General features: G+C 38.6%; 48 protein-coding genes and 1 tRNA gene (1 of these 49 running past the window's edge). 21 read left to right on the forward strand and 28 right to left on the reverse strand.

Annotation, left to right across the window (positions count from 1 at the left end; all coding sequences use genetic code 11):
* Nucleotides 1-198 precede the first annotated feature (198 nt).
* Entirely contained in the window at nucleotides 199-963 is a 765-nt protein-coding gene (locus H4J54_RS04765; protein WP_182189788.1) for an NRDE family protein, read from the forward strand.
* Between the two features lie 96 nt (nucleotides 964-1,059).
* Here H4J54_RS04765 and H4J54_RS04770 read toward each other — a convergent pair whose 3' ends face one another.
* Nucleotides 1,060-1,233, reverse strand: a complete 174-nt coding sequence (locus H4J54_RS04770) for a hypothetical protein (protein ID WP_182189789.1) — start codon at nucleotides 1,231-1,233, stop codon at nucleotides 1,060-1,062.
* 250 nt (nucleotides 1,234-1,483) lie between these two features.
* Here H4J54_RS04770 and H4J54_RS04775 point away from each other — a divergent pair, with 250 nt between their 5' ends.
* The 3 genes from H4J54_RS04775 to H4J54_RS04785 all read left to right on the forward strand — a co-directional run bounded on the left by H4J54_RS04775 (nucleotide 1,484) and on the right by H4J54_RS04785 (nucleotide 4,168).
* Nucleotides 1,484-2,710 carry a threonine/serine exporter ThrE family protein gene (locus tag H4J54_RS04775; protein ID WP_182189790.1) on the forward strand — a complete coding sequence of 409 codons (1,227 nt, stop codon included), beginning with the start codon at nucleotides 1,484-1,486 and terminating at the stop codon, nucleotides 2,708-2,710.
* 31 nt (nucleotides 2,711-2,741) lie between these two features.
* Entirely contained in the window at nucleotides 2,742-3,353 is a 612-nt protein-coding gene (locus H4J54_RS04780; RefSeq protein WP_182189791.1) for a TetR/AcrR family transcriptional regulator, read from the forward strand.
* Between the two features lie 200 nt (nucleotides 3,354-3,553).
* Nucleotides 3,554-4,168, forward strand: coding sequence for a PilZ domain-containing protein (locus tag H4J54_RS04785; RefSeq protein WP_182189792.1), 615 nt, complete (start codon nucleotides 3,554-3,556; stop codon nucleotides 4,166-4,168).
* Between the two features lie 273 nt (nucleotides 4,169-4,441).
* Here H4J54_RS04785 and H4J54_RS04790 read toward each other — a convergent pair whose 3' ends face one another.
* On the reverse strand, nucleotides 4,442-5,953 hold the full coding sequence (locus tag H4J54_RS04790) for a CYTH and CHAD domain-containing protein (RefSeq protein WP_182189793.1): 1,512 nt from the start codon (nucleotides 5,951-5,953) through the stop codon (nucleotides 4,442-4,444).
* Between the two features lie 207 nt (nucleotides 5,954-6,160).
* Here H4J54_RS04790 and H4J54_RS04795 point away from each other — a divergent pair, with 207 nt between their 5' ends.
* From H4J54_RS04795 to H4J54_RS04805, 3 genes are all read left to right on the forward strand, one after another.
* The gene (locus H4J54_RS04795) at nucleotides 6,161-6,760 is read left to right on the forward strand and encodes a TIGR04211 family SH3 domain-containing protein (protein WP_182189794.1); all 600 of its coding nucleotides are present in this window, start codon (nucleotides 6,161-6,163) and stop codon (nucleotides 6,758-6,760) included.
* A gap of 66 nt (nucleotides 6,761-6,826) precedes the next feature.
* Nucleotides 6,827-8,263, forward strand: coding sequence for a capsule assembly Wzi family protein (locus H4J54_RS04800; protein WP_182189795.1), 1,437 nt, complete (start codon nucleotides 6,827-6,829; stop codon nucleotides 8,261-8,263).
* A 28-nt stretch (nucleotides 8,264-8,291) separates the two neighbouring features.
* Nucleotides 8,292-9,314, forward strand: a complete 1,023-nt coding sequence (locus H4J54_RS04805) for a glycosyltransferase family 9 protein (RefSeq protein ID WP_182189796.1) — start codon at nucleotides 8,292-8,294, stop codon at nucleotides 9,312-9,314.
* Between the two features lie 24 nt (nucleotides 9,315-9,338).
* Here H4J54_RS04805 and H4J54_RS04810 read toward each other — a convergent pair whose 3' ends face one another.
* Complete coding sequence (locus H4J54_RS04810; protein WP_182189797.1) at nucleotides 9,339-10,436, reverse strand: CDP-glycerol glycerophosphotransferase family protein; 1,098 nt, start codon at nucleotides 10,434-10,436, stop codon at nucleotides 9,339-9,341.
* Between the two features lie 482 nt (nucleotides 10,437-10,918).
* On the opposite strand from H4J54_RS04810, the gene leuA reads away from it, so the two are divergent.
* From leuA to leuD, 4 genes are all read left to right on the forward strand, one after another.
* On the forward strand, nucleotides 10,919-12,514 hold the full coding sequence (gene leuA / locus H4J54_RS04815; protein WP_182189798.1) for a 2-isopropylmalate synthase: 1,596 nt from the start codon (nucleotides 10,919-10,921) through the stop codon (nucleotides 12,512-12,514).
* 71 nt (nucleotides 12,515-12,585) lie between these two features.
* The gene (gene leuB, locus H4J54_RS04820) at nucleotides 12,586-13,698 is read left to right on the forward strand and encodes a 3-isopropylmalate dehydrogenase (protein WP_182189799.1); all 1,113 of its coding nucleotides are present in this window, start codon (nucleotides 12,586-12,588) and stop codon (nucleotides 13,696-13,698) included.
* A gap of 1 nt (nucleotide 13,699) precedes the next feature.
* A complete protein-coding gene (gene leuC / locus H4J54_RS04825) occupies nucleotides 13,700-15,118 on the forward strand; it encodes a 3-isopropylmalate dehydratase large subunit (RefSeq protein WP_182189800.1) in 1,419 nt (472 codons plus the stop codon).
* Between the two features lies 1 nt (nucleotide 15,119).
* A complete protein-coding gene (gene leuD, locus H4J54_RS04830) occupies nucleotides 15,120-15,716 on the forward strand; it encodes a 3-isopropylmalate dehydratase small subunit (RefSeq protein ID WP_182189801.1) in 597 nt (198 codons plus the stop codon).
* Between the two features lie 80 nt (nucleotides 15,717-15,796).
* On the opposite strand, the gene H4J54_RS04835 is transcribed toward leuD, so the two are convergent.
* Nucleotides 15,797-17,485 (reverse strand): AAA family ATPase, encoded by a 1,689-nt coding sequence (locus H4J54_RS04835; protein ID WP_182189802.1) that lies wholly within the window; start codon nucleotides 17,483-17,485, stop codon nucleotides 15,797-15,799.
* A gap of 138 nt (nucleotides 17,486-17,623) precedes the next feature.
* Between H4J54_RS04835 and H4J54_RS04840 the strand changes: the two genes are divergently transcribed.
* Nucleotides 17,624-18,901 (forward strand): multifunctional CCA addition/repair protein, encoded by a 1,278-nt coding sequence (locus tag H4J54_RS04840; RefSeq protein ID WP_182189803.1) that lies wholly within the window; start codon nucleotides 17,624-17,626, stop codon nucleotides 18,899-18,901.
* Nucleotides 18,902-19,131: 230 nt separating this feature from the next.
* Here the strand turns inward: H4J54_RS04840 and H4J54_RS04845 are convergent, their stop codons facing one another.
* Nucleotides 19,132-21,717 (reverse strand): TonB-dependent siderophore receptor, encoded by a 2,586-nt coding sequence (locus H4J54_RS04845; RefSeq protein ID WP_182189804.1) that lies wholly within the window; start codon nucleotides 21,715-21,717, stop codon nucleotides 19,132-19,134.
* A gap of 580 nt (nucleotides 21,718-22,297) precedes the next feature.
* Nucleotides 22,298-23,620 carry a fumarylacetoacetase gene (gene fahA / locus H4J54_RS04850; protein ID WP_182189805.1) on the reverse strand — a complete coding sequence of 441 codons (1,323 nt, stop codon included), beginning with the start codon at nucleotides 23,618-23,620 and terminating at the stop codon, nucleotides 22,298-22,300.
* Nucleotides 23,621-23,963: 343 nt separating this feature from the next.
* Here fahA and H4J54_RS04855 point away from each other — a divergent pair, with 343 nt between their 5' ends.
* Nucleotides 23,964-24,938, forward strand: coding sequence for a rhodanese-related sulfurtransferase (locus H4J54_RS04855; protein ID WP_182189806.1), 975 nt, complete (start codon nucleotides 23,964-23,966; stop codon nucleotides 24,936-24,938).
* 473 nt (nucleotides 24,939-25,411) lie between these two features.
* Here H4J54_RS04855 and H4J54_RS04860 read toward each other — a convergent pair whose 3' ends face one another.
* The 3 genes from H4J54_RS04860 to H4J54_RS04870 all read right to left on the reverse strand — a co-directional run bounded on the left by H4J54_RS04860 (nucleotide 25,412) and on the right by H4J54_RS04870 (nucleotide 26,899).
* On the reverse strand, nucleotides 25,412-25,945 hold the full coding sequence (locus H4J54_RS04860) for a hypothetical protein (protein WP_182189807.1): 534 nt from the start codon (nucleotides 25,943-25,945) through the stop codon (nucleotides 25,412-25,414).
* A gap of 78 nt (nucleotides 25,946-26,023) precedes the next feature.
* Nucleotides 26,024-26,638: a hypothetical protein gene (locus H4J54_RS04865; protein WP_182189808.1), complete on the reverse strand. Its 615-nt coding sequence runs from the start codon at nucleotides 26,636-26,638 to the stop codon at nucleotides 26,024-26,026.
* Nucleotides 26,639-26,656: 18 nt separating this feature from the next.
* Nucleotides 26,657-26,899, reverse strand: a complete 243-nt coding sequence (locus H4J54_RS04870) for a hypothetical protein (protein WP_182189809.1) — start codon at nucleotides 26,897-26,899, stop codon at nucleotides 26,657-26,659.
* A 430-nt stretch (nucleotides 26,900-27,329) separates the two neighbouring features.
* On the opposite strand from H4J54_RS04870, the gene H4J54_RS19375 reads away from it, so the two are divergent.
* Entirely contained in the window at nucleotides 27,330-27,995 is a 666-nt protein-coding gene (locus H4J54_RS19375) for a PEP-CTERM sorting domain-containing protein (protein ID WP_259367171.1), read from the forward strand.
* 69 nt (nucleotides 27,996-28,064) lie between these two features.
* Here the strand turns inward: H4J54_RS19375 and H4J54_RS04880 are convergent, their stop codons facing one another.
* From H4J54_RS04880 to H4J54_RS04935, 12 genes are all read right to left on the reverse strand, one after another.
* Entirely contained in the window at nucleotides 28,065-28,637 is a 573-nt protein-coding gene (locus tag H4J54_RS04880) for an inovirus-type Gp2 protein (protein ID WP_182189810.1), read from the reverse strand.
* Nucleotides 28,638-28,929: 292 nt separating this feature from the next.
* Nucleotides 28,930-29,364, reverse strand: a complete 435-nt coding sequence (locus H4J54_RS04885) for a hypothetical protein (protein ID WP_259367170.1) — start codon at nucleotides 29,362-29,364, stop codon at nucleotides 28,930-28,932.
* Between the two features lie 8 nt (nucleotides 29,365-29,372).
* A complete protein-coding gene (locus tag H4J54_RS04890) occupies nucleotides 29,373-29,636 on the reverse strand; it encodes an AlpA family transcriptional regulator (RefSeq protein ID WP_182189811.1) in 264 nt (87 codons plus the stop codon).
* Nucleotides 29,637-29,728: 92 nt separating this feature from the next.
* Nucleotides 29,729-30,679, reverse strand: a complete 951-nt coding sequence (locus H4J54_RS04895) for a hypothetical protein (protein WP_182189812.1) — start codon at nucleotides 30,677-30,679, stop codon at nucleotides 29,729-29,731.
* On the reverse strand, nucleotides 30,672-31,916 hold the full coding sequence (locus tag H4J54_RS04900; RefSeq protein WP_182189813.1) for an integrase domain-containing protein: 1,245 nt from the start codon (nucleotides 31,914-31,916) through the stop codon (nucleotides 30,672-30,674). Before H4J54_RS04900 ends, H4J54_RS04895 begins: the two co-directional genes overlap by 8 nt.
* Before the next feature lie 166 nt (nucleotides 31,917-32,082).
* Nucleotides 32,083-32,158, reverse strand: a tRNA-Phe gene (locus tag H4J54_RS04905).
* Between the two features lie 448 nt (nucleotides 32,159-32,606).
* The gene (locus H4J54_RS04910) at nucleotides 32,607-33,902 is read right to left on the reverse strand and encodes an inorganic phosphate transporter (protein WP_182189814.1); all 1,296 of its coding nucleotides are present in this window, start codon (nucleotides 33,900-33,902) and stop codon (nucleotides 32,607-32,609) included.
* A gap of 9 nt (nucleotides 33,903-33,911) precedes the next feature.
* Nucleotides 33,912-34,592: a TIGR00153 family protein gene (locus tag H4J54_RS04915; protein ID WP_182189815.1), complete on the reverse strand. Its 681-nt coding sequence runs from the start codon at nucleotides 34,590-34,592 to the stop codon at nucleotides 33,912-33,914.
* 206 nt (nucleotides 34,593-34,798) lie between these two features.
* Entirely contained in the window at nucleotides 34,799-35,503 is a 705-nt protein-coding gene (gene phoU, locus H4J54_RS04920; RefSeq protein ID WP_182189816.1) for a phosphate signaling complex protein PhoU, read from the reverse strand.
* A gap of 31 nt (nucleotides 35,504-35,534) precedes the next feature.
* A complete protein-coding gene (pstB, locus tag H4J54_RS04925; RefSeq protein ID WP_182136523.1) occupies nucleotides 35,535-36,359 on the reverse strand; it encodes a phosphate ABC transporter ATP-binding protein PstB in 825 nt (274 codons plus the stop codon).
* Nucleotides 36,360-36,448: 89 nt separating this feature from the next.
* Nucleotides 36,449-38,086, reverse strand: a complete 1,638-nt coding sequence (pstA, locus tag H4J54_RS04930; protein WP_182189817.1) for a phosphate ABC transporter permease PstA — start codon at nucleotides 38,084-38,086, stop codon at nucleotides 36,449-36,451.
* 15 nt (nucleotides 38,087-38,101) lie between these two features.
* Entirely contained in the window at nucleotides 38,102-40,279 is a 2,178-nt protein-coding gene (locus H4J54_RS04935) for an ABC transporter permease subunit (protein ID WP_182190130.1), read from the reverse strand.
* 282 nt (nucleotides 40,280-40,561) lie between these two features.
* Between H4J54_RS04935 and H4J54_RS04940 the strand changes: the two genes are divergently transcribed.
* The 5 genes from H4J54_RS04940 to H4J54_RS04960 all read left to right on the forward strand — a co-directional run bounded on the left by H4J54_RS04940 (nucleotide 40,562) and on the right by H4J54_RS04960 (nucleotide 45,518).
* Nucleotides 40,562-40,996, forward strand: a complete 435-nt coding sequence (locus tag H4J54_RS04940) for a CBS domain-containing protein (RefSeq protein ID WP_182189818.1) — start codon at nucleotides 40,562-40,564, stop codon at nucleotides 40,994-40,996.
* 383 nt (nucleotides 40,997-41,379) lie between these two features.
* Complete coding sequence (locus H4J54_RS04945) at nucleotides 41,380-42,669, forward strand: diguanylate cyclase (protein ID WP_182189819.1); 1,290 nt, start codon at nucleotides 41,380-41,382, stop codon at nucleotides 42,667-42,669.
* A 164-nt stretch (nucleotides 42,670-42,833) separates the two neighbouring features.
* A complete protein-coding gene (gene ettA, locus H4J54_RS04950) occupies nucleotides 42,834-44,513 on the forward strand; it encodes an energy-dependent translational throttle protein EttA (RefSeq protein WP_182189820.1) in 1,680 nt (559 codons plus the stop codon).
* Nucleotides 44,514-44,619: 106 nt separating this feature from the next.
* Nucleotides 44,620-44,979 carry a PilZ domain-containing protein gene (locus tag H4J54_RS04955; RefSeq protein ID WP_182189821.1) on the forward strand — a complete coding sequence of 120 codons (360 nt, stop codon included), beginning with the start codon at nucleotides 44,620-44,622 and terminating at the stop codon, nucleotides 44,977-44,979.
* A 41-nt stretch (nucleotides 44,980-45,020) separates the two neighbouring features.
* Nucleotides 45,021-45,518 (forward strand): glycine cleavage system protein R, encoded by a 498-nt coding sequence (locus tag H4J54_RS04960; protein ID WP_182189822.1) that lies wholly within the window; start codon nucleotides 45,021-45,023, stop codon nucleotides 45,516-45,518.
* A 657-nt stretch (nucleotides 45,519-46,175) separates the two neighbouring features.
* On the opposite strand, the gene H4J54_RS04965 is transcribed toward H4J54_RS04960, so the two are convergent.
* From H4J54_RS04965 to H4J54_RS04980, 4 genes are all read right to left on the reverse strand, one after another.
* On the reverse strand, nucleotides 46,176-47,135 hold the full coding sequence (locus tag H4J54_RS04965; protein ID WP_182189823.1) for a PstS family phosphate ABC transporter substrate-binding protein: 960 nt from the start codon (nucleotides 47,133-47,135) through the stop codon (nucleotides 46,176-46,178).
* A gap of 734 nt (nucleotides 47,136-47,869) precedes the next feature.
* Nucleotides 47,870-49,165 carry a phosphate regulon sensor histidine kinase PhoR gene (gene phoR / locus H4J54_RS04970; protein ID WP_182189824.1) on the reverse strand — a complete coding sequence of 432 codons (1,296 nt, stop codon included), beginning with the start codon at nucleotides 49,163-49,165 and terminating at the stop codon, nucleotides 47,870-47,872.
* A gap of 10 nt (nucleotides 49,166-49,175) precedes the next feature.
* Nucleotides 49,176-49,877 carry a phosphate regulon transcriptional regulator PhoB gene (gene phoB, locus H4J54_RS04975; protein WP_182189825.1) on the reverse strand — a complete coding sequence of 234 codons (702 nt, stop codon included), beginning with the start codon at nucleotides 49,875-49,877 and terminating at the stop codon, nucleotides 49,176-49,178.
* A 222-nt stretch (nucleotides 49,878-50,099) separates the two neighbouring features.
* The gene (locus tag H4J54_RS04980; RefSeq protein ID WP_182189826.1) at nucleotides 50,100-51,026 is read right to left on the reverse strand and encodes a porin; all 927 of its coding nucleotides are present in this window, start codon (nucleotides 51,024-51,026) and stop codon (nucleotides 50,100-50,102) included.
* A 367-nt stretch (nucleotides 51,027-51,393) separates the two neighbouring features.
* On the opposite strand from H4J54_RS04980, the gene H4J54_RS04985 reads away from it, so the two are divergent.
* Nucleotides 51,394-53,145, forward strand: coding sequence for a sensor histidine kinase (locus H4J54_RS04985; RefSeq protein WP_182189827.1), 1,752 nt, complete (start codon nucleotides 51,394-51,396; stop codon nucleotides 53,143-53,145).
* Nucleotides 53,146-53,323: 178 nt separating this feature from the next.
* Nucleotides 53,324-54,244 carry a recombination-associated protein RdgC gene (gene rdgC, locus H4J54_RS04990; RefSeq protein WP_182189828.1) on the forward strand — a complete coding sequence of 307 codons (921 nt, stop codon included), beginning with the start codon at nucleotides 53,324-53,326 and terminating at the stop codon, nucleotides 54,242-54,244.
* A 641-nt stretch (nucleotides 54,245-54,885) separates the two neighbouring features.
* On the opposite strand, the gene H4J54_RS04995 is transcribed toward rdgC, so the two are convergent.
* The 3 genes from H4J54_RS04995 to ptsP form a co-directional block, all read right to left on the reverse strand.
* On the reverse strand, nucleotides 54,886-55,719 hold the full coding sequence (locus H4J54_RS04995; protein WP_182189829.1) for a thymidylate synthase: 834 nt from the start codon (nucleotides 55,717-55,719) through the stop codon (nucleotides 54,886-54,888).
* Between the two features lie 203 nt (nucleotides 55,720-55,922).
* The gene (locus tag H4J54_RS05000) at nucleotides 55,923-56,717 is read right to left on the reverse strand and encodes a sulfite exporter TauE/SafE family protein (protein WP_182189830.1); all 795 of its coding nucleotides are present in this window, start codon (nucleotides 56,715-56,717) and stop codon (nucleotides 55,923-55,925) included.
* 47 nt (nucleotides 56,718-56,764) lie between these two features.
* Nucleotides 56,765-57,671, reverse strand: the final stretch of a protein-coding gene (gene ptsP, locus H4J54_RS05005; RefSeq protein WP_182189831.1) for a phosphoenolpyruvate--protein phosphotransferase. The gene runs 1,370 nt beyond the window's last position; the window shows 907 of its 2,277 coding nt (coding positions 1,371-2,277); its start codon lies beyond the right edge, outside the window; its stop codon occupies nucleotides 56,765-56,767.

Raw genomic sequence — 57,671 nt, forward strand, 5'->3', positions numbered from 1 at the left:
CAATCTCACTAATTATCTGATCATTTTTACTGGTTAAAATAACCCACTACTGCGTTATTTATTTAATAATTAGAACAACTAGTTATTAAAATAAATGCCTTATATTTGGCCATTTTTCCTGCGTACAAAGTAGACCACCTAATTAATGAAATTGGTATTAGCACCATTTATACACCCTATTTTGGAAAAAACCTTTTTATGTGTATCTTATTTATCGCTATTGAACAACATCCTGACTACCCGGTTATTATCTGTGCTAATCGTGATGAACTTCATCAACGCCCAACACAAAACATGCACTGGTGGCCGGAGCAAAAGATATTAGCGGGTAAAGATTTACAGGCACAAGGGACTTGGCTTGGCCTAAGCCCTGAAGGCGACTTTTCAGCCTTAACTAACTTTCGTCGACCGACAAGTTTTGATGCGAAAAAACGCTCTCGTGGTGATTTAGTGGTGCAAGCATTGCAAGACCCAGACTTTAAAACTCAGCAACATTTATCGCAAGTGTCCGATAAATACAACGACTTTAATCTTGTCTTTGGTCCGTTAAATAATTTGCAGGCATTTGATAGTGTTAATAAAAACTTTGTCAGCCTTCAGCCTGGCTTTCATAGCGTCTGTAATGGTGCATTAGATGATATTTGGCCCAAAATGGCCTTAGGGCTAAATACCTTGGAAGGTTTAATTACCACTGATAAGGTCAATGTTGCCGCATTATTCTCTGTGATGATGAACCAAGAACTGGCGCAAGCGCAACACTTACCGGTTACCGGCATAAGTGCAGAATTGGAGTCGCTACTCAGTAGTATTTTTATCATATCGCCTGACTATGGCACACGTTCGACAGCCATAATTTTGCAAGCAAAAACCGGTGATATTGACGTTTACGAACGTAACTACAATAGCGCTGGCGAGGTACTAAATCAAAACAAGTTCGCTATCGAGCCAAGCAAAAAAAGTTAAATGGTACTTTTACTAGAGGATACTTTTAATCCTGTTGATAAATAGTATTGATAAAAATGTCAATACTGTGCAAAAAACTCTGCAAAAAACGCAGTCTTACAACATCTGACGAATAATCGCAGCAATAATGGCAATAAATACCACTATCCAGAGTATTTTAGCGTATTTTTGCTGCTGCTCTACTACCATTGGCTTGCCAAAACGTTGTCCTAAAATCACCATCAAGGCAACCGCCGAAAATACACAAAATAAAATAATCAATAAAGTCATGTCACTTGTTACCTTAATAGCGAGATTTTACTAGCGCAGTTGAATTTTCAAGAAAAAACAATCTCGCAAGCTCAGATATCATACCGAGATTTGTACTATCTGCAAACTTTCCTAAACCTATCTGCAAACTTTCCTAAACAATGTATATGTTCTTTTAAATAACAAATTTATTAAGATCTGACATATCTGCTTTCATTTTAAAATTAATCATTTACCATAGAAAATTATTTTTAATATTAACGAAATTCCCATGGCAAACACTGATAGTTTTACCGATAAGCGTCGATTTATAATTCGTTTAGGTAAAGCTTTACATAAATTCGGTACTCCCGCTTATCGATTGGAGGCACATTTAGCTGATGTATCAAAAAGCTTAAATGTTTATGGCTCTTTTGTGATTAGCCCAACATCGTTAACCTTTGTTTTATCTGAAGATGACGAAAACCAAGACTACAATCATATTTTGCGTGTTGCGCCGGGCGAACTTGATTTAGGTTCATTGGCTCGTGCCGACGAATTGGTTGACGAACTTACCTCGGGTCAACGAACACTATCAGAAGCCATTGAACGATTAGACGAAATTGCCAACAAACCTAATCCTTATGGTCGACTTTTAACCTTTCTAGCTTTTGGCGCTTCAAGTGGTGCTTTTGCCATGCTAATGCACACCAGTTGGAATGACGTTTTTTGGTCCACCTTGTTGGGTTTTGTGGTTTGCTTATTTGCCTTTGGGGCAGAATACTCGCGCCGTGTCACCGATATGTTAGAGCCCATTGCCGCGATGACAACCGCTATTTTAGCCACGGCTATTGCCTTAATAGATCCCAGCATTAATATCCCCTTCGTGGTTTTATCCAGTATTATCGCGTTTATTCCAGGCTTGTCGTTAAACTTAGCTTTATCTGAGCTTGCCGCACGAAATTTGATCTCGGGTACCGCAAGGCTAATGGATGCCTTGATGATCTTATTTAAGATTTACTTTGGTGGTGTTTTAGGTATCGCTCTGGGAAAAATGATGTGGGGTGAAGTCGCTTTTATTCAGCCACCTAACACGCCAGATTGGACCTCATGGGCCGCAGTGACCACCTTATCAATTAGCTTAGTTATTTTATTTAAGTGCCGCAAAAAAGATGCACCTTGGGGGATTATTTCAGGTTACATTGCTTTTGGTGCCAGTATCATTGGCGCTGAATATTTAGGGGTTGCCCTGGGTGCCTTTGTGGGTGCCTTTGCTTTAGGTATATACAGTAGTATTTTTTCACGCATTATGAATCTTCCCTCAAGTATTGTTAAATTAATGGGCTTGGTGGTATTGGTACCAGGAAGTAAAGTGTATATTGGTTTAAGTAACGCAGTATCGGGGCAAACTATGCTAAATGCCACTGACATCGGCTCACAAACCTTTCTAATTTTCATGTCATTAGTGGCCGGATTAATATTTGCTAATGTGGTATTTCCATCGAGAAAAGTCCTTTGATTATCAGTAATAACACTAAGCAGCTTAACTAATGGCAACCAAAACAAAATATCACCATGGCGATTTGCGTAAGTCGTTAGTGATTACCGCAACAGAAATGGTGACAGAGGCCGGCATTGAAGGTTTGTCGTTACGTAAACTCGCAGAGCGCATTGGTGTTTCGCGCACCGCGGCCTATCATCACTTTACCGATAAAAATGATTTGTTATGTGCGATTGCTGAGCAAGGTTTTGCACAATGGCATCAGCGTGTGAGTGAAATTTTTTCTGAAGAAAAACTGTCTAATGAAGAGAAATATCGTCATTTTGTTCATGCTTATATCGGCTTTGCCACCAGTAACCCCTCGTTATACGAACTGATGTTTGGCCGGGTTATTTGGAAAGAAAATAATAGCACTGAAGCGTTAAAGAAAATTGCCTATGCAACTTTTAACTACCAAGTTGAAATGACCAAGTTATGGCAAGAACAAGGCATTATTATCAAAGAGGAAAATAGCTTAAGGTTGGCGCAAGTAACTTGGGCTACTTTGCACGGTATCGCGCGTTTGGTTATTGACGGTATATACGCACAAGATAGCCAGATTGATGAAATGTGTGAATGTGCCGTTAACGTGTTTCTTGCTAGTACGCACAATAGCCATTAAATTAAGTCAGTGAGCAATGACAAGTGAGACTAAATAGTCAAGAGCAAGGCGCTTAATTGAGTATTAGTTGATTATTGGGATTAAAACTAACGCAAATATTTAGTCCACTTTAGAATAATCGTTTATTTATCTCAATAGATATAGCTAGCCATTGAGATAATGAATGAGACTACTTGAGCAAATTATAAGGTGATTTATTTATGACAACCGCTGACCATCAGACAAAAATCGCTCAATTTGATGAGTTTTTTTCCATAAACTATACTTTTACCATCAACGCTAGTGTTATCGACTTAGCGCAATTGCCAAATTATCAGCAGTTTATTGAAAACATGCCAGCACCTTTTAAAATAGCGGCAGAAGTCAATACCGTCGATAAAAATGCCCTACGCTCGCTACAAGCAGTGACTGGGGTTGCTAGTCATTTAATGGATTACCTTAATCATCAAGCAAAAAAAATGGACCTACTGGTAGGTTACATTCTTAGTCAACAAAATGATGCAAGCACAAGATTTCAAGCTATTAACTTTGGTGGTGGTGGCATTATTTTTAAAACCACGGCACCTAACCTCTTTAACACGGGTGACTTTCTTGAATTAAAGTTATTTTTTGCTGATGAAAACACCGCGCTTTATTGTGTTGGCGAAATTGTCAGTAGTGAAATAGTTGACCACGAAAGCCAATACAAGGTGATTTTTCATCATATTCGTGAAGAAGATCAAGAAGCCTTAGTGCGACATAGTTTGCATCAACAATCAAAACAGCTACAAGCACTAGCACAACAGCGTAACCAAGCTAAGAATACTTCAGCGTAAACGCCTAAACCCTTGACCTTACGGCTCATTGAACTTACAAGGCTAAGCTCAGTGCGTGCTTAAAATCTTGACCATAAGCCTGCCTAAAAGCTTTATTAATAAAAATAACAGTGTTTACTCTACTGATTTTAATATTAAAAAAATAGCCTAGTGGATTACTAAGCTATTGTTTGGCTGTTATTGAGTTTATCACTCAGTTATTGTTTATCTCTCAGTTATTGCTCCGCGATTAATAAGCATTAAACACCTAATGATAAATTCTGACTGTTAGTGCTACTCAAGCCAATACGGCTCCATTTCAATAGCAATAGCTTTAGTATTGTCTAATGCCAATAACAAGCCTTGTACTTTACTCTGCTGCCACTGTACCAGTTTTTTTGGCGGCTCAGAGAGTTTTTCTAATTGCAGCTGAATAATCCACAGTGACTGTAACTCGCTGATACCTTGTTGTAAGTCTAGCCATGGCCGGCGAAACTTATCTCGTAAATCATTATCAAATAGTCCGGCAAGCCAAGTACCGGTTAATGAGCTGCGATACAATAGTTTGCTTTGTGCAATATATTGCTGACAGTCTGAACTCGCCATGTTCTTCATCTGTGCACTAATTTCACTTAAGCTCAATTGAATTTTATCTTGAGCAAATTTAATCAGCGTATCATCACCGACTTCACTCGCCATAGCGGTTTGCTCACTACGCGCTAAATAACCTTGTAATATCGACAGTTGCAGTTGATTAAAACGACTACTATGTAACAGCTGGCTAATATCATCACTATCAGGAAAACGACGTTTTTCTATTTGAAGTTGTTCGATTAGTAGCTTGCTAAAATCAAGTTTTTTGCGGTAATTACCGGTTTTATTGGTCAGTTCTTGCAAATGTATCGCGTTATCAACCCAAGTAAGTAAATGCACAAAATGACTTAATTCATCTCTGATCAGTAACTCATCCGGCGATAAATAGTCTGCGAATAACCAAAAACCATGACGAATAAGCGCTAAGTTTGCTTTTACTGCCACTAATTCATGCAAGGTTGGCGTGGCTAAATAAGCCTCAATACTATTTTGCAGGCGGGTAAGCCCATAACTCAGTCCGTCGGTAAAGGCGTTAGCAATTGAATCACTACCTTTGTGGCAAATAAAACTTTGTTGTGGGGTAGCTGCTACTACTGGCTCGGTTCGCCAAAGCGCATAACCTCGTGCCGCTTTACTTTTCAAGCCTGGGCGCAGTGCTAGCGCTTTAAAAAGCAATGAGGCTAAAGTAAATAGTGCAGATTTATCTCCCTGAACCAACTCAAATTCAAGCTCGTGAATGCGCTCTTTATTCTCAGCACTGGCCACTTCGCCTTGATCATAAGCCAGCTCAACCCTATTGCCACTGGCATCTGTGATTAACCAGGTACAACGTTTAAAGTCAGTATTGAATAAGGCAACTAAATCATGTTGAATATTTTCAACCGATTGGCTCGGTTGCCAAATTTCATCTGGAAAAAGCCTTAATATCGGCAGTTCACCTTCAATATCAACGTTATATTCAGGGCGACTATGTAAACCACCGACCACCTGCCCAGCGGTTTTGATTGTTTGCTCAATATGACTATTGCTTCGGCGAACTCTCAAGCCCATATCATGTTGTCGCAAATTCAACTCTGGGGTATCGAAATAGCAATTAGCGAGTTGCTTTTCTTGATAGCTGAAGTGAATATTTTCACGATTAAGTGTTTGGGTGATTTTTTCTACTGTGTCATTGCCTAAAACTAAATATTTAAGCTCTATTTCGGTTGTCATACTTTTCCAATATTAGTTATAAATCAAGCCTATTAACTGCAGCAGTGATATTTTTTGTACAATTACAGCCAATAGTAGTGTCAATCTTACATGATTAATAATTTATATCAAAAATCTTAGGAATCTAAGCGACTCCACTTGCTATCATTCCTGCAAAGTCCTACTATCTTTGCCATTCTCTGTTTAAATGGCGCTATTGGTTATTTCATGATAAACATAAAACAAAAATTCGTTGCACTATTATTTTTTACTTCCTTATTCTCTTTTGCTGAAGAGTCTACTAATTCAACCACTACCGGTTATATCTCTGAAGATTTAATTGTTTATATGCACTCAGGCGCAGGTAAAAATTACCGTATACAAGGTACGGTAAACGCGGGTGAAAAAATACAATTAACCGGTCAGTCGGCTAATGATTACAGCGAGATCATTAGCGATAATGACCGTACTGGCTGGATTGAAAGCAAACTTGTCTCAACAAAACCAGGCATGCGTTATGTTATTGCTGATCTCAATGAAAAATTAGCGACTTTTCAATCAGGTAAAAGTGATGTTACTCAGCAACTCAACGAAGCAATAAGTGAAATTGACGCGTTAAAATCTGAGCGTAGTGACCTACAAAACAGTATTTCAGCACTCAATATGGATTTAACAGCAACTAAATCACAATTAAAAAATCAAGATACTAGCATTAAAAAACAATGGTTTTTTAATGGCGCAATCGTATTAAGTATTGGTTTATTATTTGGTTTGATCTTACCGCGTTTATTTTCAAAGCGTAAATCAGGCATGGAAAACTGGGGCTAACTAAGCCCATTTTATTATGGTTTGCTTGAAAAACCAATAAAATTAAAGAACACTGGAATAACATTTTTGAAAACTTTGCTTTATATATTTGTCATCAATATTTGTCTGATATCATTGACCACTCAGGCAAATGGCGTTTCCCCCTATTTACCTTTAAAAACCGATCCTCTACTTGAATTAGAGCTTGAAAAACTCGCTACCATAGCCAAATTACCAATTTTAACACGCCCATATCATGCGGCAACAATCTATAAATACTTAGCTAAGATTAAAAGTAGCCATCCTACTTTATATCAAAGGCTAAATGCTTATATAAAACGTTATAAAAAAACCAAAGCTGTTACTCATTTTTCAGCAGAGATTAGTCACTCATTTAAAGATGATTTTTTAATGGCCAATCAGCGAGGTCTTGATATTGACGATTATTTCAAAATATCAACAAGCAGCTTTTGGCAAGTCAATGAGCACCTTATTTTAAATGCGGGTGGCACATTTTATAACGGTGAAGTAATTCCAAACAATAGCTATATTTCCTTTGGCTGGGATGTCTTGCAAGTTGATATTGGCTATCGAGAACACTGGTTATCACCGACGCAAGAAGGTGCATTACTCTTATCGACTCAAGCTAAGCCAGCGCTTAATGTGACTATTAGTAACCCTGAACTATTAACAGATTGGCATATTAAATATGAGATGTCTGTCGGTGTATTAGAAAGACAAAACGGTATCCAATTTGATCGCGAAAAAGCACCCGTTTCAGGTAAACCAGCACTTATGTCTTTACACCTTAGTTTTCAACCACTTGATTGGTGGACCATAGGTTTTAATCGAACCTTGATGTTTGCCGGAGACGATGGTGACATATCGATAAAAGACGTCTGGAATGGCATAACTGATCCGGTAAACAGTGATAATTGCGGTGGCAGCGGCACCGAGTTACAAGATTGCTCTAAAGAATTTGGCAACCAACAAGCTTCTATTAGCAACAAGTTCGATATAGCGCCATTTAACTTGCCTTTAAGCTTAACCTGGGAGTATGCAGGTGAAGACACCAAAGACCATAAAAATTACCAACTGGGTAATATCGCACAAAATTTTGGTATATTTGTTCCATATTTAACCACTAATACCTCAATAAATTTTGAATATAGTAAATTTCATCGTCGATGGTATGTGCATCATATATATGGCGAGGGTTACTCAAACGACAAAGTTCAAATGGGCCATTGGTGGGGTAACTTGAAAGCAACGGACGATAAAGCTGCTGGTAGTGCAATGAGTATGAGATTCGATTGGCAGAATGTTGGCGGCTACCAGCTTTCAATGTTATATCGTTCAGCAGAGTTTGACTCATCAACTATTGAGCAATATCAACGCTCTCACGAAGTTGAACTATCAATAGCAAAAGCCATGAAAAGTGCTTTTTTAGAAGCTAAGTTAACCTTAGGTGAAGATGCTATAGGCGGTCAATTTTTACGTACTAGTTTCAAAATTCGTTGGTAATTTTGAATTAACTTCAGCAGAAAGTGATATGGAATATATTATTAAACCTTTCAATCATATTGTTGTTTTTATGCCTAGATTTTTAGGTGATTGTATCAACTGTACACCTGCACTTAAACTGCTTGAAACTAGCTATCCAAAGGCAAAAATCACCCTAGTTATCAGGTCAATTCCAGCCCAAGCTTTTAATAGAGATGAAAAATTTCAACTGATCATTGATGAAAGACCTAAAAATAAAGTTCAAGGGATTATTGCCCTTATTAAGTCTTTAAAAAATGAAACCTTTGACGCTGGCATATTAATGACTAATACGTTAATCGATGCTGTGCTCGCTAGAATAAGTGGCGTGAAAAACCTTATTGGATACAATAAGGAGATGCGTAAGCCATTACTAACAAAGGCTTTGCATCTCGACATACGTCGCCATTATATTAATCGCTATGCTTATATTACCAATGCACTGTGTGATAATAGTCATAAAAATCTACCTGAAGTGGAATTATTCTATGATAAAACGCAAAGTGTTTTAGCCGATATGCATAAAACTAAAATTGGTTTTTGTATAGTAAATAAAGCCAAATTAAGCCGGCATTACCCCGTAAGACACGCTGCTGAAGTGATCAGTTTATTGAATCAGCAGCTCCAAAAGCCAACATCGTTTTATATGTTAGGTGCACCAGAAGAAACAGTTGAAGCTGAACAGGTAGTAAGCTTGTGCCAAGAAAAGGGCACAGTAAACATCCATTCTTTGGCAGGAAAAACGACTATAGTTCAACTTATTGATACTATTGCTGATTTAGATCTTCTTATTACCGTGGATTCAGGGCCGTTACACGTCGCGGCAGCAACAAAAACCACAACCATTGCATTACAAAGTAAAGGCACAAGTCCATTTAGCAACGTGTGCCCCAAAGGTAAGCAAGTTACCGTGATAAATAATGCTGGCAACTATATTAATGATGATGACCAAATATTAGATATATCACCAAAGCTTATTGCTAAAACAGCCATGGAATTAATCGAAAATAAAAACGCCCTTTCAACGACCTAGTAATAAATTAAATTTACCTAAAAACTAAAAGCGCCAATAATTAAGTTTTTTTCGCATTTTAAACTGACGGATAAAATCACTTGGATGAGCAGCTAAATTTACGCTGTCTTCTATGGTTTTATCGATCGCGGTTAAAACTCGCTGAGCAGAAAGTCCATCATGATAAGGATGTACCTCATTAATAAAACCTTGAATATTATCCATTAACTCTTTTGGTCGAGTCAATGCGTACTCTATAGCTTGTTCAAGCTCATCTGGATTTTGAATGTCAAATAAATGGCCCTTAGGGTCAATGTTTTTAAAGGTAACCACAGGTTTATGCTGTAATAAAAACATTAGCATTACCGATGATGTGTCACAGACCATGATATCCGCTTGCTTCAACAAGGGTATAACATCGCTAGTCTCAACAAACGTTAGATATTCACTTTCTATTTCTTTGAAGCTATCGACAATATTTTTTGACATTTTAGGGTGAAACTGCACCAACCAACGCCAACGCCCCGACTCACTGAGCTGCTTTATTATCGGTAATAAGTGTGGCGCAGCACATAAGCGCTTTGAGAATGTTGAGCAAAATAATATTGTCGGCTTTTCGTGATTAGGTAATTTGGATGTGTCACGCGTTGTATTTCCCTCGAATAAAGAGGATTTTTTCTCTGCCCCAGTATCTGGCTTAAACAAACGATCTAGAGCACTCCAGCCCGTTTCAATGACATTAAATTTTTTCGGTGCCCCTTGTAGTGCTAAAAAACGTCTTGTTGATTCAGGTCCTTGCGTGCAATAAAGCTCAAAACAATGCCTATCTTTGTAATGGTCATTATTGCCCTTTTTATCTAATTTACCAGCATCAAAACCATGAAAAATAGCCACATTAATGCCCGGTAGAAACGTTGGCGCATTATTAGCTGGGTATAATACCGCATCAGGGTTATAAGCAAATATTGCACTGACATCGGCTAATTGGCCTTCATCATCATTAAAAAGCGTTTTATCAACGGCGGTCCCCTCGACAAACCAAGCAACCTGATCTCCTCGAATTAAGGCTTGTGTTTGTATCGGCCTTAAAATGGCGAAACTATAATTTTGACTTATATAAAACAAATATTTTTTAGAACTCATATTACTAGCATCTTTAATATAGACTTAATCATTATTGCTTTTTGCATCCGCTTTAAGTTGTTCTGACGAAGACACTAATTAAACAATTTTAGTGAGGTTTTTCTAATAATATCATGGAAAAATAGTAAGTTGATGAAGATTATTGCCAAGCTTTAGAGAGCACGCGAAATTTTCTATAACTAAAGCCCCAAAAGCTTAATAAAATGTTTTAAAGTTAACGTTGACAGCTTGATAGAAAGTGCGCTATTAATAAGACACTAATTAGTTATTAAACTATAAAATTAAGCAAAAGCATCGATGAAAAACTTTACTAACATGATTCGAATTAACCTCCTCCTCGCATTATCCATGCGCGGATAGGTTTTATTGCTTTAAATAATAAGTAGATAACATAATAAAACACTAAACCCGCGCTAATAAGCGCGGGTTTTTTTATGCTCGTAATTTAGCGTAAATTTTCACAAAAAAAATCAGGAACATACATGGGCATTTCTAACGATAACGTTATTATTTTTGACACCACATTACGTGATGGTGAGCAAGCATTAAACGCCAGCTTATCAGTACATGAGAAATTACAAATAGCACATGCAATTGAGCGCTTAGGTGTCGACATTATGGAGGTGGGTTTTCCCATTTCTTCACCGGGTGATTTTAAATCAGTGCAAGAGATAGCGCGCAGTGTAAAAAACTCTCGAGTATGTGCCCTAGCTCGTGCAGTAGAAGCAGATATTAAAGCTTGTGCCGAGGCTTTGAAACCAGCCGATCAATTTCGTATTCATACCTTCATTTCTACTTCTGATGTCCATGTGCAACAGAAATTGAAAAAAAGCTTTTCGGATGTCCAAGCAATGGCGATACACGCCATCAAATATGCCCGTCGATTTACCGATGATGTCGAGTTCTCTTGTGAAGATGCAGGCAGAACTCCGATTGACAACTTATGCCGTATGGTGGAACAAGCGATTATAGCCGGCGCTACCACAGTCAACATTCCTGATACCGTAGGTTACACTTTACCTAACGAATTTGGCGGTATTATAGAAACCTTATTTAATCGTGTACCTAATATTGATCAAGCGGTTATCTCTGTGCATTGTCATAATGATTTAGGCTTAGCCGTAGCTAACTCAATGTCAGCCGTGCAAGCGGGTGCAAGACAAATTGAATGTACCATTAACGGCATTGGTGAACGTGCAGGTAATTGCTCACTTGAAGAAGTCGCGATGATCATGAAAACCCGCCAAGAATTGTTAGGCGTGCATACCCGTATTAATCATCAAGAAATAGCCCGCACCTCTAAGTTAGTCAGCCAGCTTTGTAATATGCCAGTACAACTAAATAAGGCGATTGTTGGCGGCAATGCTTTTAGCCATTCATCAGGTATCCACCAAGACGGCATGTTAAAAGCCAGCAACACCTATGAAATTATGACCCCTGAAAGTGTCGGTATCAGCAAAACCAAGTTGAACTTAACCTCGCGTAGCGGCCGACATGTGATTAAGCATCGTATGGAAAGCTTAGGTTATCAAGAGTCTGATTATGAAATAGAAACACTTTATGCTGACTTTTTAGCCTTAGCCGACAAAAAAGGCCAAGTCTTTGATGATGACTTAGAAGCTTTACTTTTTAATATTCAGCAACAAGACCAGCAAGACTTTTATCGCTTACAAACCGTAAATGTGCAAAGTGGTGGTAGCGAATTTGCTACCTCGAGTATCAAGCTTGCCATCGGTGATGAAAACAAAATTGTTTCCGCAACGGGCAATGGCCCTGTTGATGCGCTGTACCTTGCCATTAAAAAAGCTATTGATATGGACTTTGAAGTTAGCGACTACAAAATTTCGAATAAAGGTGAAGGTGAAGACGGTTTAGGTAAGGCTGACATTGTGGTGTCGTGGCAAGGGAGAAATTTCCATGGCTACGGCTTAGATACCGATATTATCAAAGCATCAGGTTATGCCTTGGTCAATGCTCTTAATGGTATTCATCGTGCTATTACCGTTGCCGAGCTGAAAACTGAGCTAAAATCTGAGTTCAAAAAAGAAGCCGCTATTGATGGCCAACGCCAAGTTTAGTTGAACAGTAGATTCATTTATTTATTTATTATATTTATTATATTTATTATATTTATAGGTTTAAAAACACTATGTCGAAGATTGCAATATTAGCCGGTGACGGTATTGGCCCAGAAGTGATGGCCCAAGCAGAAAAAGTTTTAGCAACAGTTGCCCAACAGTATAATTTTAAAATAAGTACTCAGCATTATGATGTCGGTGGCTGCGCTATCGACAACCATGGCCAAGCACTACCAGAGAGTACGGTTAAGGGCTGTGAACAAGCTGATGCCATTTTATTTGGCTCGGTTGGCGGCCCTAAGTGGAGTGATTTACCCCCCACTGAACAACCAGAAAGAGCATCTTTGCTGGGTTTACGAGGTCATTTTGGGCTATTTTGTAACATGCGCCCTGCACAGCTGCAAAGCGCTATGTCACACCTTTCCCCTTTACGCGCTGATATTTCACAAGCGGGTTTTAATATTTTAGTGATACGAGAATTAACTGGTGGTATCTATTTTGGCGAACCTAAAGGTCGAAAAAATCAAGGCCAAGAAGATGAAGCCGCCTTTGATACTATGATTTATTCTCGAAAAGAAATCAGTCGCATCGCACACCTTGCTTTTCAAGCGGCCCAGAAGCGTCGTAACAAGGTTATATCTATCGATAAGGCCAATGTACTAGCATCGTCTCAATTGTGGCGAGAAGTCGTGATTGAAGTAGCAAAAGACTATCCTAGTGTCGAAGTTGAACACATGTATGTTGATAACGCTGCTATGCAATTGGTACGTAACCCTGCACAGTTTGACGTCATGTTATGTTCTAACTTATTTGGCGATATTTTATCTGACATCTGCGCCATGATCACCGGCTCTATGGGACTATTACCTTCAGCCAGCTTAAACGAACAAGGCTTTGGTATGTATGAGCCCGCTGGTGGCACAGCGCCAGATATCGCGGGCAAAGGCATTGCTAATCCTATTGCGCAAATTCTTTCAGCGGCATTAATGTTGCGTCATAGCTTAAATCAGGCAGAAGCCGCTACCGCGATTGAAACTGCCGTGGCAAAGGCACTCAATGCCGGTAACTTTACCGGCGATTTATTAAGTGCCGAGCAACGCCATAACGCTAAATCGACTAACGAAATGGGCGATATTATCTGTCAATATATCGTCAACAACCCAAAAACTTCAGGAGCAAAATAGCATGGCAACCACTTTATACGAAAAATTATGGCAAAGTCATATCATTGAAGAAAAAGCGGATGAAACACCCTTGATCTTTGTGGACCGCCATTTGATCCACGAAGTTACCTCGCCACAAGCTTTTGCTAATTTAAAATTTCATAATCGTGTACTGCGCCACCCTGAGCGCACAATTGCGACTATGGATCATAATATTTCAACGCGCTCTATTGAAATTAACGCTGCCGGTGAAGGCGCTGCAAATCAACTGAGAACACTAGAAAAAAACTGTAAAGAATTTGGCATAGAATTGTTCGGCATGGGCCATAAAAACCAAGGTGTTGTGCATGTTATTGGGCCAGAACTAGGCTTAACTTTACCTGGCACAGTTATTGTTTGTGGCGATTCACATACCTCAACACACGGTGCTTTTGGTGCCTTAGCATTTGGCATTGGTACCTCTGAGGTTGAGCACGTATTCGCCACCCAAACCTTACGCCAAACCAAAGCTAAAACCATGAGAATTGAAGTTAAAGGTCAAGTGGCCCCAGGCATAAGTGCTAAAGACATTATTTTAGCCATTATTGGTAAAACAGGTAGTGCGGGTGCAACCGGTTATGTAGTTGAATATTGTGGTGAAGCCATTGAGCGCTTAACCATGGAAGAGCGCATGACAGTGTGTAATATGAGTGTAGAATTTGGCGCCAAAGCAGGGCTTATCGCACCCGATGCCAAAACGTTTGACTACTTAAAAGGCAAAGATTACGCGCCAAAAGGTGAGGTATGGCAGCAAGCCGTTGAAGATTGGCAGCAACTAAAATCAGACAGCGAAGCAAAGTTTGATAGTTACTTAACGCTGGAAGCCAAAGAGATTAAAACCCAAGTCACTTGGGGAACAACGCCAGGACAAGTGACACAAGTTGATAGTGTTGTACCTTCCCCTGATGATTTTACTGACCCCGTTGAGCGTGAATCATGCATTGCGGCATTAAAATATATGGGCTTAACGGCCGGCACTAAAATTACCGATATTGCGATTAATAAAGTATTTATTGGCTCATGCACTAACTCTAGAATTGAAGATTTACGCGCTGCCGCTGCAGTGGCCAAAGGTAAAAAAGTTTCAGCTACGGTTGACGCTATCGTTGTACCAGGCTCTTATCGAGTTAAAGAACAAGCCGAAGCTGAAGGCTTAGCACAAACTTTTATTGATGCCGGCTTTGAATGGCGCTTACCGGGTTGCTCAATGTGTTTAGGCATGAATGATGATGTGTTAACACAAGGTGATCGCTGTGCTTCTACCAGCAACCGAAACTTTGAAGGCCGACAAGGCCGCGGCAGTCGTACCCACTTAGTCAGCCCTGAATTAGCGGCAGCTTCTGCCATTGCAGGTCACTTTGTCGACTTAACCTCGATTAACTCACAAGTTCAAGGAGCATAACATGGAAAAATTTAACCAACATCATGGCTTAGTTGTGCCATTGGACACAGCGAATGTTGATACCGATCAAATAATTCCAAAACAATTTTTACAAAAAACGACTCGCACAGGTTTTGGCCAACACCTATTTCATGACCGTCGCTATCTAGACAATCTAGGTAACGAAAACAATCCTGAATTTGTCCTTAATAAGCCACAATATCAAGGGGCAAGTATTTTACTCGCTGGTGAAAACTTTGGTTGTGGTTCAAGTCGCGAGCATGCACCTTGGGCGCTGCAAGAGTATGGTTTTCAAGTTATTATCGCGTCTAGTTTTGCCGATATTTTCTATGCTAACTGTATCAATATTGGTATTTTACCTGTGATATTACCGGAAGAAGCTATAGCGACGCTGTTTCAACAGTCAAAAGAGGGTCTACAACAGCTTACCGTTGACTTAGTCGCCAGTACGGTTAAAACAGCCAGTGCACAATATGATTTTACTATTGCGCCTTTCCATAAATACTGTTTAGAAAACGGAGTTGACAGTGTGGGTTGGACGTTAAATAAAATTGCTAAGATAGAAAATTACGAAGCCCAAATGCCAGCTTGGCAGTAGGTAAAAAGATCAACCATCAGCTGTGAAGGCTGATGGTTAACCTGAGTTATTATTGATAAGACTGCGGCTAATTTTTTACTCTAATGCCAAGTAGATAACGCAGACATAGTGAATTTCTCCCCTCGAAAACTCAGTACTACCCGTTGTGGCAGTATTTCATTAAGCAGTAATTCGCGACTAATATAATCGCCTTCATAACGATCACGGCCATTCACCCTTACCCAACCTTGCCCATCACTAGCATAAAGATGCATTTCAAACGCCAGCGAAGGCACCCCGTCTTGCACCCAAGTTGGCATTTGTGCCAGCGGTATGAGTTCGCTACTGCCTGCTACTACATCTTCTCTAGCAGGGTCACTTTGTTTGGTGTGCTCGATAGCCGATTGAAAACTTGCCAACAACTCGTCAGACACCCCAGCTTCAGCTTTAACGACAAAGTTTTCACCCGTCACTTTATTAGACTTTAGCGCTGACCTTTGTACGCTTGTTGGCACAGCAATTTGCGCGTCGGCTAACCTACTTTCACTCGCTATGTATTGTTGCGTATCGCCTTTATCATCAGTTAACCCTGCCTGATGACTAATCGTTTTACTCGTCGCTACCCCAAGTTCATTTTCAAGCTTAGTGTTACTTGCTTCAGCCTGAGTCGTTTGATCGACCGCCAAGGCAAGCAGATTAGTATCATTATGAGTACCGCTGTTAATATCATGACTCGTACCACCCTCTGCTTGAGCTAATGCTGTAGTAACAACAGCTGGCGCTTCTCGATCAACTAACGGTTTCTGCTCAGCCATAGGTTCTGGCTGATTTATAGCCGCACGAGTTACCTTAGTCTCTAAAAAAAGCCCCTGAGGTTGATACGCTCCCCACCAAACGCCTAGCGCTAAAACTAAGCCTAATGCAGTCACTAGGGCGCCAGCTTTTGCCGACGAACGTTGCCACCAAGGCTTTACTTGAAATTCATCACCTAAGGCATCATGAGCTGCTTGAAGTACAATTTTACGGTTAACCACGGCATTGTTACTATTATAAGCATTTATCAAAGATCGCTCGGCTAACAAGTTCATTAAACGCGGAATACCGTGACAAATTTTATGGATGGCGCTAATGGCACTTTTATCAAAAATATTACGAAAACATTTTGCTACAGACAGGCGGTGTTTAAGATATTGCTCAACTTCTTGCCTATTCAGGGGTAATAAATGATAGCGCGCCGTAATTCTTTGCGCTAATTGCCGTAAATCTCGACGCTGCAATAACTGCTGTAATTCAGGTTGACCAATCAAAATCACTTGTAAAAGTTTTTTGGTGTTAGTTTCTAAATTGGTTAATAGCCTGAGCTGCTCTAATACTTCAGGTTGCAAATGTTGCGCTTCATCAATAATCAACAAGGTATTAAGATCATCACTATGATTTTTGAGTAACTTTTGTTGTATTTTATCGGTGAGGGTTTTTAAGGTTGCGCCTGTTTTTCGATAACGAATTTTTAATTCATCACAAAGGGTCGCTAACAACTCTTGACTAGATAAAGTGGGATTAAGAATAAAAGCGGCTTGGGTATTTTCTGGCAAGTTTGCCATTAAATGCCGACTCAGCGTGGTTTTCCCCGTGCCGACTTCACCGGTAAGTAAGACAAACCCACCGGTATCACCTAAGCCATAAGTTAAGTGATTAAGGGCTTCGCGGTGACGATCACTCATAAACAAATAATCAGGGTTTGGGGCAATTGAAAATGGCTTTTCTTCTAAACCAAAATAACTTGTATACATAGGAAATCTTAACTGATGAATTGACCCTGCAAAATTAACCTGAACGCAATCATATGTCAAAAGTCAGTCGCTATTATGTTAAAGTTAAGCAATATAATTTCCTATACATTACTCATTTTCAGAGGTTTATAGCGCTCAATGGCAAATATAACACAGCAACTAAACACTTTTTTAGTCGGCGGCGCCGTACGCGATGCTCTCCTCAAACGCCCTGTTGTTGACAATGACTATGTTGTGGTCGGCTCTAGCGTTCAAGAAATGCTCAACCTTGGCTTTTTACAAGTCGGCAAAGACTTTCCAGTATTTATCCACCCACAAAGCAGACAAGAATACGCCTTAGCTCGCACCGAAAAAAAAGCGGGCCAAGGCTATACCGGCTTTAATTGCGATGCATCAGCAAGCGTTACGCTTGAGGAAGACTTACTGCGCAGAGATCTCAGTATTAATGCTATGGCGATGGATGAAAGTGGTAAAATAATTGATCCTTACAACGGCCAAATAGACTTAGATAATCGCCTATTACGCCATGTTTCCCCAGCTTTTATTGAAGACCCTCTACGGGTTTTACGTGTTGCTCGTTTTGCCGCTAGGTATCACGATTATGGTTTTACCATAGCACCAGAAACATTAGCCTTAATGACCAAACTCAGTGAAAGTGGTGAATTATCCAGTCTTTCTGCTGAACGAATATGGCAAGAAATGGAGCGCAGCTTAGCCGACACTCACCCTGAAGTGTTTTTTCAAGTGTTATATCAATGCCAAGCCCTGAAATCGCTTTGGCCTGATTTACATAATTTATGGGACACGCCAGACCTAGCAAAATCGCAGGCAAAAATTTGCTCCGGATCACAGACTATGATGGTACTCAAACAAGCGGTTTTACTCTCTGAAAAAACGACCGTTAGGTTTGCTAGTGTTTGCCATAACCTAGGTCAGTCGTTAACCCCACCAGATAACATAGCTGCTGATGCTGATCATGAAATAGCTGGGGTGGCTTTAATCGAGGCGGTTTGTAAGCGTTTAAGAGTGCCAACAGCACACAAAAATTTGGCGCTAAAGGTTTGTCAGTTTCACCTATATGCACATAAAGTATTTCAATTAAAAGCTAGTACTATTTTAAAGCTATATAATCAATTAGATGTTTGGCGCAAACCAGAAGAGTTTGATGATTTTTTACTTTGTTGCCAAGCAGATTTTACTGTGCGCTATGGCTTGGAAATAGCTGAATACCAACAAAAAGAATTTCTCTACACTGGCTTTAAAATGCTCAACCGAGTAACAGCCAAGCCTTTTGTTGAACAGGGTTTGAAAGGGCTTGAGATTAAATCAGCCATAGCAGAGCAAAGACTTGCCGAATTAGATAAATACCAACAAAGTTATATAAAACAAAACAAAATAAAACAACATCTTATCTAATAAAAGTAACTAACCGCTAAACGGGGTGAGTTAGCCACCGCACTCAATGCCTGTTTGTTTGAACCACTAAGTGATCCTAAGTGACGAACAAGGAGGTAAGTCAACAGCGTCATGCGGAAAAATTTGTCGAGCAGCAGTAATCTTTAAAAATACAGAAGGTATGAAAGAGGCCTGAACATAAAAAAGCCATATCAAATGATATGGCTTTTTAGACTTAATTAACTTTTACATTAAAAGTTATAAGTTGCTTTTACGTAGTAGAAACCACCGTTGTAATCAAAAGGTCCACTTTCGTAGTATTCAGCACCTAACTGACCGTATGATTCAGCAGGTAACTTTTGTGCTTCTTGATCAAAGATATTATTAGCACCGGCTGACAAGGTAATACTATCATTTAAGAAGTAGCTTACTTCTGCATCAACAGTAACCGCTGAATCAGCAATTTCGTTCCAACAACCCACAGCACAAGCATCATCAGCATGCGTTGCAAAATACTCACCAAAGTAGTTTACACGCACAAAAGCTGATACATCTTCCCAAGATTGAGAAACAGTAAAGGTAGCGCGATGATCAGGCATACCTTCTTCTAAACGATGAACTTTACCTTCATTAGTCGTCTCTGGATTAAACTGATCAACCGTTGTTTCATTCCAGTTATAAGCTAATGATAACAAGGTATCGCCGCCCATTAATGCCATTGTATAGTTTGCAACAACATCAACACCTTGTGTGGTAGTGTCAAAATCATTAGAAAAATACGAAACCGCTGAAATTAGCTCAGGGTTAACAACACCTAATGCTTCAAGCGCTGTGTAGTCATCTGCTAATACATTTATTTGACTTGACTGTGCTAAACGGTCAGTTACTTCAATGTTGTAGTAATCAAGGGTAAAGAAGAAGTCGTCATATTGATAAACACCACCAAAAGCAAAACTTTTTGACTCTTCTGGCGTTAACTCTTTACCACCATAAAATTTTGACAATGGGTTAGTTGGCGGCGCAAGGAAAGTTTGAATTAACTCACCAGCAACTAATGAAGTTTGTGTATTAACCACATTGGCTTGACCCACTGTTGGTGCTCTAAAACCCGTACTATGAGAGCCACGTAGTGAAATCTCATCGTTAAGTCTTAATTGTGCAGTTAATTTGTAATTAGTTGTGCTACCAAAAGTATTAAAGCTTTCGTGACGAACAGCTGCGCCAACTAAAAAGTCTTCTGTTACTTGGGCTTCAACATCAATATAGGCGGCAACGTTGCGACGGTCGTTACGACCTTGAGTTTCAGGACCAAAGCCTTTAAAACCGTGTGAGCCAATGTTAAAACCTTGGTCTGCATAAGCACCCGCTTCCCATGAAGCTTTTCCGCCTGAAACTATTTCAAAACTTTCTTCTCGCCACTCAAGACCCATAGCAACGTTAACTGGCTCTTCAAGACCCATGTCAAAACCTTTCACTAAATCAAAGTTAAAAGTTTTTTCCATTTGGATATAACTACCGGTATCAAAATCTAACGGTGTATCTAAACCAAGTGATGGATTTAAGGTATTCTTTAAGTTAAATTTAGATTCACTGCGACCTACTGAGCCACTAACATCAAAAAACCACTCTTTTAAGAATCCTTCGTTAATTTCGCCTTTAGTACCAACAGTTAATGAGGTATCTGTGATGTTGCCACCAAATTGTGGTGTATAACCACCTGGCATAATTTGGTTCATTGAGAAACAATTTGGATCAGCTACCATTGCTTGATAGTCAAGGCTATCTAAAACGTTACCGTCAGAGCCATCACTATTTTTTGGAATATTAACGACAGCACAAGTACGCGCTGCACCTTCTGATTCGCCAACATCACCTACAAGTAAGGTTTCACCGCCATCAACCGAGAAAACATTGCCACGGTTATGTGGGTTACGGTAATAAAAACCACCGGTTACATCACGCTCAGAATAGTTACCAAACGTGTAAAATTCTTTATCATTACCAAGATCTAAGCCAACATTACCGAAAAACGTAATATCGTCTTTAACTTCTGGGTTACCCCAAATTTGCGCTGGATTCTGGATAGAAGCATTACCTTGACTTGCAATGTTTGCTGCATCAGGACGTTGTACACTTCGGCTAGTTGCATCCGCATTTTTTAATTGAAAGCTTAAGTTAACAAAACCATCTTTAGTAAATGGTAAACCGACATTACCGTCTATAATCGTTTGATCACCATCACCTTCGTAATATGAACCTTGTTTCACAGACATTGAACCGCCATCTGCGTCATCTTTAAGTACAAAGTTCATTACACCAGCAATTGCATCAGAGCCGTATTGTGCAGCAGCACCATCGCGAAGCACTTCAACTTGCTTTATAGCGACACTTGGGATAACTGAAATATCAGGACCTTGTGCGCCATCATTAATGCCACCACCTTGGAAAGCAATAACAGAGGCACGGTGACGACGTTTACCATTTAAAAGCACTAAGGTTGAATCAGAAGGTAAACCACGTAAATTTACTGGACGAATTAATGATGCAGCATCACTAATAGGTTGTGCACGGGCATTTAATGAAGGAATTGCGCCTACTAACATATCAAGCATATCACTTGAGGCGTTTTTACCTAACTCATCACCACCAATGATATCAATTGGCACTGGAGACTCAGCTACTGAACGCGGAGCTGAACGTGAACCAACGACGGCAATACGTTCAATGCTTTCTTTTTTTGCGGCTTCTTCGGCAAAACCTGCGGCAAAACTAGGTGCTGTTCCTAACGCTAAGCCAATGGCAAGAGCTAAAGTACCAGTACGAAATGTTGTAGACATGTTATTTTCTTCCTAATATATTTGAATATGTTTTTAATAATTATTTATTTTATAAATATCTATTTTATAATTTTATTTTTACCCGTTTTGCTTATCACAAAAAATCATATTGTTGTCGACAATTAAAATGGCTTACCGCTTTATAAAACAGCTTGAAATATTTTACAAGTAGTCTTTTTCACTGACCTTTAACATTGAATCTATAAAAATAATTAATATGCAAAATATAGTCAAGCTTTATGCAAAGCACATTAGCATAAGCAGTCACGCTATAGTCCACAGCCCTTATGTGTTAAATTGAAATGTGCAAACGAAGCACGTGCGAAGCTTTTCGTAATAAATTAAATGTTACCTGCATATTTAATCAATAAAAAAAAACATAAAAAAAATGAACTTTTTCTAAAGTCGGTATTTAGTGAGGTAAAAAGCCTCATTAAAGTTAAGTTATCAATATTAATTTTTTGTTTACTTTGGTCGCTAGGAGGGAAGTCAGTAATCTGCTCAATGGCTAGTAATATAGTGAATCAAACATAAAAAAAGCTCCAATTTAGGAGCTTTAATAGTTCAATAGTAGGATAGTTTAATCAGCGGCTAAAACAGTAGCGCTTACTGCACCAAAACCTATGCGCGCAGCCCCAACTTTTTCACACCAACCTTTCATAATGACACAATCGCCATCTTCTAAGAAAGTACGAGTTTCACCATTAGGCAAGTGAATAGGCTCTGAGCCAGCATTCGATAATTCAAGCATTGAACCTGCTTCTTCTGGTTTAGGGCCCGACTGTGTGCCGCTACCAAACATATCACCTGAGCGCAGGTTACAACCATTAACCGTATGGTGCGCTACCATCTGCGCCACGGTCCAATATGAATCTTTAAAACTTGATTGCGACAATTGCACCGGTGCTTGCTTGGCATTACGCATGGTCTCAGTTTCAATTAATACCTGTAAACTTAAATCTAAAGAACCAAAATCTCGATTGTGCTCTGACTCTAAGTAAGGCATAGGCTGAGGATCAGCTGCATCACGTGTCCATGCTAACCGGTAAGGTGCTAACGCTTCTGACGTTACAATCCACGGAGAAACTGTTGATGCAAAGCTTTTTGACAAAAATGGCCCTAAAGGCTGATATTCCCAACCTTGAATATCTCGTGCTGACCAATCATTAAATAAACACATACCAAAAACATGATCTTCGGCATTTTCGATACTAATAGGCTCACCCAAAGCATTACCCTTACCAATAAATATACCTACTTCCATTTCATAATCTAAACGTTTACATGGACCAAAAGAAGGCTCTGTTGCTGTTGGTGCCTTAGTTTGTCCTTTAGGACGCTTAAAGTTACTACCAGAGATCTCAATTGACGAAGAACGACCATGGTAACCAATAGGAACCCATTTATAATTGGGTAATAACGGATTATCAGGACGGAACTTGCTACCAACGGATGTGGCATGATGAATCGAAGTGTAAAAATCAGTGTAATCACCAATTTGACATGGCAAAGCAAATTCAACATCGGTTTGTGCGATTAAGCATGATGCTAATTTCGTTTGTAATGCTGAGCCCTGGGTTAATGCTTGTGATAACGCTTGGCGTAAAGCGCTCCAAAAACGGTTACCCATCGCCATAAAAGCATTTAACTGAATGTGACAACATTGCTCCAAGGCTAATTGTGTGTCGCCAGCAAAAATATCCAAAGCGAATAGCGCTTTTAAATCAATAACCTGATCACCAATGGCTACACCTGCTCGACAGTCTTCTTTACTGTCTTTTCGTTTAAAACTAGCAAAAGGTAGATTTTGTATTGGAAAGTCACAATTTTCTACATTGGCAGACTCTACCCAGCTAGTTAAAGCCGGGTTGTGCGTTTCATTAAGTAAATTGGTGTTAGACATGGGCTAAACAACTCCAGAAAAAAATAGGTAAAATACGTGTTTACAATACACGTTATTAAATAGCAATGCGCCGTATTATAACAAGCGTTGTCATAAAGGCTATGCCAAGAAAATATACTTGATAAACAGCTGTCAACAATATGTGGCAGGGCCAAGTTTACAGCCACACTTGACTTGTCTTTAACAAAAATGATCTAAACACTATTCGCCAGAATCGACATTTGCTAGAATGCTGCCGATTTATCAATATATGCTAAATTAGCACGCCTGCCTTAGTGGTAGGTTAACATTCAATCTATAGCTCCTGACTTACTATCAGGCTCGCTCAATGGGTCAATAAAATATGAATAAGATTACCGTTTGCGCCTTATATAAATTTGTTCGCTTAGAGAACTTCGACACTATTAAGCCACCTTTGCTACAAGTGATGGAAGACAATGCAGTTAAAGGCACCTTACTTTTAGCGCTTGAAGGTATCAACGGCACTATCGCTGGATCACAAATTGGCATAGACGCCGTACTCGCCTTTATTAACAGTGACAGTCGTTTATCTGGTGTCTCATCTAAATGCTCGTTTCATCAAGACAATCCTTTTGCTCGCACGAAAGTTAAATTAAAAAAAGAAATTGTCACCATGGGTATCGAAGGTATAGATCCAACACTTACCGTTGGCACTTATGTTAAACCCAAAGATTGGAATGCCCTTATTTCTGATCCCGAAATGCTCTTGATAGATACCCGCAATGATTACGAAGTAGAAATTGGCAGCTTTAAAAATGCTATCAACCCAAACACCGAAAGCTTTCGTGAATTTCCTGATTATGTCGCGAAAAATTTAGATAAAAATAAACACAAAAAAGTCGCTATGTTCTGCACCGGCGGTATACGCTGTGAAAAGTCCACCGCCTATCTAAAAGAGCAAGGCTTTGAAGAAGTTTACCATCTAGAAGGTGGCGTATTAAAATACCTTGAAGAAGTCCCTGAGCAAGACACCATGTGGCAAGGCGAATGCTTTGTATTTGACAGCCGAGTGGCCGTTAACCATGATTTAGAGCGTGGTCAATATGACCAATGCTTTGCCTGTCGTTATCCAATCACAGCAGCAGAAAAAACCAGCGAGCATTATATTCAAGGCGTCAGTTGCCCACGTTGTTATGATAAATACACTGACGAGCAAAAAAGTGGTTTTCAGGAGCGTGAAAAGCAAATCAACCTTGCTAAAGCGCGAGGTGAAGAACATATTGGCGGCGACATAAAACAAGTAATAGCCGAGCGTCGAGCCACTAAAAGTGCCAGTAAACAGGCTCAGAAAAAATAGGTTTTTTGCCAACAGAGCAAACGAACTCAATAAAGTGCCTGCTGATTAGTGGGCATTTTTTATGTCCGATAAAAAATAGTTGCCGGCACAATAACATCAACATCAGCATCAAAAAAAATCATCAAGAGAGAGCAAAGGTAAATTTCAGCCAAAAAAAAACCTCAACATATAAATGTTAAGGCTTTAGATTTTTTACTAGAATATTTTTTTACTAGAATGCTTTTTACTAAAATATTAATATGGTGCCTTGACCCTGCGTCGCATAAGACAACCAAGTAACTGATAAATAATAATTTAAAACAAAATCAACAAGAACAGTGTTACTAATGGTGTTACTAAAACAAAAAGTCACTTTAAGATTTCTATTTATGACCCAAGAAAAACCTTAACAAATTTCAACAGACAATACCTCGCAGTAACTTCATGATCCTAATCTCTAAAAATTAAATACTATAGAGTAATAAAGCTAAGGTTTATCCGTTCTCCTTTTTGGTAATAGCATTCAAAAAAGCAGAAGATATTTTCTTATCTAGAGTAAATTTCGCATTACAACGGTCGCCTGATATTTTAAATTCGATACTTTGATCAGCAAACCTCTTTAATTGCTCAATAGTCAGATCTAGAGAAAAGTACTCAAATACAACAATCACTCCACCTCCAGAGCTGACTTCTCTATCTATTTTATGAAAGTTATATTTTCTACCATTCTCATCATATGCGCTATCAAGGAAGCACCAATCAGCGCTTCCCATTCGTCCATAAAGCTGGATGAAAGACTGTTTATCATTTTTATACAAAGAACGATATTTAATCGTTATAGCTGGAGACTGTTTACTCAACAAATACATTTCAGTAGTCAACCAACCATGTTTTTCGAATTTATCATAATTATAAGTAATTCCCTCAGTAACACTTTCTTCACTACCCACCGAAAAGTTATAACCGATAGTTGAGGCACAGCCACTTAATAACCCAGCTATAATTGAAGCTAAAATAACTCTTTTCATAGATTTAATTCCCTTTAGTAAACTGTAATTAAAATAAATTATCATACCTCGCGGACGTTAAATATCTATTCTTTAATTTTAATAATCAGGCATGAAATTATTGCCAAATGATGTTTTCATCTTATTGATTGCCATTGGCCAATATTGTTTTTCTAACTCAGTTATCTTATTGCGCCTATGCTCAAAGGTTTTCCAGCGCATCCATTTAGGTTTAGGCCAGTAAACGACTTGTTCAAACATATTATTCACTTCAGGCCAATCATAACCCCATAGCTCTTTTCTAAGCTTTCTAATGCGCCTCATAAGCCTTTCTGGTGGGCGTTCACTTTGGCAGGCGTATTGTAGGCCGATACATTGTCGACAAGCGTAGGCGTATTTGATCGCGTAAAGGCTCTGGCGTTGTTTTTGGCAGTATGGGCAAGTAATGTATAGTTTATTGCTGGCGCTTCGATTATCGAGTTTTAGCCCTATTGTGTGAGGCTTATCGTTTATGGTGAATGTTAGATAACGAATACCATTTTTATTTTCTTTTAAGCTTAATTTTGTATGCTCATCACTAAGTTGATCACAATGGATTGAATAGCTACCAACTGGCTTAGTAAGTAACGACTTAAATACACTGGCATTTATACGGTGATACTCGGAAGTATAAGCCCTTGTTTGTGTTCTACCGTAATGATGACCTTTTGGCATTGCTTTTCACTCCATAAACTAAAGAGAAAACATATTATCTTCGCCTACTTCTCTACGTGCTGTACTCACGCCAACTTGCTTAATAGGCGCACATACAAACGGCATAAATTTAGTTAAAAAATTTAACCTTTGAATAGGGTCTTTAATTTCAGCAAGTGTCGCTGGTAACTTGGCTAACTCATCTTGAATAGCTTGGTTGATTAAATGCCTGATATCGCCAGCCATGTATTTACTGGTAGGTGTTTTGTTAGCTGTTGTCATATTAAAACCTATGTTGTAATGATAAGTTTACATTGTATCACTTTTATCTAGTACGAAAAACAGGCTTAACTTACTACTTTTCTAGGTTCTTATGGGGCGAGTTGTTCTACGTTAGGTCTGCCTTGCTAATTCAATGTCATTAATAAGGTTGTTTGATGTAGGGGATTAGGCAGGAATGTTTTTGTTAAATAAATGTAATAAATAGAGCTGGTTGCGGACGAAAGAGTGTCAGACTATTTTACACTTTTATAATTAAAGTATTATAAGAGTGTCAGACTATTTTACACTTTTATAATTAAAGTATTATTCTTTTTTACTATCACACTGAAATAATAGACTTTATTAAGAGCGGTATATTTATTGCTTTATTAGCAACAACTATAATAATAATACTTTTTATCTCAAGGAATGTATTACAAAGGAAAATACGATGAATGTAAAAATGTTAAGAGCGGCTTTGGCTGGTTTGGTTTTATTTGTGAGTGGTTTTGCTAATGCTGGATTGATTGTTTACACAGATAGAGCTGATTGGTTATCTGCTGTTGGAGTTCCTACTTTTGAAGAGAACTTTAATTCAATCCAAACTGACGTTAATTTAGATAATTCGAACACAACGTTAAATACATTGAATTATTCGGATTCTGGCTACAGATTCGTAACATTTGATGCTATTACTGGGGAAAATGGTTCAGGTACTGGAATCGATAACACATCTTTCTTAAATTTAAATGGTTACAATAATAATTCTTCATTGACTATAACTCTTCCTGAGTATGCTATGGCATTTGGTTGGGATACATTTAATTACGACTTTGGCGATGAAATAAGTTTGATTACAATTGATGGAGTTACATTTGATGCTATGTCTTCTGGAAATAACCCTTATATAGGTTTCTTCGGTGTTATCGCCACAGGAAATACAATTTTTAATTCTGTTACGGTATCTGCTTCTATTACACTAGATAATAGCATTGGTACATTTAATGCTTTTGATAACTTGGCTTATAAAGCAGCAGAAGTTCCAGAACCTTCTACCCTTGCCATCTTCGCATTAGGACTTATGGGTTTAGCATCACGTAGATTTAAAAAACAGTAAGCTAATCTGTTTAATACTCTTACATTCAAGTAATGAGTAAAAAATTAAGCACCATTCATTGGTGCTTTTTTATTGCCTATCGTTTAGCTTTATCCGACTAGTGCCATAGTTTTTAGTCTGATCAGGCTTGTAACCTTTACCCCTTGCTTTAGCTAAGTAAGATATTCGCCAGATAGCGCTCTGTATCGACTCATAGTCATCTCGCTTTACATTGTAATAGCAGTTGTCAGGAAAGTATTCTGAACCGTCTAATTGCCGCCATATCTCTTTAACCTTGTTCGTTACTTCATAAGGATAGTTAACCTTGTGACCATCAATCATTAACGTATAGTGATAGTGCTGTTGTTTAGCTGTTTCTAGCTCTCTACACCACACAAAACCGACACGCTTTAAGTTGTACTTACGTTTTGACCATTTATGTAATCTGCGATTAAATGCCGTAATAATGCCGTTATTTTCGGTGTATTCATAAACTCGAAGATCAAAGCGTATTATGTGTATTTTGCTATGGTGACTTAACATCGCATCAATCTGGTTAATCATTGCTTTTATGGAGTGCGCAATTAATCCACTTCCTTGTGAGTTTACCCACCAAGTATTGCCGTTTACTGTTATTGCTTTGTCTTTGGTTATATATGCCATTAGATAGTTTACTAACTAAGATAATGCTAAAGGATATTATTAATTACCTAGCTCGTAGTTAGTCATTACTTACCTGTTATTATATGGTCTATATATGGTCTGTTTCTTAAGTGGTATTAATTTAGAGGGTAAAAAACCTATAAATAGTGACCAATAAAGAACAAGTGAATATCCACGATATATAGCAAGTATGTAATCACTAACTTAATTTCTCAGTTATACTCTTGTTATTAGCTAGTGGCTTAGCCGCAAAACTTCATCCACTAGCCAGTTCAAAGGAAAGCCTACTTTGTTAATCCTCAGTGGGCTTTTTACTTGCTATACGCTGGTGATATTCCTTATCAGCTTCGGCTTTTTCTTGTCTTGCTTGTTCCATGCGTTTAACTGCGCTTTTAGTACCGTAATACGATCTGTCTTTATATTGCTTTCGGGCAATGGTTCGAGCGTCTTTATCTTGCTCCCAGTCACAAGAAAAGTGCCTGTAATCTAGCCAGTAAAATGTTTGTTTTTTCCCTTTGTACTCGCCTTGTTCAGTATGAATTAGCCAATGTTGGTAATACTCACCTGTTAACTGCTGTAGATACGCTCTAAAGCCTCCACCAAGCTCAGTACAAAGGTGATCTCTTGCGTGCTTATGTTCATCATCAAGAATTGATAATAATTCATAAGCTGGACTAGTGATCTCTGGTAAAGCGCCATCAGGGGCGGTAAATAATAAATTTTCCATATTACCCCTTATGCCGCTTTGGTGCGTTGGTTGATTAACTCTTGAACAAGCTGCTTAATTTGCTCAGGTGATTTTTCTTGAATCATTGCGTTTAAAACCGCATTGACTTCACTTGATACGAATCCAATACTTCGTAGTCCTAGTGATATGGGTTTTATGAAATGCTGGGCTTCTATACGATTGTATAAAGTGCTTTTTGACCAACCTGTAAGTTCTAGAACTTCAGGGCGGCGCAAAATTCGTGGCTGCTGTTTAACTTGATATGTATTCATAAAAACTCTCTGTGTTGTTTGAGTTGTTATAGAATATTAATAAACCTATTGGGAATGGTGGCCAGCCAAAAAACTGCTTGGCTGGCCATGATTTATTTTTTTAGTTTTTGAATTATTTTGTGCGCTTGAGATAAGTCGCGTTGTAGGTTTGATATTTCATTTAACTCTATTCCTAAAGTTGCCGCTTCTTGTTCTATTTCTTTAGAAAGCTGGCTGAAATTTAGCTTTTTATTTTTATTAATTTGACTTGTTTTTTTAGCTAACAATTCTGTCATTATACCAAGAGACACTGTCAAAATTTGTGTAGGAGTTCTAGGCTCTGTGATTGGTTTAGGCTCTGTTAATTCATCTTCGAACTTATCAAGATCTTTTCTTAATATAACTAAGTCTATTAATTTTGGAATTAGCCGTATTGGATATGGTGGGCGCTCCCATTTAGCCATTTCGAATTCGACTCTATTAAAATCATCGAGATCATTTAATCCATTAACTTCATTAAAACGATTATAGTCTTCGTATACTAACTTATATAGAGTCCCTTCATCATCTTCAACAATAATTCCTGTAAATATGTATTCGTCAAAATCAAGCTCTGCTTTAAATAAGAAGCTCTCCAAAACACCCTTTATTCCGCCTGAGTCAATACGAACTTTGTATGCTCCTTCTAACCGTTTTGGACTACTAAATGTTCTGTATGATGAGTATAAATTGCTTTCCCACATACGAAGTTCATCATCTATAAAAACTCTAAAATATTCGCCTTTTGGTACTCTAGCCATTTGGTTGGTAATATCAGGAATAGGGGCATTAGCTGATAGAAATTCTTCGCCTTTTAAAGGATCCACTACATAAACATTATCCATTACAACCTCTACAGCTTTTATGTATTGATTGCTTTTAAAATACCAAGATATGCTTATTCTATTGTCAATTACCAGTTGAATAAGGTCATGAACACTGACTTCTTCCTCAAGAACGGTACTTAATCTTTTACAAGCATCATCAAGAGAAAGCCATTCCTTAAATTTAAATAATTTACTCATGTATCCCTACAACCTTTAAAATTTTTGAATTATTAATATTTCCTAATGATGCCTGTTCAATATGATCAGACCACCAAGCCATCATTACTCGTCTACGCTCTAAATAATCTGTACGGTTATAAGTTCTACGCACTTCGTTTTTATCTACGTGTGACAAGGCGGCTTCGATAACATCAGGATCAAAACCCTGCTCGTTTAGCGTTGAACTGGCGATAGTTCTAAAGCCATGAGCAACGAGTTTATTTTTGTACCCCATGCGCTTTAATGCGTTATTTACCGCTTCTTTATTGATATGGTCTTTTGAATTTACATGGTTTGGGAATACATATTCTTTATGGTGACTAAACGGTTTTATCTTTTCCATAATAGATAAAGCATAATCAGAAAGCGGTATCGTATGTGGCTTGCTCTTTTTCATCCGTTCGGCTGGTATATTCCATAACTTTTTTTCAAGGTCTATTTCTTGCCACATTGCGCCAGCCGCCTCGCCTGGTCTACACATGGTATGTAACTGCCACTCAATTAACAGTCTAGTTTGAATTTTTAGATTAGCCGCAGTAATCGTTTTCATTAAACTTGGCAATTCTTGGGGCTTTAATGCTGGCAGGTTAACAACGGCAGGAGCAGAAAAGGCATCTTTAATACCCAGCAAGGGGTTGGCGTTTGTTAGCCCCGTATTAACCGCAAAGGTCATTATTTTATTAAGCTTTTGACATAGCTTTTTAACCACTTCTGATTTACCACTTTTAGCTAACAGTTGAATAATTTCAATCACATAAAAAGCTTCAATTTCAGCAATAGGTTTTTTACCAATGTGGGGAAGAATATAATTTTCTAATGCGCTCCATGTATTAAAAGCGGTTTTTTCTTTTACTTTTTTCTTATAAAGCTCGAACCAAGCCAAAGCAATTTTTTCAAAGGTATTGTTAAGCTCTTTGCGTTTTGTGGTGTGCTCTTTTTCTTTTTGGGTTTTAGGGTCAATATCTTTAGCGATTAGCTCTCTTGACGCTTGTCGTTTTAACCGAGCATCAGATAACGATAAATCAGGATATGAGCCAAAACTTAAGTTAGCTCTTTTTTTAGTAAAGGGGCGAAAGTAATTAAAAAGCCATAGCTTTGAGCCATTGGGCTTTACGCGCAGCATTAAGCCATTGCCATCAGCAAGGTTATATTCTTTGTCTTTAGGTTTAGCTTGTTTTACTTCGGTATTGGTAAGCGGATTAGTTATTCTAGCCATTTTAGTAACACTACCTTTAGTAACATTGCGCTGGTGTTACTACTGATGTTACTAAAAAGTGTGGTTTTAATAAACTGTTAATAACCGTCATCAACCCTGAGTTGGGCTAATGACGTTGTATTATATAGGAAAAATAGTTTTTACTGAAGGGTGTTAAAGTTAAATATGGTGCCTTGACCCGGAATCGAACCAGGGACACGAGGATTTTCAATCCTCTGCTCTACCGACTGAGCTATCAAGGCACTGTCTTTAAATGAATAAACCAGATAAACATAGTATTCACTTCGAAAGAGGCGACATAGTATCGGGAATTAAACTCGCTCGCAAGCCATTTTATTGACTTGTATTGATAATTACTTTCATTAGCATAAAAAAACAGCAGTCATGCCATTATCTCAACTCGTAGCAATCCTATTATCTCACCCACTTCATCACTTTTGCACATTGACGAAGATGTTATTACAAGCAGCTAAGTCAATGCAGTAATTCCAGAGCAATTACCGAGCAGTGCTAATGACACAAAAAATGCCACAAAAAAGAGCATAGCTGAAGGACCTGAACATCAACCTGCTTTCACATCGATGTACATGTAAGTACTAATGCCATGGAGCTAGGGATGGCTAGGAACAGGCTGAACATAAAAAAGCCAGCATAATTGCTGGCTTGATTTACGTTTGCATACTTAGCCTATTAGCTAAATATACCTTTCATTATCCAGAAGAAGATAATTGAAAGGCCTGCACCTATGGGTAAAGTAATGACCCAAGAGATAACAATATTACGCACGACACCTAAATTAATCGCAGCAATACCACGCGCCATTCCTACCCCTAGCACCGCACCCACTAATGTTTGTGTGGTTGAAATAGGCAAGCCTGCACCTGAAGCAATAACGACTGTACATGCAGCGGCTAACTCAGCGGCAAAACCTCGACTCGGTGTTAAGTGAGTAATGCCGGTACCAATAGTGGCCATAACACGATGACCAAACAAGGCAAGGCCGGCAACAATACCTAAACCACCCAGTGGTAAAATCCACCAAACTAGTGAAGCTTTCTTGGCAATTTCACCACCGTTATCGACAATACTAACCACAGCAGCTAATGGCCCAATGGCATTGGCAACGTCATTTGAACCATGAGCAAACGCCATACAACAAGCGGTGACTATCATCAAGACAGCAAATACTTTTTCAACATTAGCGTAATGTGTAGTTTTATCTGCTTTTTCATCAAACTTAAGACGGGTGATAAAAAACTTACCAATAATAGCAACAATAGCAGCGACAATAATCGCTAAGTAATAGCCACCAGCGCCGGCAATTTCAAAGTTATAAAAACCTAAGTTTATATTCTCTAAACCTATATGTTTTAAACCTTTTTTAATGGTCACTAACGATAAAACAAAACCCGCTAAAAACATGTAAAACGGCACATAACGTTTTGCTTGTTCTAATGGTTTGTCGGTATCAAAAATGAGTTTTTGTGCACTATTAAAAATAATAAAAGCAATAACACCTGAGATCAAGGGTGTAACAACCCAACTACCCACAATGCCGCCTACTTTACCCCAAGCGACTGTATCAGGGCTTATGCCGATGGCAGCAAAGCCAATAATAGCACCAACAATTGAGTGAGTAGTAGACACCGGCCAACCTAAAACAGACGCCACTAACAACCAAGTTGCCGCAGCTAATAAGGCAGAGATCATACCAAAGACTAATAATTCAGGGATATCGACAAATAACGCGGGGTCAATAATGCCCTTACGGATCGTTGATGTAACTTCACCACCCGCTAAATATGCACCAGCAAATTCGAAAATCATGGCAATAATAATCGCTTGCTTAATGGTTAATGCTTTTGAACCAACTGATGTTCCCATGGCATTAGCAACATCGTTTGCACCTATGCCCCATGCCATAAAAAAGCCGACAGCAGCGGCGATCATGACTAACGTAGAGCCATGTGAGAGTAAAATTTCCATAAGTCAGCCTTATTTTCTAGCTAAAAGAATTTCTAAACGTGCGCCAACACGTTCGGCAAGATCAGCTAAGTCGCCAACCCAATCAATGATTTGATATAAAAACATCACATCTATGCAATTTAAATCTTTTTCAATATTTAATAAATCTTTACGTAATTTAATTTGCATACCATCTGTGTCATCTTCAATTTCATCAAGTTGACTGATCATTTTAGTGACCAACTCAACTTCACGACCACGAAATCCCGTTTCTAATAAGTCATCCAGTTCATTTATTGCATCTGCGGCTTTTTCAGCTGCGTCGATACTACGCGCTACATAAGCAATAAACTGCGCTTGTAATTCGGTAGGAATGGTTAATTTTCGGCCAAAGATACGTCCGGCAATATCCTTTGCACGATTGGCAATTTTATCTTGTTGAGATAATAACTCTAGTAAATCAGCACGATCGACGGGCATAAATAAACCGCCTGGAAGTTCTAAGCGAATTTGACGTTTTAAATCGTCAGCATCACATTCCAATTTAGAAATTTTCTTACGAATTTTTCCTGCACTGCTCCAATCTTCTTCGGTCACTGCCGCGAAAAAAGGCACAAGTTGACTACAACACTTGTGTACTATTCGGATATGTTTTTCTAAGGGTTTAATTGGCGACTTTGCAAATATGCCAATAATTGAGTTTCTGGCCATAATTAATTTCCAGGAGCTTAAGCTCTTTGTTTTTTATTCGAAGCGGATATTAAAGCATTTGAAAGTGAATTCAAAGGTTTTATCACAAGACAGCGGCTGTTTATCGCATGATTATTGTTTATCAGTGCAATTAAAATCATAGACATTATTAGCCATAAAATAGCTAATAATGTCTATGACTAAATACATTAATTTAAGATGAGGATTTAAGATAAGGAGTCGAAATCTTCAGGTGTGGTATGACGAACGGATTTACCTTTGACAAAATAAATAATGTATTCACAAATATTTTGACAACGATCACCAATACGCTCTAACGCTCGGGCTGACCAAATAACGCTCATCACTTGTGGAATTGAACGTGGGTCTTCCATCATATAAGTCATAAGTTGGCGCATTAAGGCTTCATATTCGCGATCAATTTTATCATCGTTTTTATGTACTTTAATCGCGGCTTCAACGTCCATGCGGGTAAACGCATCCAAAGTGGCTTGTAAAAAAGTTAACACATGACGTCCCAAATTATCCAAATTGGATAATAAGTCTTTATGCTTACCTGATAAACTTTCTAAGGTGACATTAGCAATTTTACCTGCTTCATCGCCAATACGCTCTAAATCAGTAATGGTTTTTACAATCGCCATCACTAGACGTAAATCGCCAGCGGCTGGCTGACGCTTGGCAATGATGCGCGTACACTCATCATCAATAGTCACTTCGGCGTTATTAATCAAATAGTCGTTGCTGAGCACTTTTTTCGCTAGCGCTTCATCCGCATCACAAACCGATGTTAGTGCATCAGCTAGCTGTTTTTCAACCAAGCCACCCATATGCATAACATGATTCATAATACGTTCTAAGTCTTCGTTAAACTGGCCAGAAATATGACGACCAATATTTAAATTATCCACGGTATAACCCTCTGTTTATCGTCAATTTTATTTAACCGTAACGGCCAGTAATATAATCTTCTGTTTTCTTCTTTGCTGGCGTCGTAAACAACGTATTGGTGTCACTATACTCAATAAGGTCACCCATATACATAAAGGCAGTTTGATCTGACACACGCGCCGCTTGTTGCATATTATGAGTAACAATAACCACAGTAAACTGTTTCTTTAAATCATTGATCAATTCTTCAATGGTTAAGGTTGAAATAGGATCCAAAGCTGATGTTGGTTCATCTAATAATAACACTTCAGGTTCAATAGCAATAGCGCGCGCAATCACTAGACGTTGTTGCTGACCACCCGAAAGCCCCAAAGCACTCTCATGTAACCTATCTTTAACCTCATTCCACAACGCCGCACTACGCAAGGCTTTTTCTACCGCTTCGTCTAGCACACGGCGGTTGTTGACCCCGGTGATACGCAAACCATAAACAACATTTTCATAGATAGATTTAGGGAAAGGGTTTGGCCGTTGAAATACCATACCTACTTTACGACGCAAAGCCGCCACATCGGTATGGCGATCGTAAATATTCTCACCATTAAGGTTTATTTCACCTGTTATCTTACAAATATCGACTAAATCATTCATCCGGTTGATGCAACGCAACAAGGTTGACTTGCCACAACCACTGGGTCCGATAAAAGCAGTGACTTGCCCCTTAGGAATCGACATTGAAATATTTTGCAATGCCTGCTTGTTACCATAATATAAGTCTAGGTTCTTAATTTCTAACGCTACTTGCTCTGGCGACAGGTTATTAAGATCTAGCTTAACCCTGTGTTCTGATAATTTTTTTGGGGTAACAGAAATCATAGTATTCTCTTTAAATCTTGTTCAATAGATAGGAATTACTTCCCGTGCATCTTTTAATTTTTTAAATTGCTTGCTTTTATCGTCTGAGCTTATTGATCTAACATACGATATTTTTCCCGCAAACGATTACGAATCGAGACCGCGGTTATATTCAAAGCAACAATAATACTCACTAATAATAATGCGGTGGCATAAACCAAAGGTCTGGCCGCTTCAACATTGGGGCTTTGAAAGCCAACGTCATAAATGTGAAAACCTAAGTGCATAAATTTACGGTCTAAATGTAAAAACGGGAAGTTACCATCCAGGGGTAAGTTTGGCGCCATTTTCACCACGCCAACTAACATCAATGGCGCAACTTCACCTGCCGCACGTGCTATGGCTAAAATAATGCCGGTCATAATCGCCGGACTCGCAATAGGTAAAATAATACGCCATAAGGTTTCAGCTTTAGTCGCGCCTAAAGCTAAGCTACCGTGTCGCATAGCAGAAGGAATACGCGATAAGCCTTCCTCAGTTGAAACGATAACTACAGGTAAGGTTAAAATAGCCAAGGTAAGCGCTGACCACATAACGCCTGGCGTACCAAACGTCGGGCTAGGCAGTGTTTCAGCATAAAACAAATCATCTAAACTCCCCCCCACCATATAGACAAAGAAACCTAAACCAAATACCCCATAAACAATAGAGGGCACACCTGCCAGGTTAATGACGGCAATGCGTAGTAGTTTTGTGAGCGCATTGTTACCGGCGTATTCATGCAAATAAATGGCGGCAACAACGCCCAATGGCGAAACAATCACTGTCATTAACAGCACCATTAATACCGTACCGAATATCGCAGGAAATACACCACCTTCTGTGTTCGCTTCACGCGGATCTTCGCTAACAAAGGCCCCAATTTGACTAAAAAACATTTTCAGCTTTTCAAACACGTTGAGTTTATTATTAAAGGTAACCTGTAATACATCTTCAAAGTTAATGGTAACTTTTTGTCCATCCATAGCGCGCACAACAATTTGGTCACGGGATATTTTCTCACGTAAAGCCATCAACTGCTCTTCTAGCACACTATAATCAGCCTTTAAGCCCACCACTTTATCTTTAAACTCTTGCTGCAATTGCGGAGTAAGCGTGTCATCAAGTATATGCTTGCGCTCTTTTAAACGCGTACGTTCAATTTGATAGTTAATGGCGCCAATATCAGACTTTTGTAGGTCTTCCATTTCAGCTTGAAAGTCACTAACTCGCTCAACGAGCTGTAACATTTCATTTTGCTCTACCACCTGACCATCTAGAATAACTTCCTCGATAAAACCATAGAAATTACCATTGGTGCGACGCTCAATAACCACTAAATCTGCAGGTAAAGAGGTGTTATTAATTTGCGGTACTAAAATCCATCGAAAGTCTAAACTGACTAATTCACGGTTACCGGTTTTAATTAATAGTCGCTCAATAGTTTCAGCTGACTCGTCAATATTGAGATTTAGATGTACCAACTGCGATGCAGGTATACTTTCTCTTTCGTAAATTTCACCAATAACCGTTAAATTTTCACCTTGCTTATTAGTCATTTCAAACTGATAAATATCTGCTGGCCAAAAATAACTTAAACCGCGCCAGGCGATTAACCCCAGTAAACCTAAAACCGATATCAGGCTGATGCTAACACCACCTGCTGACAACCACACCCAAGGAGAGCCAGACTTAAACCAATTATTCATGCTATGTCGCCTTCCTTACAATGAGCTATATTTTTCACGCAAACGCTGACGTACAAATTCAGCTAGCGTATTGACTACAAACGTAAATACAAATAAAACAAATGCGGCCAAGAACAGAATACGATAATGAGAACTACCCACTTCCGATTCTGGCATTTCAACCGCTATATTTGCTGCAAGTGTTCTCATGCCTTGGAAAATACTCCAATCAAGAATCGGGGTATTACCGGTTGCCATTAACACAATCATGGTTTCTCCCACCGCACGGCCAAGCCCCATCATAACGGCAGAGAATATGCCTGGGCTGGCGGTCAGTAACACCACTTTAATTAAGGTTTGCCATTGTGTGGCGCCTAATGCCAAAGAACCACTGGTTAAATGCCTAGGTACACTAAAAATAGCATCTTCAGCCATAGAGAATATCGTAGGAATAACCGCAAATCCCATGGCAATACCAACAACTAAAGCATTTCGTTGGTCAAAACTAATGCCTAAATCATTAGTAATATATTGTCGAACATCACCACCAAACAAGTGTAATTCAAGCACAGGAGATAACGCGAATGCCGCATAAGCCGCCAGTAAAATAGCCGGTATTAAAATAATAGGTGCCCATGTTTCAGGAACAAGTGTTTTATATTTTCGAGGTAATTTGTGCCATGAGAAAGCGGTAATAAACACTGAGGATGGAATAAAAACCAGCAATAAGCAGATAGCCGGTAAGTAAATTTCAATAATAGGTGCTAACCAAAGTCCAGCCAAGAAACCTAAAATGACGGTTGGCAAGGCTTCCATCATCTCAATGGTCGGTTTAACTTTTCTGCGCATACCTGGGGTCATAAAGTAAGCCGTATAAATGGCGGCAGTTAAGGCAATAGGTACGGCAAACATCATAGCGTATGATGCGGCTTTAATGGTACCAAACGAAATAGGCACCAAAGAAAATTTTGCTTCAAAATCATCAGAGCCAGACGTAGATTGCCAAATAAACTCAGGTTCAGGATAACTTTCATACCAAACTTCTTGCCAAAGTGCTTGCCAAGTAACTTCTGGGTGCTCATTTTTGACAGAGAAAATAGCCAATTCGTTGTTCGAAAACACCACTAAACCATCGGCACGAGGGGCAATAGAAAGCGCTTGAGCATTACCTTGGTGTAAATTACCACGCCATAAATCTGCTTCGCTGGTGGTATAAAACATGCCCATTTCACCTGACGGTGTTTCGGTATAAAAACTTTTACGATATTGCTCGGTATATATGCCTGTTATCGGTTCATTGTCACTCACTTTGAAACGACGAATTTCTTTAAACTCACGCCCTTCGTCTGTTGCAACTTCGAACCATTGACTGACTGAACCATTGTCATCACCCAATAAAATTGAGCTACCACCTGATAATAAGGCCATAGTGGTAATATGATTAGGTGTTGATTTATTTTGTGCCAGTTGTGGAATAATGGTCGCTTTTAACTCGGGTTCATAATCTAATGAAAACACAGCAACTTGATCATTTTGGCGAATAAACGCCATAGACAAACCTGACGATACCAAAATATCATTAACCTGCTTTGCCTCATAGTCAATTTCTTGATATTGCACGTCATACGCCGTATCGTAATTAAAGTCATCTTCAGCTAACAAAGTAGTTTTAATCAGGCGCTTATCTTGGGTAAAAGCAACGAAAATTGCTTTTTCATCATCCATAGCAAACGACAGCTTGGTAATTGCTGCATTATTTTCATCAATGGGTAAATATTCTTTACCTAACGGATAACGAATACTAGGAATAATGACCCTTTTACCACTGGTAAAATTAGCCGTAAAACTGGGGACAATAAGCTGAACATTACCAGCACTGTCAATTAATAGCTTTTGCTTTTGACCCACATTAATCAGCTGCGTTAGGCTTTCGCCATCAGCAACCAATTGTTGAGAAAGTATTTTGTCACCGGCTTTATGCCCGTCACCATCAACTAATTGATAAAAGTTAATCTTGCCTTGTTCAGTAATGCTATAGGCAACTTCTTTTAATTCATCAACGCCTGTTGCTAGCACTTTATATTCTTCGTTGATAACAAATTTTGCTGTTACATCAACTTTTGCAGATTCAAAGATAGGTTTAATTACGTAAAGTAAATACATGAATATTAATACTAGCGTAAATAAAACACTGATACCGCCTAAGGTAATCATCCATTTTGCTAATGAATTTTTCACCTTGCGATAGTTTGCTGATTTAGAAGCAATGGCCACTTAAAAACACCTTCAACTATGATAATTTTTATAACTGCGGCTATTGTAAGACAGCAACATGACAGTTTTGTGACAAGTTGTTTTTTATCTCACACAACCATTAAAAATAACAGCGACAACTTGCTGGTTTTTAGTTATGTTATGACTTATTAAATGTTATCAATGAAATAACCAGACCTATTAAAGTCACCGTGTATTAAGCAGAAGGAAAAAGATAACAACATGAATATTAATAAAATAATGCAACGTAATTTGATAACGTTAGAGTTAGATGACAGCTTAGAGAGTGCTAAAAAATTGTTTGATCAACATAATATACATCATATTTTGATCAAAGATAAAACCACCTTAACTGGCATTATTACCGACCGTGATTTATGGAAAAACTTAAGCCCTACGATAGGTACGCGTAAAGAAACTCCACAAGATAGTTTTATATTGAATAAAAAAGTGCATTTAATCATGGCTCGAGAGCTGATCACCACCACAGAAGATGTCAGCTTGTCTGAAGCAATATTGCTATTTCATGATCACAAAATATCTTGCCTGCCTGTTGTCGATGAAAATAAATGTGCTATTGGTGTTATTACTTGGCGCGATATCATCAAGGTCATTGCGGAGCAATATCGTCGAAAAAATCAAGACAACATCAAGTAATAATACCCACCTTATTAATCGCTATAGAAACTTAACAGCTACAAGATAACATCGAACAGCCCGCTTTGTGTTTTGCCCATGCATGACGTTTTTCAGCAAAGCTCTCAAATGCTGCCTACTCATCATAGCGCTTAAATAAGACTAAAAAAGCAGATAAAAAACCATATCCGTGTATAAGTGACTAAAGTTTAATCGATATTTGAATACGATACAGCTGAAAAATTTTAATCTAACGCCATAAAGCAGATATTAAATGCCTGTTTTAAGCACTTATAATGCAAATTTTTTTTCATAATAAGTTACTGATTGTTATAAAAACCTGTAAATTAAGTCTCAGAGGGATATTCTGATATTAAGCAAAATAACAGTGATGGGATGTACGTATGGCCGATAAAAACAATATAGCCGCTTTATTGCAACAAGTGCATGCAATGACTAGTGTGCTGGATAATATTGGCTCCTATGCTTATTGCAAAGATTTATCCGGTAAATACACCTATGTTAATGCCGATGTTGCCGCGTTATTTCAAACCTCTGTTCAAGATATTATAGGTAAAGATGATAGCCACTTTTTTGATTTAAATCTGCTTGATGAATTGCTTAAAAACGATCGTAAGGTTATTTTTGATAAAGTTTCGTTAGTTTTTGAAGAAAGTAATCTCATTAAATCTACCGGTAAAGTGCACACCTATAAAACCATTAAAAATCCTATATTCAATGAGTTCGGCGAAATTATTGGTCTTTCAGGGATATCAACAGATATTACCATGCAAAAATCACTAGAAGAGGATAATCAGGATCAAAAGCATTTATTCGACGTTATTTTAAATAATATTGATGCCTACATTTACATGAAAGACGCTAAACGCCGCTACCGATATGTTAATAGGCGCGTAGCAGAACTTATTGGTCTGCCTGCAGAAGAAATTATTGGTAAACTTGATACCGATGTTGTTTCGTGGACCGATGCCGATTACTTTTGGCAAACTGACAAACTCGCATTTGAGCGCAACGAAAGAGTCGTGATTAACGAAACACTAGAGTCATCTGACAAAAAAACGCAACATTACCTCAGCACAAAAGTACCTTTCCAATTAAGAGGTGATATGAGCACTATGATAGCCTTTTCCACCAATGTCACTGAGCTATATCAACTGAAAGAAAAATTTGAACAACTGGCTAATACCGATGTATTGACCAGTATCTACAACCGTCGTTATTTTTTTGATAATGCTAATCGAGAGTTCAACCGGGCGAAAAGGCACCAACAAGCACTGGCGGTTATCTCGTTAGATGTTGACCACTTTAAGACTGTTAACGATCAATATGGCCACCCCGTAGGCGATCAAGTATTAATCAAAATTGCGCAACTCATTACTCCCACTATCAGAGCGGAAGATATTTTTGCCAGAATAGGCGGAGAAGAGTTTTCAATATTACTACCCAACATCAGCCTGTCTCAAAGCCTGCAAGCTGCAGAAAGATTACGCGATTTATTAGATAAAAAACCAATACTCATTAACAAAAATATTATGTTATCAATAAAAATCAGTTTAGGGGTTTCGGTGTTAAAAGCCAGCGATAATTGCTTTCAAGATCTCTATGCCCGCTCTGACAGTGCTTTATATCAAGCTAAGTCTCGGGGGAGAAATCACGTATATTTAATCAACTAATCATCAAAGCCTTAAGCGCATTAAAGCCCAAGCGATTAATTTGCGGTGCCAAACACAGATAGCTTTTAGCCTAAGGACATCAAGCCCATAAAACCTCATTGCCAACAAGGTCACTATTAACCTAGAATAGCGACATTACTTACACTGTTTCAAAAAGGTTTTTCATGGCACAACCATTACCCGATAAATTCATCATGTCGATGAACCGCGTTTCCAAGGTAGTTCCACCTAAGCGCACAATTTTAAAAGACATCTCGCTTTCTTTCTTTCCTGGTGCAAAAATTGGTGTGCTAGGTCTCAATGGCTCAGGTAAATCCACCTTACTGCGTATTATGGCCGGTCTTGATACCGAATTTGAAGGTGAAGCAAAAGCACTTGCAGGTACTAACATAGGTTATTTGCCACAAGAGCCAGTTTTAGACGAAGAAAAAACCGTCCGTGAAATTGTTGAAGAAGCTGTTGCTGAAGTAAAAAATGCCATAGCACGATTAGACCAAGTCTATTCAGACTACGCAGAGCCTGACGCCGACTTTGACGCTTTAGCAAAGGAGCAAGGGCAGTTAGAAGATATTATCAATAGCCAAGATGGCCACAATATCGACAACGTCTTAGAGCGCGCCGCTGATGCTTTACGTTTACCTGATTGGGAACAAAAAATTGGTGTACTTAGTGGTGGTGAACGTCGTCGTGTTGCACTTTGTCGTTTGTTATTACAAAAACCTGATATGTTGCTACTTGATGAGCCCACCAACCATTTAGATGCTGAATCTGTTGCCTGGTTAGAGCGATTCTTACATGACTACCCTGGTACCGTCGTTGCTATTACTCATGATAGATATTTCTTAGATAATGTCGCTGGCTGGATACTAGAGCTTGATAGAGGATATGGTATTCCTTATGAAGGCAACTATTCTTCATGGTTAGAGCAAAAAAACACCCGTTTAGAACAAGAAAGTAGAACTGAAAGTGCCTTGCAAAGAACCATTAAGCAAGAACTTGAATGGGTACGCTCAAATCCAAAAGCGCGTCAATCAAAAAGCAAAGCCCGTATGGCACGCTTTGAAGAGCTTAATAACCAAGATCATCAAAAACGTAATGAAACAAATGAGCTGTACATCCCACCAGGGCCTCGTTTAGGCGATAAAGTATTAGATGTTAATAACTTAACCAAATCTTTTGGGGATAGAGTACTGATTGATAACTTAAGCTTTAGCGTACCTAAAGGTGCTATTGTCGGTATTATCGGACCAAACGGTGCTGGTAAATCAACCTTATTTAAAATAATGTCAGGTGCTGAACAGCCAGACTCTGGTAATGTAGAACTCGGTGATACCGTTAAGCTTGCTAGTGTTGATCAATTTCGCGATGACATGGACAACAGTAAAACCGTATACCAAGAAATATCTCAAGGCCATGAAATTTTACAAATTGGTAGTTTTGAAATTCCAAGTCGTGCTTACGTTAGCCGCTTTAACTTTAAAGGTAATGATCAACAAAAGATCATTGGTGAATTATCTGGTGGTGAGCGTAACCGTGTTCATTTAGCCAAATTAGTGCAAACAGGTGGTAACGTATTACTGCTCGATGAACCGACCAACGATTTAGACGTTGAAACCTTACGTGCACTTGAAGAAGCGCTGTTAGAATTTCCAGGCTGTGCCATGGTTATTTCCCATGACCGTTGGTTCCTTGACCGCATCGCCACCCATATTTTAGATTATCGTGATGAAGGCCACATCAATTTCTATGAAGGAAATTATACAGAATACGAAGAATGGTTGAAGAAAACTTATGGTCCAGCAGCCGCTGAACCACATCGGATAAAATATAAAAAAATAGGTTAACTAATGAGTTAACAACAAGTAAAAGGCACCTTAATAAATTAATTAAGGTGCCTTTTTATTAAAATCAGGCTATGCTGATTAAATCACTTTTTGATAATTAAACTCAATGCAAAATAGACGCCAATTTACACGTATTCTTTTTTCTATACCGGCAGAATTAGCAATAGAGCAGCAAGTATTTAATGTCAATATTCATGATATATCATTAAAAGGCGCTTCACTTTTTGCTGAGACTAAAGGCCTATTCCTCGAAAAAAAATTGGGCTTATTATCACTTAAATTAGATGACTTTGGCACCAAAATCGTAATGAAAGTCACCGTTGCTCATCAAGAAAGCCATGAAATTGGTGTGCAATGCAAGGGTATTGATATTGACAGTGTGAGTTTATTACGGCGTTTAATTGAACTGAATCTTGCAGACGATAAGCAATTTAATAAAGAACTGTCACAGCTAACTCGACCTTAATTAATACGCTCAACTTTAACTAATTTTTCAAAGGATTTATTATGAATCATCTTATTATATCTTTCGTCACTGCGGATCGCCCTGGCATAGTAAAAGTATTATCTGACCTTATCAGTAAGCATAAAGCCAATTGGCAAGAGTCTAGTTTACATCACATCTCAGGCGTTTTTGCCGGCGTGATCGACATCGCAGTGGCACCTGAGAGTTCAGCAGCATTATCGAGTGAACTCGCCGCCTTAGCCGACTTTAAAATGCAAATAGAACAAGTGCAACCTAATGACTCAGTACCTGAAACCTTACTTGTTTTAGAACTAACGGCAAACGATAGAGCCGGCATAATTCAAGAAATATCTTCTACTATTCATCATCATGGTGGTAATTTACTTAAACTCGTGAGTACACAAGAAAGCGCACCACATGCCGGCCATGAACTATTCAAAGCAAAAGTCACTCTGTCGACTAATAAAAAAACTATCGACTCTATGATTGATGCGCTTGAAAACCTCGCTGATGACTTGATGGTAGATATTTCTCGCTAAAAAACTAACTATTACCCAACACGCTAGCAATGCCTTAGTTTTTTTTTATACTTTTTTATATTGTTTTATGAAAATATTATTACTTTTTCATATCGACTTAAGGTCTCTATTAATACCCTGGTGCTATGTTCTTATCTAAAGATAAGTTCGTAGCATATTACATAGAGCAATGACCAAGATGGCAAAGAACGGCAATGTCATCGCAGTATTGCCAACATGGATGTTGACACTTAGTTTTGTCTGGAACAAAAAATTCTCTTTCGTCCTGAACATACACGCTCCTGTGCATCCATTCACCCGCTATACCCTTCATCCTGAACATCGCTGCTCTTTCACATCCATGTGATCGCAGCATACCCTTCGTCCTGAATATCGCTGCTCTTTCACATCCATGTGATCGCAACATACCCTTCGTCCTGAATATCGCTGCTCTTTCACATCCATGTGATCGCAGCATACCCTTCGTCCTGAATATCGCTGCTCTTTCACATCCATGTGATCGCAGCATACCCTTCGTCCTGAATATCGCTGCTCTTTCACATCCATGTGATCGCAGCATACCCTTCGTCCTGAATATAAAAAGTCCGCACTCATTGCTGATTGCGGACTTTTTTATTTGCTAAGCTTCTATTTGCTAAACTTCTATACGCTAGTTTTTTATAAGCCTAACTTTTTAAATTCTCTTGCAGCAACTGAGGCGGGTAATGGAATATATCCATCTTTTTCTACAATGCTTTGACCTGATTTTGACAATACCATTTTCAAAAATTCAGCTTCCATAGGTGCTAAAGGTTTGATCGGGTGCTTATTAACGTAAACATAGAGAAAGCGTGATAATGGATACTCTTTAGAAATGGCATTTTCCATATTAGCTTCGATAAAGTTTTCGCCTTTTCTAGACAATGGCAATGCGCGAACGCCCGAGGTTTTATAGCCAATGCCTGAATAACCAATACCGTTTAATGAGGCAGAAACCGATTGTACAACTGATGCTGAGCCCGGCTGTTCGTTAACACTATTTTTAAAGTCTCCTTTACATAGCGCTTCTTTTTTAAAGTAACCGTAAGTACCTGACACTGAGTTACGACCGTACAATTGTATATCCTTAGCGCTCCAATCACCTGTTAGCCCTAGGTCTCCCCAGCGTTCAACATCTTTTAAAGCCCGACATTTACGGTTATTTGAAAAAATAGCGTCAACCTGATCTATGCGAAGACCCTTTATCGGGTTGTCTTTGTGAACAAACACAGCTAAAGCATCAATAGCGACTCTAACAGCCGTTGGTTTGTAACCATAACGCTTTTGAAACGCTTCAATTTCACTTGACTTCATCTTACGGCTCATTGGGCCAAGGTTAGATGTTGCTTCCGTTAATGCCGGTGGCGCTGTAGATGAACCTGCCGCTTGTATTTGCACATTAACATTAGGATATATGCGTTTAAACTCTTCCGCCCAGAATGTCATCATATTCGCTAAGGTATCTGAACCAACAGACGAAACATTGCCTGAAACACCACTGACTTTATTATAGATTGGTAAATCATTATCAACTGCAAATGCAGAAAAATTGATAAGACTTGATAAACCAATAACGCCTAATGTACTTTTTAAACTCATGTAACTCTCCGATGAGAAATATAATTAATTTGACAACACTATAGAAAGTGAATATGACAATAATAAGTAAAGTTTGTGACACTTGTATGACAAGCCTAAAAAATCTGTCAGTTGAAAAGCAATAGCTGTCAGCTTTCAGTTAAAAGCAAAACAATCACCCAAGCTAGATTATCACCGACAAACCTTTTGTAGGGTGAACTTTAGTCCACCCGGTTTTAAAAATAACTTTCAGTTAAAAAAAAACAATTACCCAGGCTAGATTATCACCGGCAAGCCCTTTGTAGGGTGGACTTTAGTCCACCCGGTTTTAAAATAACTTTCAGTTAAAAGCAAAACAATCACCCAGGCTAGATTATCACCGGCAAGCCCTTTGTAGGGTGGACTTTAGTCCATCAGGTTTTAAAGATAGCTGTCAGTTTTAAGTTTATTTGTAGAAGGCTAGGCTTTTGAGTACCAGGTTAAGCATTTTACTTTAAAGTACAAAGACCAAAACCCTAGTGAACTTTATGTTTAAAACTGACTTGCTGAACAAGTGTATAGGCACAAAACATATAGCGTTTTAACCTTGCTAAGTGCTAAATGATAGATTTGATAGCCAAAACTAAACAGACAATGAAGGTAAAATACATTGCAAATGGCTTTTATTATTCTTAGATGCGTTATTTGAATCTTAAGATAGAAAAATAACCCGACAATGAGGTTTAGTCATGCGGCTAGACAGATTAACAAGCGAATTATTTAGTTATTTCAGGACTGAAATAGATAATAAATTCGCTGCCTTGATGCCACTCACTTTCAATTGAAAGCTCACCGTGATGGTGATTCAGCACATGTTTAACTATCGCCAAACCTAGCCCAGAGCCACCGGTATTACGTGAGCGAGACTTATCAACACGGAAAAAGCGTTCAGTTAAACGATTAACATGCTCAGGTTTAATGCCGGGACCATTATCTTTAACACTAAAGCGTATTTTATTGCCGTCATTACGAAGCTTTATATCAATAATGCCATTAGGCGGTGTATAGGCAATAGCATTTGAAATTAAATTCAAGCAGGCGCTTTTTAACTCTTGTTCATTGCCATTAATACTTATATTTGGCGCAATGTCATGGTTAATTTTATGGTTTTTATCTTGATTTAACCACTGCACCTCTTCAATTATTGTTATGACTAAGCGCGAAAAATTAACTTCTTGATGATTATCTGCGTCAACATTATGCTCGATTCGTGATAGCACTAAAAGTTGTTCAACTAGCCTATCCATTCGTGACACTTGTGATTCTATTGTGGTAAAGGCTTTTTTCCAATGTGGGTCCAGCGCAGTTTCACTGGCTTGCACCATTTCAACATAACCGCGTACCACTGTTAGAGGCGTTTTTAGCTCATGGGATACATTAGCAACAAAATCACGGCGCATTTCCTCTAACCTTTGTATTTTACTGATATCACGCGCTAATAATAAAATTTGATCACTACCGTAAGCCATCATACGCAGCTCAAGCTGTAACTCATTATTTATCGGTGAAATAATTAAGCAAGGGCTATTGTAGTCGCCATCATCTAGGTATTTAGAAAATTCTGGAAATCGAATCAAATTGTCAATACGTAAACCAATATCCTCGGGCCAACGAACCCCTAAAAAATTTGAAGCTTTTTTATTACCCCATAAAATGATCAGTTCATTTGATAGCACTAACGCTGCATCAGGCAAGGCTTCAGCGCCATCACGAAACTTTCGAATACGTTCATTGAGTTGCTTCTGTTTTAAGCGCTGTTTGCGAATACGGCGATAAAGACCATCGTATATTCTGCCCCAAATGCCATTCGCTTGTGGTGGTGCTATTGATTTTCCTTGCCACAGCCACTTAATCAATTTAAACAAATGATTATAATGCCAAGCAAGTAGGCATAGTGAGACAATACTGACAGCAAGAAATGTTTGACCAAACAAATAGCCAACAAAACCACTAACAATAATTACGCCAAAAACACGCGTAAAAAGCGTTCTAGCTGAAATACGAAAAAACATAAATTAGTCATTAACCTGAGGGTTGAATTTTGCCCGAAAAACGATAACCTGAACCCCGTACTGTCTGAATAAAATCTTCATGGCCGTCACCAGAAATAGCTTTACGTAAACGTCGAATATGGACATCAACCGTTCTATCTTCGACATAAACGTTTGTGCCCCATACATTGTCTAGTAATTGTTCTCGGCTATAAACCCGTTCAGTATGGGTTAAGAAAAAATGTAACAAACGAAACTCTGTTGGGCCAAGGTCTAAATTTTTATTATTTATTGACACTCGATGCGCTACTGGGTCTAAGGTAATGCCGTGAAAATCAATGGTCTCTTCTAACGCAGTGGGCGCGACGCGGCGAATAACCGCTTTAATGCGAGCAATTAATTCTTTCGGTGAGAAAGGTTTAGTTACGTAGTCATCAATGCCGGCTTCAAAGCCTTTAACTTTATCGTCTTCGTCTGCTCTAGCGGTTAGCATAATAATTGGAATGGTACGGGTATATTCATTTTGTTTTAATGATTTGGCTAACTTTACACCTGTGCCCCCTGGTAACATCCAATCCAGTAAAATTAAATCAGGATAAGGTTCTTTAATTTTAGCTTGTGCTTGCTCTATCGTTTCAGCCTCAATGGTATTAAAACCATTTTGCTCCAAAACAAAGATGATCATTTCTCTTATTGCCGCTTCGTCTTCAACAACCAAAATCTGTCTACTCATGTATCCTTCCTAGTCACTTAATCGTGTAGCAAACATTGTGATAAATTATTGTGACAGTTTCATGACAACGATAGAATTATTACCCTTGGGTTAATTTATTAAGCCCTTAGCAAAATTAATCTACTTGTTATTGTTGTTATGATCATCGATACCAAACCATTAGGCAAGAAAAAAGCCACACAAAGCGGCTTTTTATCATTAAGGTATAAACAACAACCATAGTTAAAACTTATATTCGATACCCGCGGCTAAGTAATCTTGGTCTTCGCCACTGTCCATATCAAAAGTTGTATAAAAAGTGTATAGCTTAGTGCTTTTAGCTAGTGAATAATCTGCACCTAGAGTAATACCAGATTTATCATCACCGTCTTTAAAGTCAGCCGCTTGATATTGGCCTTTAAAAGTTATTTTATCCACTTTATATTTAGCCGATACCATAAAACCATCCATTTCACCGCTACCGTCTATTTTTTCTTGGCTTTGCACTATGGCGCCTAATACAACACCAGAGACTTTACCCTGCACAGTCGCACGGGTAATGTCGTAACCATTAACGTCAGAATCGACAGCAACAGAAGCAAAAATAGCTGATTTTTTCAATTTTGCATCACCGTAAAATATGGCAACAGAAACACCATCTTCTGCGTCAATAGCATCTTCAGCGATATAAGTAACACCTAATTGAAAATCACTAAATTTAGGTGATTTATAAGAAAGTGTGTCCGCCATGCGGTTTTCACCTTTCCATAAACTTTTGATATCACCATTTAAATCACTAAACAAATCAACTTTGCCTTGTGATTGCTTAAGCATAGTGTCATTTTTACCCAATAAAACCTCACCAAAACCACCGGCTAAACCAACATACTGGTTACGGTCAGTAATGCTATCACCTTTTGCACTATCACCATCTAAGTCAACCTGAAACTCTGCTTTATAGATAACAGACAAGCCTTCGCCCAGATCATGTGTACCTTTAAGTCCAATACGTGACGCATTACTTTTTACTTCTGTAAATGACCCTTCACCTTCATCAGAAGATTGCAGTGAAAGATTTGCTTTGCCGTAAACTTCAACATCAGCTGCAAATGCCGACAATGATAAAGAAGACAATAAAACGACAGCGATTTTGTTGTAAGTATGTTTCATGTTGATACCTTTAAGAATTAGTATGGCTAAAAATAATTGCGCTTAGTTTGCCTAACCTTTATGACATTTTTGTGACACCAAGAAGATATATTACAATATTGTGACATCAAGAAGATAATTTCTCACTATTATCACCAAAAAGATCAGACTTATTGATTGTCCATTAACAACTACTGCACGCTGTTATCGTGTTTTTTGACTAGATTAATGCTATTCGCTTTATATTAGGATACATTTACTGAAGAAGTAGTGCTTATCTACAGTTCAAACTATGTGCTTAAAGTTGCTGAATTTCCTATTCACCTTTAACTTAAAAAAGAACTTAAAAAAGCTAAAATCAAGTAAGACTAAATAAAAGAAAACTTTAATGAAATCAACTAGCCTGTCACGAAAGTTACTTACACGAGTATTGTCATTATATTTTGTTCTGACATTTATTGTTACTTGTGTACAAATTGGTGCCGAATACATCAATACCAAAAATCACATTGCTAATGAATTACTCACCCTAGAGAAAACCTTTAGTGGTAGTTTAACCCGAGCGGTATGGGAACTAAATACCCAACAAGCGATATCTATTGCAGAAGGATTAGTGGCTATTCCCATGATTAAAGGCATCACGGTGACTGATGAAAACAATCTCATTATCGCCCAATTAGGCTTAACAGCTGATGAAGAAACGCTTTATATTGAGTCAGTTGGCGATGACGTTAACAACCCTGAGTATTTTAATGTTAGCTCCCGTAGCGAAGGATTATTTGGTCATGGCTTTCCGTTAATTTTTGAGTTTTCAGGTCGCACCACTAAAGTTGGCTCAGTGACCTTATTATCCAGCAATGAGGTCATTTTTAACCGAATACAGGTAGGTATTTATTTTCTTATTGGTAATGCCATGGTGAAAACCGCCGCACTGGTGTTGTTATTTTCCTTAGCTTTTTCAAGCCTTTTGACTAACCCACTTAACGCACTAACCGAACAAATTAATCAATTTGATATCGATGACCCTGAAGCTTCTAAATTACACGTAACTAACTATGAAAATAACGAATTAAACATTCTGCAAAACGCCTATAATAATTTAATTGATGAACTCGTGGCGTATAAAGACAAACTCGCTCTGGCCCAAAGCAACATTATATCGGCTAACAACAAGCTTGATGAACAAAACCTGATACTTGAACAAGAGGTAGCACGTAAAACATCATCATTAAGTACCTCGATGTTAAAAATGGAAATGCAGCAACGTGAATTATTAACTCAGCAAAAAAATCTACAAACTGAAAATGCGCGCAGAAGCACTACAGAAAAAACTTTGCTCGAAACAAATCACGAATTAAAAAGTTCTATTATTCAATTAAACAAAGCACAAGAGCGCTTACTTGACGCAGAGAAAATGGCGGTACTGGGCAGTATGTCAGCCGAAGTGACCCATGAAATTAATACTCCAATAGGCGTTAGTATAACCTCAACATCTTATCTGGCAGATTTACTCACTGCGCTTAAAGCTGACATAAAAGACAATAAACTCTCGAAACGAGTGCTTAATGACTTTACCAAGAATTCAGAACAAGGTCTTAATTTAGTGTTAAACAACCTCGAACGTGCCTCTGAATTGGTCACGAGTTATAAACAAGTGGCAGTTGACCAAATAAGCGAAAAAATTCGTCAAGTCAATCTGGGTAAATATATTGATGAAATCATTCGTTCATTGCACCCTAAATTTAAAAACACACAGCACAAGATTGAAGTAGATTGCCCGCAAGATGCTGAAGTTTATTGCCATGCGGGCGCTATTTCTCAAATATTTACCAACCTCATCATCAACTCAATCATGCATGGCTTTAAAGATATGGAGCGCGGGATAATTACCATATGGGTACAACTCAACGGTGAACATGTGCATATAACATATAAGGACAATGGCCACGGGTTATCTGACGAACAATTAACACACCTCTTTGACCCATTTTATACTACCGCTGGAAATAGAGGCGGTACAGGCTTAGGCACTTATATCGTTAATAACCTGGTAAATGACACTTTAAATGGCAGCGTTAGTGCAAGTTCAGCTCTTGAACAAGGGCTAAGTTATGATATCAAGTTTGATAATATGCACTAAGTGCTCCTTGCCTAATGAGATTAATCTAAGGCGTGCGTGATGCAAACAAGTACGGTAATATACCCGCTCAACATACCCGATCAACTTTAAGATACTGATTTTAGCTTGAAGTAGAACGGGTATAGTGCCCTCGTTTTTCAATTATTCGCCCACTTTTATCGGGCCTAGGATTATCTTAATGTGGTTTAAAAACCTATACTTTTTTGCCTTTACCCGCCCTTTTGATTGTTCTGAAGAAGATTTAGAGAAACAATTATCTGAGCATTTATTTACCCCCTGTGCTTCAACTGAACAATCGCATTTTGGTTGGGTTAATGCATTAGGCAAGCATGGCGACTCAACTGTTCACGCGGTAAACGGTAATTATTTATTGTGTGCACGCAAAGAAGAAAAAATTCTACCCGCTCCTGTTGTGAAAGACATGATCGAACAAAAAGTAGCGCAATTAGAAGCAGAGCAATCACGCGGCGCCACTAAAAAAGAGAAAGAGCAGTTTAAAGAAGATATTATTTTTGAGTTACTACCACGAGCATTTTCGCGCTTTAGTGATACTCGTGCTTATATTAATGCTGTGCATAACATTATTGTTATCGATACCAGCAGTCGTGGTAAAGCCGAAGACTTTTTAGCACTTTTACGTAAATCACTTGGTACATTGCCGGTAACCACTCCGTCACCAGAAAAAGCCCCTGATGAAGTTATGACCGAATGGTTAGTCGAAAGTAACTTAGGCGCTAACTTTCAATTAGGTATGGAAGCTGAATTCAATGCCTTAGGCGATGACGGCGCAGTAGTTCGGGTTAAAAACCAAGATCTTACCAGTGAAGAAATCAAAGCACACTTAGATGCCGATAAATATGTCGTCAAAGTAGCGCTAGAATGGGACGAGTCCTTGTCATTTATATTATGTGATGATTTAGCCGTTAAACGTCTTAAGTTCTATGACGTTATTCAAGAGCAAAATGACGATATTGATAGCGATGATATTGTAGCGAAACTCGATGCCGACTTTGCCTTAATGACAGGTGAGTTAAACCGTTTTATAGATCACTTGTTAGCAGAGTTTTCACTTAAAGCGAGTGATTATTTAGAAGCATAGTTTATCGCTAAAATAGCGGGTTAAAAAGGCGCTACTCAGCGCCTTTTTTGTCAGTTTACATTAACAACTTGATAAACAATTAAATAAAGACTTAGATTCAAATAATAAGTCCGATTAGCATGAATTAAATATCGCGTAAACTGAGGCTGGTGCTAAAAAAGCAAAAAAAGAAGTTAAGGCTCAGAAAAATAATGCCATTAATGACGAGTAGAAAGCCAAAGATGGAAAAAAGCTAAAAAGGTGGCTGACAATAAAGCTAAGACAAAAATAGTGTCAAATAACCGCTAACTAACTGATACTCTTTGCATTAATTACCAGCTCTACTTTATACTTGAGTAAAAGTACCAAATACAGGGTATTGTTTGCCAACTATCAAGGTGTTTATCTGATCAGTATTAACCCTTTATTTTCCTTGATAACTTTCTTTAGCTAAATTCAAGCTAGCTCACCATAATGCTCAATCAGCACTAAATTGTCAGTGATCAATTTTTTGCTCATATTGGCAATATTACTAATACAGTTACTAGTGCGGTTAATTATATAATCAGATATGAAGACAGTGGCAGAGTAATATTATATGAAGAAAATGAAAATCAAGGCTAGCAAAAGTGCACAACACTTTTGCTATAAAATTGGCTCAATTATACCGAAATAGCGGCTTTAATATGTGGGTGAGCTTGATAGTTTTGTAGTTCAAAATCTGCGAAAGTAAAATCAAAAATACTTTTTACTTCAGGATTAATCCACATAGTGGGTAATGGCAAAGGCTCACGCGATAATTGCTCGTCGACTTGCTCAAGATGATTTAAGTATAAATGCGCGTCACCAAAAGTATGGACAAAGTCACCTAGTTCTAAATCACAAACTTGCGCGATCATCATAGTAAACAAAGCATAACTAGCGATATTAAATGGCACTCCAAGAAAAATATCTGCACTTCTTTGGTATAGCTGACAGCTCAACCTGCCATTTAAGACATAAAACTGAAACAGCGTATGGCATGGCGGTAAAGCTTGTTTGCCCTGTGCCGCATTAGCGGCTGGACTTATCGAGGTATCAGGTAATAACGCAGGGTTCCAAGCGGTAATGATATGACGACGCGAATCAGGATTATTTTTTAAATCATCAATCAATTGTGCTAATTGATCAATAGTTTCGCCATTTTGTGCCGGCCAGTTACGCCATTGCACTCCGTATACTGGACCAAGTTCACCTTCATCAGTGGCCCAAGCATCCCAAATTTTCACGCCATTTTGCTGTAAATAAGCGATATTCGACTCACCCTTTATAAACCACAATAGTTCATGGATTATCGACTTAAGATGACATTTTTTCGTGGTTACTAACGGAAACCCTTTCGCAAGATCAAAACGCATTTGATGACCAAATATACTTTTAGTGCCCGTACCAGTGCGATCAGATTTTTCAACCCCTTCGTCTCTAACATGGCGCATTAAATCAAGATATGCTTTCACTAGGTTTTCCTTTAACGTTATTAATTAGAACAAATAGTTTATGCCAAACACCGTACGGCTAAAGCGATAAACTTAACCACTGATTTCAGCAGGGTCAGTTTATCAGTATTTGGCTTTTTTTGCGTGAAATTGTTGGTAAAACAGGGCCTAATTATCGACAATTAGGCTCAATTATTTTTACAAAAATGAGCGACGCTCACTCGTTAATACCACATCATTTTAATGGCAACTAACATTAAAAAAATGGCAAAGCCTTTTTTCAAGTAAGGTAAAGATAATTTAGTACCTGCCTTTACACCAAGTGGCGCAAATAACGACGAGGTTAATACAATACCTAATAAGGCAGGTAAATAGATATAACCGATACTCCAGGGTGGCAAGTCGCTTTGTCCAAGACCGATAATTACATAGCCCAAAGCACCAAATAACGCGACAATAATACCACTGGCTGTGGCCACACCGATTGCTTGGCGCATAGATAATGAGCAATACATTAAAATGGGTACCAATATAGCGCCACCAGCAATACCCATCAAACTTGCTAACACACCGGTAAACAGCCCAATAAATTGTAATACCCAGTTATTAGGTAGCGCTACACTGCGCTCAACTTTAATCGATAAAAACATATAAGCCGCTAAAATAAGTACTGCACTGGCAAAGATTAGCGTTAAGGCTTTTAACGACAGCATGCCGGCAATAATGGCACCTAGCATAGCACCAATAGCCACTGTTATGACCAGTCGTTGAGCAATTGGCCAAGGAATATTACCATTTTTATGATGGGCGAAAGCCGCCGAAGTAGAGGTGAATATGATCGAAGCCAACGACGTGGCAAGTGCCATAGGAAAGGCAAGCTCTGCGCTTATGCCTAATAACGGTAATAAATACACCAACACAGGCACAATAATAAGCCCACCGCCAATACCGAGTAAACCAGCAAAAAACCCCACCACAGTGCCTAGCAAAGCGCAGGCTAAAAATACACTAATAAACATCGAAATCACTTACTTTATAATGGCGCAATAACAATATTAAGAAACGCTTATTGTAATCTGGCATGCACAAAGTCCCCTAAACCTAATTTAACTAATTGCTCATGCAGATAACTATGTACATCACTGGTATTGGTCAAGCTCAATACTCGAACTAAAATTTGTTTTAACTGCTGATAGTCAACATGGCGAATAACCCATTTAACTTTCGCAAGACTATGAGCGCTCATGCTCAAATTTTGGTAACCCATGGCGATCAATAAAAGCGCACCGGTCGGCTCATTGGCTAATTCTCCACAGATACTTAATGGCACATCTCGATGTTGACTTTTTTCTGCGATATGGTGCAGCGCACGTAAAACCGCAGGGTGATAAAAATCATATAAACTCGCTACGCGGCTATTGTTGCGATCAACAGCCAATAAATATTGAGTTAAGTCATTACTGCCAACAGAGAAAAAATCAACTTTATCCGCTAAATCTTCTAACTGAAATATAATGCCTGGCACTTCAATCATCACGCCCACTTTTGGCCGTTCTAAAGCGTCATTTTCATTACAAAATAATTCTGAGGTAAGCTCATAATACGCTTGATTAATCAGCCTATTGGCTTCATCCACTTCAGTGATACTAGAAATCATAGGTAACATAATAGCTAAGTTACCCAGGCCATAATTTGCCTTCATCATTGCTCGCACTTGCACTAAAAATATTTCAGGATGATCTAAGGTAATTCGAATACCACGCCAACCTAAAAAAGGGTTAGCTTCAATAATGGGGAAATAAGGTAGCGACTTATCACCACCAACATCTAAAGTTCGCATGGTGACAGGCTTGTCTGGGAATGACGCTAAAACTTGCTGATATAACTCGGTTTGCTCTGATTCAGACGGAAAACAACTACGATTCATAAAGGGAATTTCAGTACGATATAAACCAACACCATCGGCACCAACA

The sequence above is a fragment of the Colwellia sp. MB3u-8 genome (assembly GCF_014076985.1).
Lineage (GTDB): Bacteria > Pseudomonadota > Gammaproteobacteria > Enterobacterales > Alteromonadaceae > Cognaticolwellia.

Excerpts from the sequence above, each read along its gene's own strand:
- leuA (WP_182189798.1), top strand. The coding sequence starts at position 10,919 with ATGGGCATTTCTAACGATAACGTTATTATTTTTGACACCACATTACGT.
- H4J54_RS04955 (WP_182189821.1), top strand. The coding sequence starts at position 44,620 with ATGCAAAATAGACGCCAATTTACACGTATTCTTTTTTCTATACCGGCA.
- fahA (WP_182189805.1), bottom strand. The coding sequence starts at position 23,620 with ATGTCTAACACCAATTTACTTAATGAAACGCACAACCCGGCTTTAACT.
- H4J54_RS04910 (WP_182189814.1), bottom strand. The coding sequence starts at position 33,902 with ATGGAAATTTTACTCTCACATGGCTCTACGTTAGTCATGATCGCCGCT.
- H4J54_RS04770 (WP_182189789.1), bottom strand. The coding sequence starts at position 1,233 with ATGACTTTATTGATTATTTTATTTTGTGTATTTTCGGCGGTTGCCTTG.
- H4J54_RS04915 (WP_182189815.1), bottom strand. The coding sequence starts at position 34,592 with ATGGCCAGAAACTCAATTATTGGCATATTTGCAAAGTCGCCAATTAAA.
- H4J54_RS04870 (WP_182189809.1), bottom strand. The coding sequence starts at position 26,899 with ATGACAACAGCTAACAAAACACCTACCAGTAAATACATGGCTGGCGAT.
- H4J54_RS04980 (WP_182189826.1), bottom strand. The coding sequence starts at position 51,026 with ATGAAACATACTTACAACAAAATCGCTGTCGTTTTATTGTCTTCTTTA.
- H4J54_RS04880 (WP_182189810.1), bottom strand. The coding sequence starts at position 28,637 with ATGGCATATATAACCAAAGACAAAGCAATAACAGTAAACGGCAATACT.
- H4J54_RS04810 (WP_182189797.1), bottom strand. The coding sequence starts at position 10,436 with ATGAGTTCTAAAAAATATTTGTTTTATATAAGTCAAAATTATAGTTTC.
- H4J54_RS04865 (WP_182189808.1), bottom strand. The coding sequence starts at position 26,638 with ATGCCAAAAGGTCATCATTACGGTAGAACACAAACAAGGGCTTATACT.
- H4J54_RS19375 (WP_259367171.1), top strand. The coding sequence starts at position 27,330 with ATGAATGTAAAAATGTTAAGAGCGGCTTTGGCTGGTTTGGTTTTATTT.
- H4J54_RS04895 (WP_182189812.1), bottom strand. The coding sequence starts at position 30,679 with ATGAGTAAATTATTTAAATTTAAGGAATGGCTTTCTCTTGATGATGCT.
- H4J54_RS04885 (WP_259367170.1), bottom strand. The coding sequence starts at position 29,364 with ATGGAAAATTTATTATTTACCGCCCCTGATGGCGCTTTACCAGAGATC.
- leuC (WP_182189800.1), top strand. The coding sequence starts at position 13,700 with ATGGCAACCACTTTATACGAAAAATTATGGCAAAGTCATATCATTGAA.
- H4J54_RS04780 (WP_182189791.1), top strand. The coding sequence starts at position 2,742 with ATGGCAACCAAAACAAAATATCACCATGGCGATTTGCGTAAGTCGTTA.
- H4J54_RS04945 (WP_182189819.1), top strand. The coding sequence starts at position 41,380 with ATGGCCGATAAAAACAATATAGCCGCTTTATTGCAACAAGTGCATGCA.
- H4J54_RS04845 (WP_182189804.1), bottom strand. The coding sequence starts at position 21,717 with ATGTCTACAACATTTCGTACTGGTACTTTAGCTCTTGCCATTGGCTTA.
- H4J54_RS04795 (WP_182189794.1), top strand. The coding sequence starts at position 6,161 with ATGATAAACATAAAACAAAAATTCGTTGCACTATTATTTTTTACTTCC.
- H4J54_RS04805 (WP_182189796.1), top strand. The coding sequence starts at position 8,292 with ATGGAATATATTATTAAACCTTTCAATCATATTGTTGTTTTTATGCCT.
- H4J54_RS04890 (WP_182189811.1), bottom strand. The coding sequence starts at position 29,636 with ATGAATACATATCAAGTTAAACAGCAGCCACGAATTTTGCGCCGCCCT.
- phoR (WP_182189824.1), bottom strand. The coding sequence starts at position 49,165 with ATGTTTTTTCGTATTTCAGCTAGAACGCTTTTTACGCGTGTTTTTGGC.
- H4J54_RS04940 (WP_182189818.1), top strand. The coding sequence starts at position 40,562 with ATGAATATTAATAAAATAATGCAACGTAATTTGATAACGTTAGAGTTA.
- pstB (WP_182136523.1), bottom strand. The coding sequence starts at position 36,359 with ATGATTTCTGTTACCCCAAAAAAATTATCAGAACACAGGGTTAAGCTA.
- H4J54_RS04765 (WP_182189788.1), top strand. The coding sequence starts at position 199 with ATGTGTATCTTATTTATCGCTATTGAACAACATCCTGACTACCCGGTT.
- H4J54_RS04835 (WP_182189802.1), bottom strand. The coding sequence starts at position 17,485 with ATGTATACAAGTTATTTTGGTTTAGAAGAAAAGCCATTTTCAATTGCC.
- H4J54_RS04860 (WP_182189807.1), bottom strand. The coding sequence starts at position 25,945 with ATGAAAAGAGTTATTTTAGCTTCAATTATAGCTGGGTTATTAAGTGGC.
- H4J54_RS04935 (WP_182190130.1), bottom strand. The coding sequence starts at position 40,279 with ATGATTACCTTAGGCGGTATCAGTGTTTTATTTACGCTAGTATTAATA.
- rdgC (WP_182189828.1), top strand. The coding sequence starts at position 53,324 with ATGTGGTTTAAAAACCTATACTTTTTTGCCTTTACCCGCCCTTTTGAT.
- phoB (WP_182189825.1), bottom strand. The coding sequence starts at position 49,877 with ATGAGTAGACAGATTTTGGTTGTTGAAGACGAAGCGGCAATAAGAGAA.
- H4J54_RS04775 (WP_182189790.1), top strand. The coding sequence starts at position 1,484 with ATGGCAAACACTGATAGTTTTACCGATAAGCGTCGATTTATAATTCGT.
- H4J54_RS04785 (WP_182189792.1), top strand. The coding sequence starts at position 3,554 with ATGACAACCGCTGACCATCAGACAAAAATCGCTCAATTTGATGAGTTT.
- ettA (WP_182189820.1), top strand. The coding sequence starts at position 42,834 with ATGGCACAACCATTACCCGATAAATTCATCATGTCGATGAACCGCGTT.
- leuB (WP_182189799.1), top strand. The coding sequence starts at position 12,586 with ATGTCGAAGATTGCAATATTAGCCGGTGACGGTATTGGCCCAGAAGTG.
- H4J54_RS04790 (WP_182189793.1), bottom strand. The coding sequence starts at position 5,953 with ATGACAACCGAAATAGAGCTTAAATATTTAGTTTTAGGCAATGACACA.
- H4J54_RS04840 (WP_182189803.1), top strand. The coding sequence starts at position 17,624 with ATGGCAAATATAACACAGCAACTAAACACTTTTTTAGTCGGCGGCGCC.
- H4J54_RS04855 (WP_182189806.1), top strand. The coding sequence starts at position 23,964 with ATGAATAAGATTACCGTTTGCGCCTTATATAAATTTGTTCGCTTAGAG.
- leuD (WP_182189801.1), top strand. The coding sequence starts at position 15,120 with ATGGAAAAATTTAACCAACATCATGGCTTAGTTGTGCCATTGGACACA.
- H4J54_RS04965 (WP_182189823.1), bottom strand. The coding sequence starts at position 47,135 with ATGAGTTTAAAAAGTACATTAGGCGTTATTGGTTTATCAAGTCTTATC.
- H4J54_RS05000 (WP_182189830.1), bottom strand. The coding sequence starts at position 56,717 with ATGTTTATTAGTGTATTTTTAGCCTGCGCTTTGCTAGGCACTGTGGTG.
- H4J54_RS04985 (WP_182189827.1), top strand. The coding sequence starts at position 51,394 with ATGAAATCAACTAGCCTGTCACGAAAGTTACTTACACGAGTATTGTCA.
- pstA (WP_182189817.1), bottom strand. The coding sequence starts at position 38,086 with ATGAATAATTGGTTTAAGTCTGGCTCTCCTTGGGTGTGGTTGTCAGCA.
- H4J54_RS04900 (WP_182189813.1), bottom strand. The coding sequence starts at position 31,916 with ATGGCTAGAATAACTAATCCGCTTACCAATACCGAAGTAAAACAAGCT.
- H4J54_RS04960 (WP_182189822.1), top strand. The coding sequence starts at position 45,021 with ATGAATCATCTTATTATATCTTTCGTCACTGCGGATCGCCCTGGCATA.